Genomic DNA, 57,671 nt, shown 5'->3' with positions numbered 1-57,671 from the left:
GCGGATGGTTCCTCAAAGCCTGCTACAAGTCTTAGTAAAGTCGTTTTACCACAACCTGAAGGTCCCAAGATGCTGAAAAGTTCGCCTCTCTGGACTTGTAGATCTACACCTTGGACAACAGTATTTGTCCCAAACATCTTAAATACTCGCTGTAGCTCTACATCGGGAACTGTACCCGTTGAAGTTGCGAACTGTTTAGCAGTGGTTGATTGTGCCATGTTGTAATGCTCAAACGTCTACTAATCCGTGTCTATTAATCTGAGATCAAAATTTTAGCTGTTTATCGTCATATACCGTCATACAGGATGAAAGCCGAAAATGCAATTAATAAAATGCAATTAAGGTGCGATCAGCAGTATGAATAATTACCACAGCATAATTCAAATCTAGATCTAAAACCTGCGGCGCTCGCTGCGCGAGCGCCGCAGGTTTTAGGGTTTTATATTTAATTAAGCCCACTTACTTAGTCATTAAGTATCTTGCATTCTAGCGCGTTGGAGCTGGTAAATGAGTTGCAATGTTAGGGCGATTATGACGGAAATTTGGGCTGAGAATGCCAAAATGATATCGGAAAATTTGATATTTGATATCACCAGCCAAGGAAATCCAAAAAATAGCCATAGACCAGCATGGCGATCGGGATTAATTGATAGACTCACCATGATTAAGACGGGCAGAAAAACCAATGCCGAAATGGTTCCTGTTACCCATGCCGATGGATTTCGTGTTTTCAGGAATAAAATTAATTGGGCAATTAGAGAGAACACAAGGATCGTGAGGACAAAGGAAGCCAACACAATCAGCGCCTTACCGCGAATTTCTGATGCCGTCCAAGTATTGACCCAAATCAAGATCAATACTTGGGTGAATATCAGATTCAGCGCGATCGCGATCGGGGCAGGGCTCTTGTCCGACCAAATCAAGTCACGGATGATATAGCCCAGTCCCGCTGGCTGTCCTTCGTTAGTCGCTAAGGCTCCAAACCTTACCCAATCGAGTAATGCTTGCCTCTGTGGTGTTAGAGCAGCGATCGCCAATAAAAACAAAAAGCAGTTGGGAATATAAATGAGGAGTAATAAAATTAATTGAAATTCGATCGTGGATGAGTTCGACGATGTTATCCGCATAAAGCTAGATTGCATACAGAACCCCAACATCAAGATCTGGACATAAACCGCTACAACATAGCTCTGTCCCTTACTAATAAGCGTAGATGTAGGATTATGAAAGCGCCGCTGCAAGATCCGCCAAATCGCCAAACTAAAAATTCCCAAGTTAACAATCGTAAAGGCATGGGAAGCCCAAATATTGGATGTAATGGATAAATACCACCATTCCGCATGAATCGGTTCGATCCTGCCACCCACTAGGACTTGGCTAAAGGAACTCCATGTGGTGAAAATATTCCACCACATAAAGGCGGGAGCAAACCAAATGAACGTAATGAACGCAAATACCAATGCTCCTGCTGAGACCTGTCCGCCAAATTTAGCTTGCCATCCACTCAGCAAAGCTAGCAATAGCGATGCGCTGAATAGGAGAAAGGCAGTTCCGATCATCAATATATAAAAACTGCATAAAAAAGCGATCGGTACATTCGCGCCGATCGCCGAGGCAAGATGATAGGGAAGTGATAGTCCGATCCCCAAATAGGTCAGCAATGGTACTCCCATAAGCTTGCCCATCAGTACGTTAATGCTCGATCGCGGACTGATGCGGATAAAGTTCAGCGTGCCTTTATAGTCCTCCAGCGAAAGATCGGCGACAAGGCTATAAACCCCTGTAAAAAACAAAATAAATGGTTCAGTCCATGTAATAAATCGAAACTGCTCCAGCCACCAAACTTGCCAAGATGGGGTACAGCCAAACCCGCGCATCTGGGTATAACATTCCTGTATGGGGATGCGCTGACTATAAAACAAAAGCAGCAGTATCTGAAATAACAAAGACAGCCCGATCGCCACAATGAGATTACGCAATTTAAGCTTGCCCCGAATTTCCCGCAATAGTTGCGGATTCCAGTTGCCGATATGATCGAGCCAAGATATTGCCTGTGGAGAATCCGATGGAGAATTATGCATGAGTTATTCTAGGGGATCGCGAAGATTACGAAGATTACTTATTTAGGCAAGAATTGAGACTGGAATTTAGGCAGGATCGTTAAGGTAATCAAGCATGATTAAATTTTATGATATTTAAATTTTATGATGTTTAAGTAGCTAGGCATGAGTAAACTTAAAACCTAGAAGAGCATACCGCCCGCGTAGTGGGCGGTATGCTCTCTGGTTTTGGTTTTTAATTATGCCGAACTACTTAATATTTTGCACTAGTCTTCATCATCACCATCAAACATCTACCTAATCCCCATGCCCAAAGAGATAGATAAACAAGATAAAACAGATACCAACATAAATAACGTCAATACTAGCGAAACTAATCAAGATCACCTCTCAAATCACCCAGAGAAACAAATCCCCTTAAATAATTCTCCAATAACTCCCACTAGTCAAAAGTTTCGCATGGGCTTACTGATGGTTTTAGTTAGTGGCAGTTTATTGGTTTTTGGGCGATCGGTTATCGATAGCACCATCGGCAAACCCACTCCTTTTACATTTCCCGAACAGATCGCTTTAGAGCCAACTCAAACCCAAACTAAATTAGAAGCCCAAGGAGATATTGTCGATCCCAAAGAGTTTTTTGGACAGCCCAAATATTTATTTGGAAAGAAGTATAAGTATTCTTTAGATGGAATACCCATAGATATTGATTTAAGATATGCAGTGGGTTCGGAAGGGGATCTCTACTACTACATTAAGGGCGTAACTAATATTGAGATTAGTGAAGAAGATTTACGCAAACAATCCATCCGCAAAGATCCGATCGGATTTTATGCAACTTTTACGAAGCAGGATCGGGTCTATCTTACGGCTTGCATTAATCCCCGTGGCATTTCTACGGTTACTAGCGAACAATTTAACGACAATGCTAGCTCTCGCGTCATGGATCGTGATATTTTAATTGGCTGGTTACTCGGACAAAAAGATCTGCGCGATCGCCGTTGTCTCTGGACTTTGATGTCCGCACCAATAACATCAGAAAGCGATCTCCATGCGACAAGTCAAAAATTAGAGAAAGTGTGGATTTCATGGTATGAATGGTGGAAACCGAGGTTTCCTCAACCTTAAATCAATTTCTCATTTCGACTGGCAAATCGTCGGCATTTAAATAGAAAAAGCCGTTATTTACTTCAGTGCTAATCACTGCAAATTTAAACTAAATTTATGGTTTTCACTTTAAAAACATGAGTAATACCAATTCAAATTCTACTGAGGTAATTACTGCAAACTTACTTCGCTTCGCTGGCTATGGACTTTTACTATTAGCATTTTCCAATTTCTTTGATGCAATCATTCCTCCCCAATTTGGCAAAGATGCGCCTTGGGAATTTAGTACGTTAGGTAAGTTAGTTGGCACTTCTCCAGTGCCAATTATTGGTTTAATATTAATTTTCTACGGTGAATCAACGGCGCGATCGCCCTTTGGCAAAAAAATTCTGAAGTTTTTGTCATGGCTATCATTATTGCTCAGTATTATTTATGTTCTGATGCTACTGGTTGGGATTAGTGCAGCTATTCGCATTAACAATGACAATAATAATCAAGCTAGTTTAACGTTATCCCAACAACTCGCTCAGTTTAATACGGCTAAGGAAAATTTAAAAAATACCAACGATGCCAATTTACTGAGGGCGGCGGAATTTATCGAAAAGCGATCGCCTAATATTAAATTGAATAAATCCAATCCAGCCGAACTAAGGAAACAGCTCGAAACAGAGATCGGCAAAAACGAAGAGGCAATCAAGGCTAATATCGATACCAGTAGAGGTAGAGCGTTTCGCCAATTGATTAAACAAGCAATCAAATGGTACTTTGAAGCGATAGTTTCGGCGGTGGTTCTCTTCGGCATTTGGAGTCAGACTAAATGGGCGAGAACATCTAGCCGTCGCAAGAAAAAATCGAAGACTTCCACAAGTCTTGGCGATATTGCAGGCGCACCTACCCTCGATCTCGAATCCCCTAATTCTCAATCCAAGGATTCCCCCTCGACTAGCACTGAAGAACAAAACTAATTTTCCAAAAAATGAGAGGTGGCACAAAGTGCCACCTCTCATTTTTTGGACAGTAAGCCAATGTCAGTTCGAGTTAAGCTGGCAAATTTTAAAATCCCAAAAGTAAAAGCCTTGCTACGCAAGGCTTTTACTTTTGGGATTTGAGAAAGGGTTTGCATAGCAAACCCTTTCTCAAATCCCGTTTCAAATTATCCTGAACTCACGTTAAACCAAGCAGAGGATGTTGGCGCAAAGCGCCAGCATCCTCTGCTTGGGCAATATCAATTAATGGGCAATAGAACTTCAAACTCAGTACCAATAGTTACATCGCCATTGTTATTAAGATAGGGCGATCGCAGAACAATTTTGCCTTGATGCTGCTGGGTAACAATTTGGTGACAAATAGCCAATCCCAATCCTGTTCCCTTTCCTTGTCCCTTGGTGGTAAAGAAATTATCAAAAATGCGGGCTTGAATTTCCTTGGGAATGCCCATGCCATTATCAGCGACTTTGACCGATATCCACTGACGATTATCAATTTCGGCGATCGCTGTGGTCAAAATTAAGACAGGTTGCCAAGTTTCCGCTGTCTCGGTCAAAACATTACTGCGATCGCTAGATAGGCTGTCCTCTTTGAGGAGAGTCTTGGCTCGCTGCTCGATCAGCTCGGGCTTGGATTGTAGCTCCATTAAGGCATCAAGGGAGTTACTGATCAAATTCATAAACACCTGAATTATGCGATCGTTAAACCCATTAATTTCAGGAAGCTCGATGTAATTTTTGACAATCTGAACACTTCTGATCCTGCCGCTAAGAATTGTTAAACTACTTTCTACACATTCAATCAAATCAATGGATGTGGGATCGGATTGATCTTCCATATGCGAAAGACTTTGTAATGTATCAACCAATCGGCGTAAATATCTCGAACCCGACTGAATACTCCGCACTACTTGGGGCAAATCGGAACGAATAAAATCCCAATCAATATCCTCAAGGATATCGCTGATAGTCTTTGCGGATGTTCCGTATTCCTTTTCATAAGCCCTTAGAACCCTCATAACCCCTTCGATGTAGGACAAGAGGCACTCGGTATTCCCATAAATTGCGGATACTGGATTGCGAATATCATGGGATACTTCCGCCACAATTTGCCCCAGACTAGCCATTTTTTCTGTTTGAAACATACTGGTCTGAGTTTGTTCACGCAGTAGTTTTGTAGCTAATTCATGGATATAGGACTGAGACTGCAAGAGATCGTGGATATCTAGTACAGAAAAAATATCTCCATCCAAGTGAACAACTAAAGGCTCATAAATATCGTCGCTGACGCGGGCGAGAGCCATCTGGGATGCCATGACAATCGGCGTACTACCATTCAATTTTAAAATTTCAGATTGAGCTTGCTCGTAGAGAACCTTTAATGGTCTTTTGGTAAATAATTCTAGGGCGTAGGGACGGCTGAGACATTCTAAAAATCTGCGTCGAGATAACATACCGACATAGCTATCCCCATCGTAAATTATCAATGCAGGCAAGCGGGGATCGTCCTTAAATAATTGCTGAGCAAAGGCTCCTGTTTGAGACAGATCGGCTTTAGTATTGTACAAACTTAATTCAGCAATAGTTGAATCTAGAGCTATTTGCTGTTTAGCATTGACTACTTCGATGCTGGATTCAGCTACAGTGGGTTCATTTGCCATGACCATCAAGGGGATCATCGCCATCTTACGCGCTAACTCTTGCGTAGCTGTTTGGCGAATATTTTTCCCTTGAATAGAACCGCGATCGGGTTTATTCTGCTGTAGCTTGAGATTATTGATAACGTTAGTGAGAGCTTCAGGTTTAACGGCGATCGCTAAAGCTTGGGCGGCCGATTCAAAGGCTGGAATTAAATTATCTAGAGATATTTTCGGCAAGAGATCGACGGCTCCGCGACGGGTTGCCCAGCGCTTTTCCACCTCTTTAATTTGACTTTGACGGGGATTGACTAACAGGACATTTACTTGAGGAGCGTGATCTGCACACCATTTACATAGTTCCGTAGCCAGTAAAGATGTTCCCCCACCATACCTGATGCCAATATCAGCAACAATCAAATCGGGTAATGTCTGATTTGAATTAAGCTTTTGACCGAGAATTTTAAGTAGATCTTCAGTTTCAGGTGCTGCCCATACTTCGAGTTGATGTGAAGACAAAGCGTTATGCCACATCAAAGATTGTTCTTCTGATAGCTGAGCCAACAAAACAGATTTGACCACACAGCCCCCAAAAATAAAAGGTAACAATTGTACATTATCGGATGGCAATCTATGGGTGCAAGCAAGAACAGATAACCTACTGTTAACCTAAATTTAATTTATAGATATTGCGTTTCCCAGTCTAGTGAAGTGTGGCGTGATTATCCCGCCTTTGGCGGGATAATACCAATTTCCAAAAGTGTGGCTACACTTTCGGAAATTGAAAACTAAACCCAGTAAGGTTTTTAAAAACACAAAATGGCTACGCCATTTTGTGTTTTGGGATAATCACTCTATGTATAGCTTGGGTTGTGATTAAGCAACCCAGAGTATGATTGGCGGCGCGAAGCGCCGCCAATCATACTCTGGGTTGCCGCTTAATCATTGCGATATAGTGGCGATACAGTGACAATCAGTTGCGAGAAGACAGAATTGGGATTACTAAGGATTGCGATAAACTAGAAAAAACGCTTAGGATTTTTTTCATGACACGGATCTGTATTCTTGGTGGTGGTTTTGGCGGTTTGTATACTGCGCTTAATCTATCTCGCCTGCCTTGGGCAGTCATGCCTGAAATTATCCTTGTGGATAAAAGCGATCGCTTTCTCTTTACGCCATTTCTCTACGAACTGGTAACCAAGGAAATGCAGGAGTGGGAAATCGCCCCCACATTTGCCGAATTGCTTGCCAATACGGGCATTCAATTTGTCCAAGGGCTAGTGACAAATATCGATCTTGAGTCTAGGCAAGTAGAAGTAAATGTCGGGCAGCCTATTGTTTTAGATTACGATCGCCTCTTGCTGGCGATCGGCGGCGAAACACCGATGAACTTAGTGGATGGTGCACAGGAATATGCGATTCCCTTTCGGAACTTGAAGGATTTTTATCGTCTGAATAGCAAATTAGAACTATTAGAAGCATCTAACCGAGAAAAAATTCGCGTCTGTATTGCAGGTGGCGGCAGCAGTGGCGTAGAGCTAGCCTGTAAAATCGCCGATCGCCTCAAGGATCGCGGTCGCGTTCGCCTCGTCGATCGCAATAACCAAATTTTAAGTAACTCGACCCAATCAACCCGTCAAATTGCCGAACTCGCCCTCTCCCAACGAGGAGTATGGACGGATCTAAATACCCGCGTCTCGCAGGTGGGGGAGGAGGAAGTTACCCTCGACTATACCAATGGTAGCGACACCTTGCCCGTTGATATCGTGCTGTGGACGGTTGGTAGCACTTTCTCGAAGATGCTGCGAGATTTACCAGTTGAACATAAGCAGGGAGCGATCGCCACGGAAGCAACCCTACAGGTCAAAGGCTATCCCTCTGTATTTGCGATCGGTGACTTAGCGAGCTGTGTGGACGCACAAGATCACCTCGTCCCTGCTACAGCTCAGGTAGCCTTTCAACAGTCTCAATATTGCGCTTGGAATATCTGGGCAAGCCTTAATCAAAAATCCCTCATTCCTTTTAGCTATATTCCCCTCGGTGAATTCATCAGCTTAGGTATTGATGGCGCAACAGCCTCAATTTTTGGGAAGCTCAGTATTGATGGCTTACCCGCCCAAGCCATGCGCCGCATTGCCTATTTACTGAGAATGCCAACCTTCGAGCATCAATGGAAAATTGGGACGCATTGGCTGACAAAGCCTTTAATCGAACTCTTGAGAAAATCCGCAGCAAGTAGCTAGGCAAAATTCAAGGGTTAATTTTGATCAATTTTAAAATTGAAGTCTTCAGATTATGTAAGGCTTGCGAGTCTTCTGGGGGAAGTTGTGGGCTTTCGTTTTGAGTGGTCGGTTCGGGCGATCGCTCCTCAGACTTTTGATCGAGGCGATCGCATAACTTCTCTAGCTGGGACAGCAGCGTTACAGGCGCATGGGGCGCAACTAGGTCAAGATTGGGATGGCTGGGCAAGTCATCACAGGGACAACAAACAGGTACTCTCGCTCCCATGTCTATGGTGGGCACAAGTAGGCTGCAACGAGCGCAGGCAACTATCTCCCACTGATTGTCGAGTAAGTCATGAATCGTTTGGTTAGTACCGCTCAAATATGCATCTTGAGCTTTAACAGTACTGATCATGTCCCAAAGCTGATTAAATTCGGGCGAATAGTTTTCCCCTTGCAAAATCTTGTAAATACTAATTTCCTTGTTTTGAGATGACAGAATGACAGTTTTGCCCATCTGCATCCACTGAGCAAGATAATTTTTAACTAAGGTTCGTGATGCCATAAGTTTAGAACCTTGGGTGAACAACTAAAAAATTTCATTTGAAAATTCATTGTACGGGTGATTTTTCACCTGTCTTAAAACTAATATAGTGTGAGAGCTTCATTGATCGTCTGCATAAATCTTATAATTTGTAATTTAATTCTGCGCGTAGGTCATTAGTATGCTCGACACCTTTTCTGCTCCTACATCACAATCCTTGTCTACTACAGCCGAGCCATCGGTACAAATCCGCAACCTTAACTTCCATTATGGCGAAGGGGATTTATTTAAACAGGTCTTATTCGATATCAATTTAGAGATCTATCCAGGACAAATTGTGATCCTAACGGGACCATCTGGATCGGGGAAGACCACGCTTTTAACATTGATTGGCGCTTTACGCACCATTCAAGATGGGAGCTTGCAGGTTTTGGGGCAAGAACTTAAAGGATTAGGCCCGAAAAAATTAGTACAGGTTCGCAAAAATATTGGATTTATCTTTCAAGCCCATAATCTTTTTTATTCGTTGACTGCCAGACAAAACGTGATGATGTCTACGGATTTATTTCCCCATGAGGGAGGAGATGCGATCGCCTCCCATAGAGCCGCCGATATTTTGACCCAAGTCGGACTCGGACAGAGAATTGACTATAAACCCCATGCTCTTTCAGGTGGGCAAAAACAACGGGTGGCGATCGCTCGCGCCCTCGTCAATCGTCCAAATTTAATCCTTGCCGACGAACCAACCGCAGCCCTTGATAAAAAATCTGGACGCGATGTGGTGACTTTGATGCAAAAAATGGCAAAGGAGGAAAATATCACTATTTTAATGGTAACCCATGACAATCGGATTCTTGACGTGGCCGATCGCATTATCAACTTGGTTGATGGCAACTTAGAATCAGATAATGTGATCAATAATGATTCTGTGGCTCCTAGCGCCGCAGGCACGGACTCACGCACATTTATGTTGTAATCACAGGCGATCGTTGCGCTATGCTTGACCATCATCTGAATATTAAACTCTTTAGGCGCAAGGCGCTACATTGCAATCAAACATGGTGACTCTATCCCCTACGCCGACTTTCTTGGAAGGATATTGGCAAGACTGCTTTAGCTTAGAAAAGCATTTGCAAGAGTTTTTAAAACTAGATGCAGAGACAATTACCGCAAAACTCCAAAATTGTCGCTATGATTTAGCAAATTTAGGAAATACCGATTTTGATTGGGAAGAAGCAACCGCTTTTTACAAAGACAAAGTTGGGGAAATGTATTTATTTAAATTAGGCACTTGGCACCTTGAAAGCCAAGACTACATTGGTGGAACGCTCAAATTAATTGCTGATCAAGCAAAGGGAAGGGTGCTTGATTTTGGTGGTGGCATTGGTACTCATGCGATCGGCGCAGCCATGTGTTCCCATGTTGATGAAGTCATCTATTGCGACATTAATCCTATTAATCGTGGCTTTGTAGAGCATCGAACCCAACAATTAGGGCTGAGCCACAAAATATCTTTTCGTTCGGAAATCCCATGGGAAAACTCCCTAGAAGGCTATTTCGATACGGTCTTATGTTTTGATGTGTTAGAACATTTACCCGATCCAAGCCATCAATTGATGCAGTTTCACAAGATGCTCTCTCCACAAGGCAAAATTATTGTTAACTGGTATTTCTTTAAGGGTTTTGAAAACGAGCATCCCATTCACCTAGACGATCCAGAAACGGTAGATACTTTTTTCCGCACCTTGCAAACTAACTTTCTGGAGGTGTTTCAACCCCATTTGATTACCGCCAGATGTTACCGCAAGGTTTAATACCAAAACTAAAAATGGCTTAGCCATTTTTAGTTTTGGTATTAAACCCTTACTAGGTTTGGGCATTCTATAGCTGCCGCCCAGTGTAGGACATAATACCAATTCCCAAAATGGCGTTGCCATTTTGGGAATCTCAAAACCTTACTGGGTTTGGGGTTTAATTCACAAAAGTGTTGTCACACTTTCGTGAATTGATATAAGACCCAAGAATTGAATGGCGGCGCAAAGCGCCGCCATTCTCTAATTACAAGGTATCAACCATTCTTTGTAATTTGCGACCAACTTCTTCAACGGTGTAAAAGAAGGTAAAGAATCGCAAAAGCTCATCGGTGGTAGAGGTCATCTCTCTGATTATTTGTAATTGTTGCAAATTATCGGTTGTTTCTGTTAGAACACTTTCCAATGCGATTACCGATACATCGGTTTGATGAATCTTAACTGCCTTGGCGAGGTTATGGAATATAGCTGAACTCTCACACGCTAGTTGCTGCATACTTAGGGTGAGTTCTTGCCAAATGGGATGGGGCTGACGGACTAAGACTATATGCTCCATAGTGAGGACATGTTCCCAAACCCTGCGCAGCAGAAACTCCCATGCAGGATCGATATGTAAAAGCTCGTTTTGATGGGCTTGTTTTACCTCTTTCCACAATTCTCGAATTTTGAGAAGCAAGTCAATTATTTCGATCTTGTATTCGTTAGCAACAGTGCGATCGTAGGTTCCTGTTTGATAGCAATTCATCACTAATTGATAAAATTGCTCAAGCTTGATCAGGGCTTTAGAAAGATAGCGCCTTAGTTCTTGAGCGGCGTGAGAAGGCATTAACCACTGATTGACCAAGAGAGCTATGCCGATCCCTATAAAAGTTTCTAAGAATCGCTCTAATGCGTAAAGCCAAGGAGAGCGATCGTGATTCAACAGTACGATCGCGGAAACATAGGCGGCTAATTTTGCTGCTTCGTTTAGCTTCCAATAGGAGCAGAAAAACATCGCGGTAAAGATGCTTGCTCCTAGCGAGTAGGGATTTGCACCGCAGGAAATTGTAAATAGAATTCCGATAATTACGCCGATAAAAGTTCCGATAATTCTCTGAATGCCTAGTTTTAAGGTGCTGCCAGAGGTAGAACTCATCACAATAACTGCGGCAATCACTGCATAGAAAGGATATTCTAATTGCGACCATTCAGCCAATATAAAAGAGAGTGTTGCCGCCACTGCAATTTTAAAAGATGTCTTTGCAAATAAAGACGTTTCTGAGATTGAATGGGGAAAAATTCGGTGAAGCAATGATAGCATCGGTGTGATTTATAACGGTAGTCGGTTATGTTAGGAAAATCCCAAAACCCATGCTTAGAGTTGTGGTGCTTCGCACCGCAACTCTAAGCATGGGTTTTGCATCTTAATTTGCAATTTTATTGTTTATATTCATGAAGTTGTAGTCCTAAAAAGGAGAGGATTTATACCAATTCTCAAAATGGCGTTGCCATTTTGGGAATCTCAAAACCTTACTGGGTTTGGTGTTTAATCCCCAAAAGTGTTGTCACACTTTCGTGAATTGGTATTATATGGTAAGGATGGGCGGCGCTAAGCGCCGCCCATCCTTACCTATTTAGCACTAGCCATGAAGTTATTATTTGTATGCGGGAAAAATCGATTACGCAGTCCCACTGCCGAAGCAATATTTGCCGATTATGAGGGGCTGGATATAGATTCCGCAGGGGTAGATCGAGAAGCGGACATACCTTTAAGTGGCGAGGCAATTATCTGGGCTGATGTGATTTTTGTCATGGAGAAATCGCATCGCCGTAAGATTTCAAAAAATTTTCAGCGATATCTTATAAATAAACGAGTGGTTTGTTTAGATATTCCCGATCGCTATGAATATATGGAGCCAGCCTTAATTGAGCTACTGAAAAAAAAGGTATTACCATTGATTGGCACTTTCTAATTTGATTGCTACGATTTAATTAATAGTGGTGCGCGGCAAAGCCACGCACCACTATATAACTGGGTAATTGGGTATTATTTTTCAAGGCGAACAACATACCACTGCCATAGCCCGCGATCGCCACAGTCGAGATCGCAAGCTGTTTTAACTAAACGCTGTACCTGCTCGTCAATATTGCGAAGATTTTTTAAATCGTAAGGTAGATCATCTTGAATATCGGCAAGGAGATCGTGTAAAAGTTGTTCTAATTCTGGTTGAGTGACAAACTTTTCTTGCATATCAGGAGGCAGTACTACATATGTGTCTTCGTAGTACATCATGCTGCTGGGCATAGGGTTTCTCAATTAGTGAATTTTTTGTTTAAAAGCGTAAAAGTGGCACAACGTAACGCCTTCACTCGGTTAAAATCTTAGCATGACGAATGTATTACCTTTTGAACAACCTATAGATCCTGATCCTGCGGATTCAATAGCTCCTTTAGATGCAATCGCTCCTCTCGCATCACTGGAGGCTCAACCTTCTTTAGTAATTGAAAATATATCCGAGGAAAATATATCTCAGGAAAATGCATCCGAGGAAGATATATCTGAGGAAAATATATCTGAAGGAAATATTGCCGAGCTATCCCCGTTAATCCCATTGTCCATGTCAATGGATGGATTCGAGCAGCCAGAATTACCGATCGCTAATTCTCTCAAGCAAAAGGTAGAGGCTGTCTTGTACTTGAAGGGACAACCGATGAATTTAGCAGCGATCGCTGAAGCCTTGGGATGCGAGATTGAGGATGCGGAAATTGGACTCATCGATTTAATTACGGAATATGCCCATCGCGACAGCGCTCTCGAAATTGTAGAAACCGATGTGGGGTTTTCGTTACGGCTACGCTCAGAGTTTGAGGATTTAGTCCATAAGCTCATTCCTGTAGATTTGGGGCGTGGCGCTTTACGAACTTTAGCCGCGATCGCCTTGAAAAAAAATATTGTGCAGTCAGAATTGATCGAGCTACGGGGTGCTGGGGCTTATCAACATGTGCAGGAATTAATCGAGCAAGGATTTGTCAAAAAGAAACGTCAAGCTGAGGGGCGATCGTCAATATTGTACGTAACTACAAAATTTCATCAATATTTTGAAATCGATGATTTGACTAAATTGATTTAGGCTCGTTAAATATTCATGTCAGACCCTATATTTAATATGTATGAGCAGATAATGATTACTCTGCATTATAAAAAACACTAAAAATCATTAAAATTTACTATGTCAAAAGCATCTCAGGACTTAGAGAAAGCGATCGCAAATGCAGCAAAAGTTGGTAGTTGCTTACCTCAAGACATACCTGAATGGATGCAAAAAATGGGGATATTAGCAGAAGATGAAATTACTGAATCGACAAAAGTTGGGAATAACAGTCCAAATAATAAAACAGATGTTCTGATAAAGTTCAATAAATCCCAGCCACTCAAAATTTCTGCAAAACTTAGTAATGCAGGTTATTTTGGTAACTGGTACGGACATGAAAGATTTATAAGTGAATTTGGGCGTAAAGTATTCGATAAGTTGACCGCAAAAACATCTCTATGGGCTAACGAATGGGCTAATAAAACTAATAGCCTGTTTGTTGGTGTAAGTGTTAGCTTTGGAGAACGAACTGGCGACACATTTATTCCATTTTTAGATATTTTTGACGATCTCGAATATCTAAAAAAGATCGTTTGTGGAGTTGGCGATGATGATAATGCTGCAAATTGTCTATATGTTTCTGACGATCATCCCAAGTCAATTGAGGATCTTTTAGAAAGGCTTTCTCCAATTAACCTTGAGAAAATACAAGAGCTTGGCGAAGATATCAGGGTGATTTTTCGACCGATCAATCCGTTTACAGAAGCCAGCAACCGAGGGAAAAATGTCTACACCAAATTTCAACCAGATCAACCACTGAGTCAAATTACAGATATAACAACAATTAAAGATTTAATAAAACTAGGTAAATTTACTGAAGTTTTTCCTAACGGACTTAATCACAACCATATCCTCGACACCTTACAAGCTGATTATAAAATTCGCATACCGTTAAGACCCAATCCAACAAGAAAATGGCAATTCTACTCAGAGAGTGAGACTTAGTTGCTTGGAATTTTCAGCTTTTGGAATACTCTCTGATTCAGAAAGTTGTAATTTGATTGCTTTAGCTAAAGCGTAGCCAAGATTTACAGGAACAGCATTACCAATCATCTTGTATCCTTGAGCCAAATTTTTATAATAAAAATTAAAATTATCGGGGAAAGTCTGAACTCTAGCGCATTCCCTAACTGACAATCTTCTATAAGGATTCGGCGAATTAGGATCAAACATCCATTCATCTTTGCCCACCCAAATCATTTTATTAGCTTGAGGATGAATCGGTGCGTGACGACCTCCTGCTTGAATTGTGAATGATGGCTCATCCCAATTATGTACTCGATTGCGAGACATAAATATACTTGAAAAGCCACCTGTCATATATTCATGGTTACTAACTAAGCAATTTTCACCATTTGTCTTGCAAGTTGGTAAAGCAGGAAGTGCTGATTCTCGTAAATCCCAAATCGCATCTTTTAAAGTGGAAATATGCAGTGACTTCTGGACTAAATTAAAATCAAAACGTTTATTTAGATCAACATGGTAGCCAATAAAAATCACACGTTTTCTTTCTTGAGGAACATTGTAATTTTTAGCATTTAGTAAAGAAAAAGAAACTACATATCCAGCCTCTTCAAGAGATGCAATGATATTGCCAAAAGCTTGCTGATGTTTTTTATGCATCATCCCTGATACATTTTCAGCTAAAAAGAATCGAGGCTGTTTATCTCTGAGAATCCGAATATAGTCTAGAAACAACTGACCACGAGCATCATCAATTCCTCTTTGTGAGCCTCCTTCACTCCAACTTTGGCAAGGTGGGCCACCAATAATTCCTAAACAATCGGGAATTTCTTCTGAAGCAATTTTGCGAATATCTCGCCGATCCAGCACAGTATCTACATGATTTCTTTCGTAAGTTTCCCAAATATCTTTGTCATACTCATTAGCCCATGTGACATTAAAGCCTGCTCGGCGAAAACCTAAATCCAGACCTCCACAACCTGAGAATAGAGCTATAACTGATTTGCTCATTGAATTTCAGATGCCTTTACGAGAGATTGTTACTCTTAAAAGTTTATCACACAATTAAAGCAGCTAATTAGCCAATTGTCAAATTATATACCTAGCTATGGTAGGATGAATATAATTAATTTATTACAAAATTAAAAAATTAAAAATGGCGCAAACACAGAGAAAGCCTGTATATGTTTTACCTGAGCATCACGATATTTTAAGGCGTATTGCCTATGAGCAGCGTTGCAATCTATCTGACGTATTAGATGCTGTGCTCGAAAATGCTGACTGGGAAGTAATTGAAGGTAAAGCTAAAAACAAGCCATTGCAAAGAGCTAATGAAAGAAGCAGTTCCTATGTTGTCATCAAATGATAAATCATGAAAAGACTAGAAGTTGAAACGCGAACAATTTTGCTAGCTTTGACGGGATCTAGACTATATAGGGTTCACAATGAGGATAGCGACTATGACTACAAGGGAATCTGTATCCCCACATTGCCGTATTTTATCGGCACGCAGAACTTTGAGCAATTAGATAGTTTTTCTGAACCAAATTGTTTGTATTCAGCTTTGACCGATACCGATAGCAATATCTACAACATCAAAAAGTTTTGTCATTTGGCAACCCTCAACAATCCCAATATTCTGGAACTATTGTGGATAGACAGAAGTGACTATCTAGTTCTAACCAGTTTCGGCGAATCTTTAATTGAAATCCGTGATGCTTTTTTAAGTCAAAAAGTTTTCTATAGCTATTCTGGCTACGCTCACGCACAAATTAAAAAGGTGCAGACGCATCGAAAATGGCTATTGAGGTACAAGGAAGACCCAGATTTTTTCTCTTTGCCACCAAACCCCAAAGACTACGGGTTAGAGGAAAATCCATTACGAAAAGAACAGTTAAATGCGTTTCTCGAATTTCTTTATATCTTAATTAAGGATGCCAGCCAACATAGCGAAGTGGCTACGGAATTATTAACTCATGTTGATTACAAAGGTTTGCTAAAGCAATATCCATTGGCAGGAGAACTGCTACCCGCAGTGCAATACTATACGAGGTCAACTAATGAATTTATTACCTTACTCCACAATACTCAGACCTATCGACAAGCACTGCAAGAATATGAAGCTTTTCAGTCATGGCGCAAAAATCGCAATTCAAAACGGGCAGAGATCGAGGAGAAGGTGGGATATGACAGCAAGCATTCTGGGCATTGCTATCGCTTACTCAAATCTGGAATTGAGATTTTGAATGGGAATGGTGTGATTCCTAACCGAGAAATAACAGGCGATGCGCAATTCATTCGCCAAATCCGCAATGGTGAAATCCCCTATGACACGCTCATGGCGGAGGTCGCTAAGTTGGAGATGGAGTTAGAATCAGCCATGAAAAATACAAAACTTCCTAAATATCCTGACCAAAAGCTGATAGAAGAAAAGCAGATTGAGATTATCAAGGAGTATCTTAACTTTTAGTTCCAGTTTCACCTGCAAATTCGGCTATAAATTCGGCTGTAAATTTGCCTATTCACCTGCCAAAAAACTTTATAAAGGAATTCTATTTTGAGCATATTAATTCGACAAAGCACAATTATTTTGCCCGATCGCCAAACATTAATCGGTGATGTTTATCTTCAGCATGGCAAAATTGCGGCGATCGCTCCACAACTCGATCCCGCAACGCTAATTACAGAACTGGGCACTGAACTGGGTACTGAACTGGGCACTGAACTGGGCAATGATGAGCAACCTCTGGAGATAATTGAGGCAAGTGGTTTAACCCTCATGGCGGGAGTCATCGATCCTCAAGTCCATTTTCGCGAACCTGGATTAGAGCATAAGGAGGATTTACAAACGGCGAGTCATGCCTGTGCGAAGGGTGGTGTGACTAGCTTTTTAGAAATGCCGAATACTCGTCCACTCACGATTACCCAAGCTGCCCTCGATGACAAGCTCCGTAGAGCGGCTAGTAAATGTGTGGTTAATTACGGCTTTTTTATCGGTGCAACGGGGGAAGTTTTACCCGATTTACTTAGCGCCAATCCTACCTGTGGCATCAAGATATTTATGGGCTCGATGCATGGGGCTTTGTTGGTCGATCAAGAGGAAATATTGGATCGGATTTTTTCGCAGGGCGATCGCCTTATTGCCGTTCATGCCGAAGATCAAGCGCGGATTGCGCAAAGACGCATCGAATTTGCCGATAGTAAAGATCCTGCGAAACATTCCCTCATTCAGGACAATCAAGCAGCCCTGAATGCGACCCAACTTGCCGTCAAGCTAGCCAACAAATATCAACGCCGCCTACATATTCTGCATATGTCCACAGGGGAAGAGGCGGAATTTTTGCGGGCAAACAAGCCTGAATGGGTGACAGCCGAGGTCACTCCCCAGCATTTGTTGATGAACATTGGCGCTTACGAGAAGATTGGCTCCCTCGCTCAAATGAATCCCCCTTTGCGATCGCCACAGGATCAAGAAATATTGTGGCAAGCTCTTCTAGATGGTGTAATTGACTTTATTGCCACTGATCATGCCCCTCACACCTTAGCTGAGAAGGGATTTGCCGCCAGTCAAGCCCCCGCTCTCCCCTCCACAGAAAAATCCTCAGCCGATACAATACTCCTCGAACCAGCGAACGTACCATCGGGAATGCCTGGGGTAGAAACTTCGCTTGCCCTAATGTTGACTGAAGCCATGAAAGGACGTTGTACGGTTCATCAAGTGAGCGAATGGATGAGCAGAAATGTTGCGAAATCTTACAAAATCGCCAATAAAGGAGAAATTCGTCTCGGTTGGGATGCAGACTTAGTACTAGTCGATCTCAAGCATTACAAACCAGTTCGTAATGAGAATTTATTGACAAAATGTGGTTGGAGTTCCTTTGAAGGCTGGGAACTTACAGGCTGGGCCGTAACAACGATTGTCGGCGGTCAAGTCGTGTTTGCTAATGGCAAAGTCAATCCTGATGTACGCGGTCATGCATTGAAGTTTGGTTAAATTAGAGCCACAATGGATAATTGAAGGCAAAAGCTCTGTAAAATCAAGATTTTTCAAAGCTTTTGCCTAATCTCGGTTGGATTAAAGCGGAACATCACGAAAAACTATGTATTGTCATCAAAGGCTATCGATTTTACTGATATCAGCGATCGCTGCGAGCTTGTTTAGCGCTTGTAGCAAACCAAATACTGACAATAATTTTTCCATGCCCGCGAATGATTCGACAAAAGTTTCTCCTACCGCTACGCCCACCACTGCTTCTCCAGCCGCCACAGCTACGGTTGCGCCTAAACCAACCGCCTCCCCAATTAATCTGCCCGAACTAGAAATCAAAGAGCTAGAACCTTATAAACACCGTTCGGGCATCCTCGCGATGGATGTGCCAAAGGGGTGGAAATTGATCGATAAGAGTCAAGCTGGCGAATTATTGCTAACTTGGAGTGAGATAGCAGGACGCGCCACCATTTCTATCAATATCTTTGTCCCCCCCAGCGAGATCCCTGAAAATCGGCTCAATGATGTTTTTACGTTAATACTCAAGGGCATGTATGGAAATCTAAACGATTTTGAGATGAAATCCCCCGTAGTAGAGTCAACGGGCAATATTGTGATTGAGTGGACATCCACGGTAACAATAGGCAACAAAAAAGTGAAGTTTCTCGCCAGTAGTAGTTTGCAACGCCGCAATAATAAGTTGGTCATCTTCACGTTTGGCGCGATCGAACCCAAGTTTTCCGAGTTAAAGGACTACTTTGTGAAAATAGCAAATAATCAGGTTATCAATGCCAGTCTATCTATTCCTTAGTTACTTAACGTATGCAGATCGACATCGCCATTATTGATGCATTCACCAATCAGACATTTCAGGGCAATCCTGCGGCAACGATATTCGTGGATCGCTTCCCAGAAGACGCGCAAATGCAGCAAATTGCCGCTGAGATGAATCTCTCGGAAACAGCCTTTGTCAAACCTTTAGAAAAAAGTCCCTTGCCCAACTGCTTCCAGTTGCGATGGTTTACACCGAGGCAAGAAGTACCTCTCTGTGGTCATGCTACCCTCGCGATCGCCCATTATTTGCGCGAACTAGCAGTAATTGATCCCCAATCACCCCTCATTTTCTCCACGCTGAGTGGTGATTTAACAATTAGCTTTGAGGATCATCTGATCGTGATGGATTTTCCTGCTACTGTTTATCAAACTTGCTCGGAGCGATCGCAGCAAATATTAGCGGAGATATGTGGGGATCGCGCCTATCAATGTCTCGGACAAGCCGAAGATTATATAGCTGTAGTTTTAGATTCGGAATCTGCTGTCCAAAATTTTCAACCGAAGTACGATCTCATCACTCAGTTAGATGGCTTTGGCTTTATCGTTACGGCGATCGCCGATCCCGACAGCCCCTATGACTTTGTATCGCGTTTTTTTGCGCCGAAAGCAGGAATTCCTGAAGATCCCGTCACGGGCTCAGCCCATTGCAGTCTCACGCCCTATTGGGCAAATCGGCTAGGGAAGAGCAATCTCAAAGCCAGACAATTATCTGCACGTACGGGCGATCTTCAAGTTAGCGATCGCGGAAATCGAGTTTTATTAAAAGGTGAGGCTATTACTTTTTTGCGCGGTCAAATTAACATTAATCAACTTTAATTGAATGATTTAATTGAATAATTTAATCAAACGATTCGCTGAAATACCAACAAAGCGTAATGCGATCGCCATCATCTAGAATTATCGAAAGCATTCCCAAATCCAGATCGCGGCGACAGGCGGCGATCGCTTCCTGATGGTTGACATGGACATTAATTGGTAGGAAGGTTTTGCCTAAATAACAAATTCCTTTTTCGACCCCCCAAGGAGTTGAAAAATTAGTTATTTGCACCTCGGATAAAGAGAGAATAATCATAACCTATTGCCTAGAGACGAGATCTTCTTCATATCTCTTATGTTCGGTCAAGTTCCTTGCGTAGGTTGTGATGCTTAAATAGTCTGATTTGTGACAGCTATGAGGATTTATAGGTGATAGAAATCACTAAATTTTAAGTTATAAAGTCCTAAAACCTGTGGCGCACGCGCAGCGTGCGCCACAGGTTTTAGGACTTTAGCTATAGTCTAAAGCCCAAGAATTGATTGGCGGCGCGAAGCGCCGCCAATCAATTCTTGGGCTTTATGTCTTATACCAATTCCCGAAAGTGTGGCAACACTTTTGGGAATTAAACACCAAACCCAGTAAGGTTTTGCGATTCCCAAAATGGCGTTGCCATTTTGGGAATTAGTATAAAACCCCAAAGGGAGATGCGCCGCATCTCCCTTTGGGGTAATGGCGCACGCTGTGCGTGCGCTAAAGGCTGTTCGTAGAAGCGTAACAATTCGGGGACTTTTGCAAAAGATTTAGGACTGCGATAAATTGGCTATGAATTGGCTATGAATTGGCAAGAGGCAAAAACACTCTGACAACAGTTTGCTCATAAGGCACGCTCTCAATCTCTAACCTACCACCATGAAGATCGATCAAACGTTTTGCGATCGCCAACCCTAAACCAGTTCCTTGTTGAATATAGAGTTTTTTCTCGAACTTAATATATGCGCCCAAATTAGCAAGTTGCTCAGCTTCAATTCCCTGTCCGCGATCGGTAATAGTCAAGCAATACTCTTGGCGATCGCTATTTCCTAAAACATCAATGGCAGTACCTTCAGCTGAGAATTTGAAAGCATTATCAATGAGCTCTGTAATAATTATATTTAAGTAAGAATCGGATATTTGGACAACCGCATCGTTAACGTCAAGACATAGATCGGAAATACGATTGTAATTGTTAGCGATTTTTTTTGCTGAACTTGGTATCTCAAGATCGATAAAAGTTGATTTACTATTCCGAATTTGGGAGATCCACTCGGTATTGTTATCAGTAGATTCTAGCTCCGCATATAACAGGAATTTTTTGACCATTTCATGCATATCTTTTCCTGCTTTACGAATCCGTTTGCCAATATCGGGAACTTCGTGAGCTTGCATTGCATGGTAATTTTTGATCAAAATATCCGATAGCCCCATAACCTCGATCGCGGGGAATAGCAACTGATGCGGTAGGGATTTAGAAATATTACTGCGTAAGTTAGATAGTTCCTGTTTGTAATAACTATTAATTACTTCTTGTTTCTTAAACTGAGCATTAATAGCTCCAAGTAATTCATCCCTAGTAAATGGCTTAGTTAAATAATCATCCGAGCCTAATTCCATGCCATGCCGAAAGTCAGTTTTATCAGATTTCGCACTGAGAAATATAAAAGGAATAGTTGTTGTCGCAGAATTATTCCTTAGAGCGGCAATAACACCATAACCATCGATTTCAGGCATCATGATATCGCAGACGATCAGACTGGGAATATGCTGCTGTGCTTTATCAATTCCAGTACGCCCATTATTGGCACTGATGACGATATATCCCTCAGCTTGTAACATTCTCGTTGTGTTAAGTAAGACATTGGGATTATCTTCAATGAGGAGGATTTTTTTCACACTACCTTTCCATTAACTTTCACCAATACTATCGCGATCATAACGATATTGAGCATTAATTGATCTAATATCTGGGCATCATCAATCCTGATGCGACCCAGCCATGAAACACATATTTTCCTCATTATTCAATATATAAATTACAGCGCTTTGCGCTCAAACCCAAACCGAGATAATTTTTGAAAGCGTTGCAAGGCAACGCTTTCAAAAATTATCTCGGTTTATTTGATCGATAATTGCTGTAATTACTCATCACGAACAAGCTGATCGCCATAAATAGGCAAAATGACTGTAAATTCTGTGCCACTATGTAACTGGCTTTTTACTGATATTGAACCATGATGAATATTGGTGCAATTTTTGACTATTGATAAACCCAAACCAGTTCCTGGAAGCGTGCCTACATTTTTGCCACGATAAAATGGATTGAATAGATTTTCTAGATCTTCCTCAGGGATACCAATACCGCGATCGCGCACGACAAAGGTGGCTCGTTCTCGTTCAATCGTTAAGTCCAGCTCAATCGTTTTATCTTGCAAAGAATATTTAATGGCATTAGTGATCAAATTAGTCAGAATTTGCCGTAGTAATTTCTCATCCATTCTGACCATCAATGGTGGCAAATCACTACAAAGATGATAATTCTCAATCGATATAACCTCTGATGAATCCGATGCGATCGTCAAGGAGGATTGGAGGGTATAGCTTTGCCCAAAACTTCTCAGCATTTGTCGCAGCAGTTGACTACAAAACATCAACAGATCGAAGTTAGTAAAATTAATCTTGGATTTATTAGAGTTAGTTCTACTTAAAAAAAGTACATCTTCCATTAAAGCCGTCATATGTTTAACTTCCGCTTGGATTTGATGTAATTGATCGATTTTCTCTTCCTTTGTCCATTCGTAATGTTCTAATAGTTCTGACGCAGTTTGAATGGTCGTCAAAGGTGTACGGAATTCATGGGATACAACCGAGATAAAGTCTGTTTTCATCTGGCTAAGTTCGCGTTCTTGATTGAGCGATCGCGATAGCACCTCAGACGATAATTGCAATTGTTCGTTTTGTTCTTGGAGTTTTTTTTGTAGCGAACATAGTCGCAGATGCGTCTCAATTCTGGCTAATACTTCAATTAATTGAAATGGCTTACTAATATAATCGACCCCACCAACCGAAAATGCTTCTACCTTTTCCGATGGTTCTTCTACAGAACTAATAAAAATTATGGGAATATCTTTAGTCTTCGGATTAGCCTTTAATCGCGTACATACTTCATAGCCATTGATATCAGGCATCCGAATATCTAGTAGGATGATATCGGGCAAATGCTCGTTTACTTTATCTAAAGCTTCTAAACCATTCGTAGCTTGTTTCACTTGATAGCCCTGTTTGATCAGCATCAGTGATAAAAGTTGAACATTATAAATAGTGTCATCAACGATCAGGACAGAAGCATTATTCGATTGCTCTCTTTTTTTCGTTTGTTCGATTAGCTTGATTTGGTCTGAGTCCTGATCTGAGTTTTGGCTAGTCATAGTAAGTAAATCTTTGATAAGAGCTAGCATAATATATGCCATCATCTAAAAAAATCTTGGAAATAAGAATTAATAGTCTATCTATAGTCTATCTAACACCAATTCACTGAAGTAAGCTAACACTTTAATGATTTAAAAAGCAAACCCCGTAAGGTTTTGAGATTCCCAAAATGGCATTGCTATTTTAAGAATTGGTATAACATCCTAGCGCCGATCTGCTAGAGCTTCTAGCTTCTGATAAATAGCTGGGCAGAATTAAACCCCAGAATCAAAACCCAGAATCAAAACCCATAGCGCACGCTGTGCGTGCGCTATGGGTTTTTGGATTTTATATTTAATTGCACCTAGACACTTAACTACTTTGCTATAAGTAGTTAAGTATAATTAAAAACCAAAACCAGAGAGAATACCACCCGCCTAGCGGGCGGTATTCTCTTCTAGGCTTTGAGTTTCCTTATGCCTAGCTACCTAATACCTCAACAAATTAACCTATGCGATTATCGATCGTTCTTCCATGTCTCAATGAAATTCGACATGGCTATCTAGATCGAATTCTTAATAACTTAATCTCGCAATTAGTTACCGAAAACAACGACCAAGAGATTGACAAAGAGATTATTACCGTAGTTAGTCCGAGTGATGATGGTACTGACTCATTTTTGACAGAATATGCTGATCGTTCGTCTGAAATCAAGGTCGTGAGATCACTAGCTACAAATCGCGCCCAAAGACTCAATGATGGTATTGCTGTCAGTACGGGAGAAGTAATTTTGTTGCATCATCCTGCTACTCTTTTGCCAGAAAGAATAGCGTTACAACTCGTTGTAGACTGTTGGGGGGCGGGAAATCTTTGGGGAGCATTTCGGCATGGGTTTGATTACTCCCATTGGCTGCTAAATTTTACATCTTGGTATTCTGACAATGTGCGCGTCCAGCAAAAAGGGATTGTCTATCTCGATCACTGTCCATTTATAGATCGCCAAATTCTCACAGCGATTGGGAATGTGCCCGATCGCGATATTTTTGAAGATACGGTTTTAAGCGATCGCCTATGCCAATTTTCTAAGCCAGCGCTCGTACAAGGGAAGGTGATTACTTCGGCAAGGCGATTTCATCAACGGGGAATTTATCGTCACGCGATGCTCAATCAATGGTTGAAAATCTGCTATCACCTCAATATCAATCCGCAATTTCTCAATCGTTTGTACGAACAAAAAACTAGCATTAACGTCAAGTATGCCAAGGATTTAGAGGAAAAGGTTTAGAGGGTAAGCATGAAAAGTCAAGCGAGTAAATTTAACGGGTTTAACTCAAGACTAATAATGTTCTTTAAAATTTCATTATTGAGCTATTTCCTATCTCTATCGCTCTTTCCGCCATTGGCAAAGGCTCAAAATCGCGATCAAGAAATTAATCCAAGGAATAATGCGGAGTTAACGCCCCAACAAATCGCCACCCTAAAATCTCTGAGGATCGGCATTGCCGTACCTAGCTATATACCTGAGGGCTTTTTTGTGTCAGATGTACAGATTACCCCCTGTCCTGCCCAAGCTCCGATCAATGCGAAGGGAGTATGTAGATTTGGTCCCAGCTACTCGATTATCTATCGCAATCCCCAAAATAATTGCTTTGAAGTAAATGCGATCGGTGGTGGGATTGGCGGTCCCGATGGTAAATATTCTCGCAAAGTCACCAGCAAAATTTTAGGTGAAGTGAATTTAAATATAGATATTACTCGCGGAGAAATCAGTCAACCCATTTCCGAGGCTATGGGAAAATCACCTCAAGCTGATATGTGGACTTTTCCTGCGGGTGATTCTCCTTTTTACCAAGTTGCGACCATTGAAGGTAAAAGGTTGCAAAATGACAAATATACCCTTTGTAGCTATAAAGCCCATCTAACTCCCAATGAGTTGACGAAAATTGTCCAATCTCTGGATTGGCTGCCATAATAATGCAACCGAGGTTTTTCAAACCTCTAATTCCTGTAGTGCTAAATAGGTAAGGATAGGCGGCGCTTCGCGCCGCCCATCCTTACCACCTAAATTCTTGCGATAACTGGTATTGCCTAGAATAAGGCTGTAAATTAAATTTTTTAACGAGGAGTTCTATAAGGGTGACTGGCTCTAAAAACAATCGCATTCATGCCCATAGTCGATTACACCGATCGCCACAATATCAAAAATCGGGGAGACCACAAGCCTTTGCATGGCAATCGGCTCTAAATCGAGGCGGGGATATTTTATTTGCAACTTGTGTGGGATTAATTTGTGCAGTGCCACCCTGCTACATGCAGACAGATTTTCAATCCCCTCTCGAAGCTGCCGAACTCAAACTAGCACAGGCGGTTGTGCCAATATCACCTCGCGCAGTTAATCCCCTTACTGTCGATCTGACTGACGATCTGTTGGAAAGCGATCGCCCTAATCTCCTCCAAGCGATCGACTATAGCATCCAATATATCCGCACCCCATCGGCAGCTAACCGCTACCCTGTGGCGGGAATTAGTCAAGATCTGATGGAGCGGAGCTTAGTCAGGTTTCGTCGCCTCGTACAGGTATCGCGTACTGCTAAGGATCTGCAACAGGCTGTAAGTCGCGAATTTGATCTCTATCAGTCGGTCGGGCGCGATGGAAGTGGTAGCGTTCAGTTCACGGGCTATTATGAAGCCGTATACAAGGCTAGCCGTACGCGCAATGCTGAGTATCAATATCCTCTTTATCGCTTACCCCCCGACTTTGACCAATGGCAGTCGCCCCATCCCACCCGTGCGATGCTCGAAGGTAGCCAGCAGTTAGCGGGGTTAGAAATTGCATGGTTAAGCGATCGCTTTCAGGCTTTTTTGGTTCATGTTCAAGGTTCTGCAAGATTTGAATTACCCGATGGAAATTTATTAACCGTTGGCTATGCTGGCAAAACCGATCAGCCCTATCGTTCCGTTGGGGCAGAGCTAGTCAGAGATGGGAAAATGCGCCTTGAGGATGTGACTCTGCAAACCCTGATCGCATATTTTCAAAAAAATCCGCAAGACTTGGTCATGTATCTCAATCGCAATCCCAGCTTTGTCTTCTTTCGGGAAACGAATGGAAGACCAGCGACGGGTAGTCTCGGTGTGCCTGTAAGTGCCGAGCGATCGATCGCTACGGACAAAAAGATCTTCCCAGCGGGAGGACTTGCCCTGATCCGTACCACAATTCCCTTGGAAAATCCCACTACTGGCAAACTGGAATTGCGCCAAACTCAACGCTTCGTCCTCGATCAAGATACTGGTGGTGCAATTCGTGGGGCGGGGCGAGTCGATATATTTATGGGCACAGGCGATCGCGCCAAGCAAAGAGCAGGGCTGATCAAAGACGATGGAGAATTATATTATCTCGTGCTAAAGCAATAGCCTCCCGCAACTAATTTAGAATTGCTATATCGCAACTTATAGACAGAAATAGACAGAAAAAAGTTATGCCTCAAGTCAATCCTTTTACGATCAGAATGCAAATTACGCGAATGTTCGAGCAGGGTCAATCGCTATTTGCGGACTTAAAAGTCCAAGACTGGCTCAAAGAACGCAATCATAATCCCAAGGACTATATGATTCGCTTCCATCGCAAAATGGCGGCTGTTGGCTCGACTTCTTCTGTAATAGTAGAGATAGAACTCACTCGCAAGGATGGACAACCCGTTGATGAATGGTTATTACAAGAGGTCAATCGTCAAAGCTAATAGAGCAAGAAATTTTTTGAAAGTGCTGCAAAGCAGCACTTTCAAAAAATTTCTTGCTCTATTTTTGAGTGCTTATCGGAAAACTGGGTTTAAGACCCCGTGCTTCTAGCACGACTTGGGGTGAAATTGTTAGGCAACTTGAGTATAAGTGCAATTGGTATGGTCGCACTTTTGTCAAAATTGATCGTTGGTTTCCTAGCTCTAAACGCTGTGGAGATTGCGGTTACATTGTTGATAAGTTGCCTTTAGATATCAGAGAGTGGGATTGCCCTAAGTGCAGTACACATCAGGATAGAGATGTGAATGCTGCTAAAAATATTCTTGCCGCAGGGCTTGCGGTGAATGTCTGTGGAGCGACTGTAAGACCAGAAGAGAGTAAATCTCGGAAGGCTGGTGCTATGAAGCAGAAACCTAAGTCGTGAGTCTTAGGAATCCCCGTCACTTCAGTGCAGGGTAGATGTCAAGAGCTAGAGAGCGGCAAAATTAGACGGCTGAGGATGCGATTATCCTCTAACTGATAGAGGGATAGCTCTCCACCTGCCTCCAACATGAGACTCTGACAAATGGCAAGATGCAATCCAGGGGGCTGATCGAGTAAGGAAGGGGAGAGGGGATCGATCGCTCTACCTTGGTGCAACTCTTGCAATAGGGAAGCATCGACGACCCCATAATCGGTAATTGAGAGTTCGAGGAGCTTTTCGTCAATCTGGCGACACCAGAGATCGATGCGACCGCCAACATCCGATCGCCCACAGGCAAATAGCAGCAACTCATTTAAGATCATTTCCATTTTGGCAATATCACCACCGACGACGACATTAGCCTGATTATGTACCTGCGACCAGATTTGCCGTTGTTTTACTAGCGAGTCAACCCTCTCTAATGCCCGTTTGAGCATACCTGCTAAGGGAGCAGTCTCATAGTTAGGACGCAAACGCCACTGCTCTTTGCGGATAATCTGAGGTAATGGCAATAGGGATCCCTGCAAATGTTTGAGAGAGCTTTGGAGGGTAATGTTATTAATGCCTCCAGTGCCATTTGCCCTAGCATCGCTATCTAAAAGTCGCTGTACGCCAGAACTAACCGTACGATAAATATCTTCAAGACGACGGTGCTTATACCAATTGAGACGCTCTAGTTCTTGACGATTGTGCTTGAGATGATCGACTAGCAAGAGATGGCGGCGCGACCAAGACAGTTGATTTGCCAACATATTAAAAGCTTGCAGTTGGCGATCGACCCAACGCCGACCAACGCGATCGGCGACCAAAATCATACCTGTGGGCTGATGTTCGGGCGTGGTGCGTAAAGCCGTTACCATCAAATGACCGAGAGCAGGGGGATTGAGCCAAGCCCTGGTCTGTTCAGGTAAATCATGGATGCTGAGCGGCAGAATCCCCTCACTCTGAATTGCCCATTGCGCGAGGGGATCCTCTTCGATCGCAATGATCGTTTCGCTAATAGTGAGTTGATATTCATCGCGACTGGCAAATACAGAAGCAATCTGTCCGCCTTGGCGACCAGGCAGCCATACCACCAATACCGCTAGGGGCGATTGGGTCACTTGAGCCATTAATTGAGTCGCCGTATGGTGCAGCTTATCAAGCGCTCCTGACTGCTGAAGCGCAACTAAGCCAAACTGGACGGCTTGATGCGACTTGAGTCTTTCATCGGATAGACGTTGCAACTCATTTTGGTGAACGATTAAGCCAATTTGTTGCGCAACCGCCTGTACCATCTCCCGCTCTGGACGCGACCAAGTGCGGGGTGCTTCGTGAGCTACCGCCAGAATTCCTTCCAAGGACTTCCCCATAGATGTACTGCTGACAATCATCGATCGCACATCAAGATCGAGTAGAGCCGTGCGCCATGACAGAAATTTAAAATCGCTATCAAGGTTTTCGACCGTTGCCGCATCGCTAGATTGCTCCAGCATCTGTACGTCAACGGGAGCCAATCCTGGAAAAAGTGTCGGGAGCGGGCGGCGATTTTTGGGATGGTATTGGAAATCAATCCGATAGGTATCGTTATCTTTATCGTAGGTTGCAACCCAAAATCGCTCTAAACTCAAGCGTTGACATAACTGATCCGCAGCTTGATCGAGAGCGCTCTGCCAATCATTGTCTGAATATATAGCTCTAGCGATCCCTGCGGTCAAAATTTGATCGGAAGCAATCCGTTCGAGCGTGACTTCCATTTCTTCTAAGGGAGCGGTAATCGCCGCCAATTGAGCGGCTCCCCGCACAAAATTTTTCTCATCTTCCGACCAAAGACGAGATTCATCACCTTCGACGGACAAAAATCCTAATAGTTCGGATTGAAAAAATATCGGTGCAATAATGATCGAGGTCGCCCCAAATTGCTCCATGACGCGATTGCTGATTTCACCTCTGGTCATAGTTTTGGCATCAACTACCACCACGATCTGATCCTTCGATAAGGTCTGGTATAAGCCAGGGGCATTCTGTACGGTTACGCCTGCCGTATTATCAACGGCTTGCTTGCTTTTAGGTCCTGCTTGGCGATTGGCAATCCGCCGCCAAAAATATTGATGCTCGCGTTCAAACCAATAAATATTGGTGTGATCGGGCATAACATAGCTATGGGTAGCTTGCACAATCTCCTCTAGTCGTTCGGTAAGGGCGGGCACATTCCGAATTTTAGACAGAATTTGTAATAACGGCTCATCAGGACGCTTAACATTGTGATGATGCCACTCATAATCAAGGCGACTGAGGGTCGAACCAAGGGAACCCAACACGACTGAAAGCCTAGCCCTCTCCTCATTGCGCGGCGTAACATTCCATAGATTAGATCCCAGAATCACCACGCCAAAGCTGCGATCGCGATGGTAGATTGGCCAAATCAATGTCCCTTGAATGTCGAACTTTTGCGCTAATTTCTGCCATTCACCGCTGCGTTTTTCCTGTCGTAGGTCGGCTATGGGTAGGGGCTTGCGCTGTAAAATCACCTGATCGAGCAGATCGCCTGCGTTCAGCGCAAACCGCTCCTTTAAAAATTTAATTTCACCCGCAGGAGTAATCCCACCTTTACCAGTCAATCGATGGTTTTCTGCATCGTATAGACCGATCCACAGCAGTTTATACTCGAAATTATCGCGCAGATAATCGAGGGTGGCACTTAGTAGATTGTCAATACTGTCTTCATCACGCAAGAACTGCATGATTCGCCCGAGATTAACAAATTGGCGATCCCATGGGTTAGCTCCTGCTTGACTCATATTTTTGCCCTGACGTTTTTTGACTTAGGTATGATTAGCGGCGTACCGTCGGAAAATTTTTCATCGATAATTTCAACCAATACTTTAAATACTTTAAAGATATTTTCTCAAGCTATTTTGTGAAATATATATTGCTAAAGATATTTTAAAGAATATTCGTTGTAAATCCTACTGAAAATACTACTGAAAATACTATTTCATCATAAGCGTACAATCTTTGGTAGGGAAAGTCAGCAATACATCATACTTTTATACCATTCTTATCCGATTGCAAAATAAGTATCGTATTAGATAAATTGCTTATCTTTCTATTAACCACTCGATCGATCGCTCTCCTATTTGGAGCGGAATACTTACAGCTTTACCGAGACGGGGACGCTCTTTGGTGGTAGCGATAAATTTTTGTACCTGCTCAACGACATCCCAATCACTTAAATAGGAGGCGATCGCGTCGAGATGTTGCATAAATTCGGCTTCATCCATAGAAAATGACTGTTGTTCTTGATAGCGCCACATTACTTGCAAAAAGATTTTGCCTTGAGTTTTGCGTAATTGTACGTCATAGGAAAAGCCCCATTTATTGGCGATCGCCTGACGAAGTTCTGCGCCTGTCATAGTCTCTACTTTTTTTGCTGAATACATCTTACTCCTTTCCCTGCCCAAGAATCGGCGATATCAAGTGAATCATACCAAGCTCAAAATGGCATAGCCATCTTGAGCTTGGAAAACCCTGACTGGGTTTATGTTATTTATGAATTATTTGTAGAAAAAAGATTAACGGCTTTGCCTAAATGACCTTGGGAGTCTTGGAGCAACTGTTCGGCGGTGGCAACATCGAGGTTTTGCCAATGCATGATTAGAGCCAATTTAACCCGTTTACCCGACTGCTCTAATAGTATTGCCGCCTCCTCGCGACTAAGACTGGTGAGATCGCGGATGATCCTAATAGCTCGATCTTCTAGTTTGCTATTGGTAACGGCAACATCGATCATGCGATTGCCATAAACCTTACCAAGCAAGACCATTACGCCTGTGGAAATGGTATTTAATACCAACTTCGTTGCCGTCCCTGCCTTGAGTCGAGTCGAACCTGCCAAGATTTCTGCACCGACTAGGGGACGGATCTCAATATCGTATTGCCTCGGAAATTGTTCGGGCGGTACGCAACAAAAAAAGATCGTTTTTGCCCCTCTTTTGGCGGCTTCCTTCAGCGCTCCATGGACATAGGGCGTAGTCCCACCTGCGGTAATCCCCATGACCACATCGCGATCGCAAATTTGCCTCTGGGCGATCGCCTCAGCCCCATCACCTTCGCGATCTTCAAGAGCCTCCGAGCTCCGTACCATCGCATTCATGCCACCCGCCAAGATCCCTTGAATCAGTTCGGGATCGCTACAAAAAGTGGGCGGACATTCAGCCGCATCCAGAACGCCGAGCCTGCCGCTCGTTCCAGCACCAACATAAAACAACCTGCCACCATTGGCGATCGCGGCCGCGATCGCTTCCATTGCTTGGGCGATCGCTTCTTTTTCCTGTCCAACAGCCGCAACTGCCTTAGCATCTTCTTGGTTAAACAGTTCGACAATTTCAATTGCCGTAAGCCGATCCAAATTTTGACTATGGGGATTAGCTTGCTCTGTTAATAAATAACCGCGATCGCCGAGATAGTTATTTGGATCGTTCTTTGGATCGTTATTTGAATCGTTATTTAGGGTGTTTTTGGCGCTACTCACTGACCGAACTCAACTCTTGCTTTTTCGACAATTTCTGCGGTAATCGTATCACTACCCGATGCTTGGGCGAGTTGTTCGATCCGCTGGCGAGCCTGAGAGCGCACAAAGTAGGGAATATTTTTATACTTGACTTTTGCTTCGACAGTCCAAGTTAACCCTTCGTCATAATCAGAATTTGGCATGGTTTTCGTCTGCTTAGTTATTGGTTAATACCAAATCACAAAATGGCGTAGCCATTTTGTGATTTTAAAACCCTCACTGGGTTTGGTTTTCAATTGCCAAAAGTGTAGCCACACTTTTGGCAATTGGTATAAGTAGTTCGGCATAATTAAAAATCAAAACCAGAGAGCATACCGCCCGCTGCGCGGGCGGTATGCTCTTCTAGGTTTTAAGTTTACTTAGCTACTTATTATTTAGATTAGTTAGCGATCGCTAGTATGCCATCACCTCTCTCATCAGCAAAATTTGCTTTGCGTAGGTTTACAATTCTTAGATTTACAATTCTCTAATTGACTCGCGATTACTTGGGCTAGATTTTCAGAACCACCCTTTGCACCAACTCTTTCTAACCCATTGCGTTGGCAACGCTCTAAATATTCGCGATCGCCAATGGTGCGTTTCACGCATTGGGCGGCTTCGTGCAAAATTTTTGGGGTAGCTGCTTCCTTGCCAATGGTTTGTACTGACAAGCCCAATAAACGTTCCTGAGCCTCCGCAAATCGATAGGAAAATTGAGGACCCTTACCTATAATCTGGACAACAGGTTTACCCAACCCGACCGCTTGCTCGACAGCAGTTCCTGCCATGCCGATCGCCAGATCGCATTGCTGCAAAATATCGGCAAAAGCATCGCTAAAACAAACAACGACGGTATCTAGATCGGGCTGATACAGTTTGCCATCGCTATATTGCCAACCCACTAAAGACGCAATTTCAGGTAGTTGCGGCATGAGACTAGGGACAAGAGCCGCCCGAAACTGGACAGGATTAGGGGCAAATTCTCGGACAATCGCCTCGCACAATCGCAATTGTAATGCCAGATTCTCCGCTGCCTCAGGCAAGCGACTGCCCGCCAACAAAGCGATCGTCGGCGCGGCAATTAAATGTAAATCTTTGCCCGTAGGTTCTAACACATCCATAATCGGATAGCCCACAAAACAAGTATTTGGATAACCCCTTTGTCGGATCAGTTCCGCGCTATAGGCATCGCGAGTCAAGATTTGTCGGCATCGCGGCGATCGCATGATCAGAGCTTGTAGCAAATTAGGAATATAGCGATTCTCGTAAAAACCCGATGATGAGACTAAAAATATGGCATAGGGTAAACCTGTCAAATAGGCAAAAATAGCAGGAAGCACATCACCAGTAGCAAAAACAAAATCGCAAGTTTGACCACATGCACGCGCCGCCTTAATTTGCTGCCAAGTGAGCCCGATCAATCCCGATTGAAAGTCCTCGATTTGCTTTTGCCAACTCATATAGGCAAATCCACCCGATGGTAAAGCCTTGGTTGGGGTGGCGATCGCTACCCCCGCACGACGATAAGCATTTCCCTCTCCCACCAGTGGCAAAGCGATCGTCTCTAGATGGGAATATTTACTTCGCAAAGCCTTCAAGACTTCACAAGCATTCAGATCTTCGCCATGACCATTACTAATAAATAAAACTCTTTTTGGAACTCTTTCTTGCGGTGATTGGGGCATATCGTAAAATATATTCGTAAAATATATTAAGGCTATTAAGGCAATCAGATCTTACTCAAAAGTTAGAGGTATGGCGATGATGCAAACACTTGTTGACTGCGATCGCATGAGCTTTGCAGAATTTATCGAGTGGTATCCAGAAAATGGTAAACGCTATGAGCTATACAGAGGGGTTGTTAGAGAGATGATGCCCATCGGTGATCATGAATTAACCACTAGTTTTTTAGCTGAAGAGCTAACGTTAGAGATTCGTAGTGGACATTCTAACTATCTTGTTAGCAGAATGTGTCTACTAAAACCAGAGATGACAGATACAGGGTTTATAGCTGATGTGGTGGTACTAGATCGACGGGAATTGGTAAATGAACCTCTATGGCAAAAGGCTTCAGTAATTCAAAATGGTAAAACTGTACCTTTGGTCATTGAGGTTGTCAGTACGAACTGGAGCGATGATTATGCAATCAAATTAGCAGCATATGAAACAATGGGAATTGCGGAATATTGGATTGTTGACTATCGGGCTTTGGGTGCAGTTCGGTATATTGGCAAGCCCAAACAGCCAACAGTGACAGTTTGCAAATTAATTGAAGGGGAGTATCAGTTATCTTTGTTCACCGCTGGAAAGCGGATTGAATCAGATGTTTTTCCTGAATTAAATTTGATGACTGATGCAATTTTTCAAATAGCTTAAAACCCAAAAAAGAAAGGCGGCGCGATGCGCCGCCTTTCTTTTTTTGGGTTTTAATTCACGAAAGTGCAACAGCTCTTTTGTGAATTAAAACCCAAACCCAGTAAGGGTTTAAAAAACCAAAAATGGCTACGTCATTTTTGGTTTTACTTGGAGAGATATAAATCGTACAATTCTGCGGTTTTTTCGAGCATGATTTCGTTAGAAAATAGTTGGCGATAACGCTCATAACCTTTTTTGGCAAAGCGATCACGGAGGTGGCGATCGCTAATTAATTCCCTTAACTTTGCGGCTAATTGCTCAGGATCGCGAGGATTGACAATAAACCCAGTTTCGCGATCGCTGACCTGCTCGGCGATACCGCCCACACAAGTACCCACCACTGGTTTACCCTGAGACATTGCTTCCGCACAGGCAAGACTGCAAGCTTCTTGAAGAGAAGGTAATACGAAAATATCGAATAATTGCATCAGATTGGGTAAATCGTTGAGATACCCTGTAAAAATGACGCGATCGCCAATTCCTAGATCCTGAGCTTCTTGTTTTAAAGAGGCCTCCAAATCACCATTACCAGCAATTACTAAACGCAAATCTTGATTCCTGTCTTGCGCTCCCTGTTCAAGGGAAGATTGGCTGGAATTGAGGATTGCAAAGGCTTGGATTAAGTAAGTTAACCCTTTTGCCTCATCCAGCCGAGCCGCAGTACCGAGAATGATTTGATGGGAGGGATCGAGATGAAATTTTTGACAGAGTTCCAAGGATTTATCAATATCGAGAATGGGTTCTTTAACGCCGTTATAAATTAAATGGAGTTTATTTTTATCTAGTCCTAATTCGAGGAGAAGGTTATACTCCGCTTCGCAAACGCTAATCACGCGATCGGCACACCAGTTACTAAACCAGCATGATGTCTGATAGCTAAATTTCGTTCCGCTCCCGTGGTAACCATGTACCGTAAAGACGATCGGAATTTTAGGGACGATCCAGCGCACAGCTAACATCAGTTCATGGGCTCCATGAATATGGATTAAATCGATCGCTTGTTCTTTTTGAATTTCTTTAATTCCAGAAATCAATTCAGGTAAGCCCTTAAAAAAATTAATCTCCCATTTTGTATATTCTCGCTGCAAAATTGGCAATGCTCTAAATTGAGGTGCGCCTTTCCCGTCGGGGGCTAGTAGCGATATTTTGTAGCGATCGCGCAATCCTTCAATCAGGCTAAGGGCTTGTTTTTCAGTGCCTCCTTGGTTTAGGTAAGGCAAAATAAATAGAATATGTTTTTGCATTATTAAAATTATAGTGACGTTCGCGATAATTAGTTCGAGATTGGGGCTTACATCTATCAACTGAAACTTTAATTGCTTGCCTTATACCAATTCACAAAAGTGTTGTCATACTTTCGTGAATTAAACACCAAACCCCGTAAGGTTTTGAGATTCCCAAAATGGCAATGCCATTTTGGGAATTGGTATTAATTCAGGCTTAGAGGCATTTCGAGGGCATGGGCAAGCAGAAACTCCCGATCGCTTAATACTTCTCTAGTTTCGCCGTTATAAACGATTTTGCCTTCACTCAATACGATGGTGCGATCGCAAAGATCTAATACCAAATCCAGATCGTGGGTGGCGATTAATTGCGTTTCAGGCAAGGTTTGCAAGAGTTGAATTAACTGGCGGCGCGATCGCGGATCGAGTTGAGCCGATGGCTCGTCAAACACTAAAACTTGGGGTTGCATTGCCAAAACTCCAGCGATCGCCACCCGTTTTTTTTCTCCCCCTGAAAGGTTTTGCGATGACCGCTCTCGATATTTAGCAAGATCTAGCCCCACCGCAACTAAAGCTTCGGCAACTCTAATTTCTAGATCTTTTCCCCGCAAGCCCTGATTCATCGGGCCAAAGGCGACATCTTCCCATACCGTTGGCATAAATAGCTGATCATCAGGATTTTGGAAGACGACACCCACAAAGTTCCGAATTGCCACTAAGTTACAAGGTAGGACAGGCATTTCTCCGATCACAATTTCTCCTTGCTGCGGCATCAGAATGCCATTGAGATGCAACAGTAATGTCGATTTGCCCGAACCATTTGCTCCCACGATCGCGACTTTTTCCGTTGCTTTAATTTGGAGATCGATCCCTTGCAAAGCCTGAATTCCATCAGGATAGACATAACTGAGGTTTTCAATGGAAATAGGATTGTGATGCATTATGAATCAATTATGTTTACAATTATTTTTAATTGTAAGTAAGTGGGCTTAATTAAATATAAAACCCTAAAACCTGTGGTGCACGCACAGCGTGCGCCACAGCTTTTAGCTCTGGATTTTAATTATGCTGAGGTAAGTGCTTGTGCAAAATAAATTACCAAACCCCGTAAAGTTGCGCCCCTACGGGGCGCAACTTTACGGGGTTTGGTTTGTAATTAATTATGCCCAGCTACTTACTTACCTAGTTACTTACTTGCCCCAATAGGATGATCAACCCCATACAGCCCAAAGCCCAACGATCGCGCCAGCCCCCATTGGTTGAAGCGATGAGTACGGGTATCCCTTGGTAGCCTCTTGCCAACATTGCTTGATAGATGCGATCGCCGCGATCGTAGGTACGCACAAATAATACTCCGAGCATATTACCTAATACCTGACGCTGCCAAGGGCGATCAAGACGATGGCGATGGTAAAGATTGCGGGTTGAGAAATTGCGGGCTGTGGCAGCGCGACGCATTGCTTTAAACTCATTACTCAAAACGCTGATATAGCGATACATTGAAGCGAGGATGCTGACTAAAAGCGGCGGCATTTTGAGGGTTACTAAAGCTTGTAGCAACGAAGGAATAGAAATGCTGAGGGTGAGAATATTCAAGAGAAGCAACGATAAAAATGCTTTGATACTTACGCTTCCTAATATCACCAAACCCTTTGTTGTAATCTGCAACCATCCCCATTGCCAAAGAATTTCTCCCCCACTACGAAATAGAGTGCCCAATAGGATCGCACTAATAAATACCGACTCGATCGCCATGCGTTTGACGAGTATTCCTAAATTAACTTTACTCCAATAGAGAATCGGTAAAATCGCAATTCCATAGATCGCCCAAGTCCACCATCGACCGATCGGCGTGAGTGCGATCGCAAAGACTAAGAGAAATATACAAAGCAAGCGCGTATGCACAGCCAGACTATTCCATATATTTAAGCGATCGCCAGATGATTGTGATGGGCGATCGCTTACTTCGATGAGCGGGATATGTAACAGCATAGTTTAGGCATTTATAGATAGGGCTATGGCAATGAAAGCTTTGCTTAGAAATAAAACTCAAAAGATGAGTGGCGGCGCGAAGTGCCGCCACTCATCTTTTGAGTTTTAGATTTATTCCTTTTATTCCTTAGGAGCGGAGTTTCGCACCGTTAGCTTACCGATGCCCCAAGCAAGACCAAATACTACTAACGTGCCCGTGACACCTGCTAGAGCGGTGGATACTTTTTCGTTCGTAATAGCTTTAAAGGAATATTCTGAAAAGATTTGGGAAAATGGAAGTTGCTTAGCTGGTGGTTCGGCAGCGGCTTTTTCTTCAAATTTTAAATCCTTGGAAACACGATCTAGTCCATCGGGATCTTTATTAGCAAAAGGAGATAGAAATGCGGCAATACTTAAAGCTAAGGCTAATCCTGCAAATACAACAATACGATTTTTATTCATTTTCTTTACTTGGCTTGAGCTTCGGACTTCTATAATCAATCATCAATTTTACTGACGGCAGTATTTGGAGAGTCGTAGATTAAATCAGGACGAGTACGCCAGAGAAAACTGGTTATCGCTAGAGTAATAAATGCTTCCCCAATACCAATCATGAAATGCCACGATAGCATCGCTGATAACCCTAAAGCTAAGGGAATGGTATCTGATAAAGCCAACTCCACCGCACAAACTGTCGCCGCTACCACAACACTAGTCCATGCAGCGATCGCTGTGCCAAAACTCATGCCCAGCCAAGTATTTTGACCAACTAAAGTCCGAACCGCCCGATAAAGGTAATAACCAGCAAAAGTTCCAATTAAGCCCATGTTTGTGATGTTTGCGCCTAATGCGGTCAACCCACCATCCTGAAACATAACGGATTGCACGATAAAAACGACCGACATCACCAGCGAACCCGCCCAAGGACCTAATAAAATCCCTGCCAGAGTGCCCCCCAGCAGATGCCCAGAAGTTCCACCCACAATCGGAAAATTAACCATTTGCGTAGCAAAAATAAAAGCAGCACAAACTCCCATTAATGGAACTGTCCGTTCTTTGTATTCCGATTGCACTCGATTGAGCGAGAGCGCCATTAAGGCGATCGCGATCGCTCCTGTGGCTAAGCTGACAGGGAAACTAAGGTAGCCATCGGGAATATGCATAGCTAAATGTATTGGAAATGCAAACATCTTCACCTCAAAAGTTTCTTGAAAATTATATTAATTGTAAATTTAGGATTTCGCATCAAAGAAAACAAAGAAGTTATCAGTGCAAGACTTGCGATCAATTGCGATCGATATTTCATTTCAGAATTAGGTAGGCAAGCATAGCAAAGTAATACCAATTCACGAAAGTGTTGTCACACTTTCGTGAATTAAACACCAAACCCAGTAAGGTTTTGAGATTCCCAAAATGGCGTTGCCATTTTGGGAATTAATATTCAGTTATGCCAAAATATTTATTTTGATAATGATTATCGTTATTAATGTATAATCCAAATAATGCAACACGATCAAAATCTTGATAGCAAGGGCAAAGCAAAAGCGAAAAGATGATTGGTAGTGCAAAGCGCTACCAATCATCTTTTCGCTTTTATGTCCTAAGCAAAACTTTTGCTAGTAGTATGAGCCAATTCAAACTTTTTAATAATCTTTTTAATAATGAAGAAAGAGAAGGTTTCTTTTTCCCATTATGGACTTGGATGTTGTTAGCTTCCTTAGGGCTTCACCTTGCTCTCCTATTGTTACCCAACATGCTCAAGCAAAAAACTGATGAAACCAATGTGGTAGATCGGTCAGAATTACAGAAAATTAGAGTTATAGAATTACCATCTACGCCAGTTAATTCTCTTAAACCCTCTCCTTATATTAAGTCGCCATCTCTCCCAATAATTGACAAAACTTCAGCCTCAAATCCACAACCAGTTTCCCAGAATTATTTAAATAGTTCTAGAAACAACTTCTTAAATGCTTCTTTGCCTAAACAAGAATTACCGCGAGAGCAGCCCATATCCAAAGCTATCACAAAGGAACATCTAGTAACACAGGCAGAACATCAAAGTTCAGAAACCAAAACATCCTCTCCAGATGTATTTAAAGATCCGTTTGTCGATTTTCCCCAATATTCCAATGCGGGAACTGGCTCCTTCGGTTTACTCCAAGGACAGGAGGATTTAGCAAGTCAGCAAACAAGCGATCGCCAAGATGTTGTAGCTTTGTATTTTGAAAAAGAATTACCCGCTAGAAACTATGAAATAAAAACTTTATCTAGCGATTCAACTCGCAAAGTTTATCAAATATTTAAAGGTGGACTGAGCAAGTTTCTCAACTTAATAGTTCGTGAGGGAAAGGGAACAGCGATCGTCCTTGCTAGTCAACCACTGGATCTGGAGAATTTGCAAGCCTTGGTTGTAGCTAGTCAAGCCGAAACGGATTTTGATATTGTCCTCAAACATTTAAGTGACTTAGGTGCGCAAAGAATAGCAATTCCTGAATTTTATTTTGCTCAACCAGAAAAGTTTTATGCTAAATCCGTAAAAGATCCTAATAGCTATGACATTGACAACCCTCAATTTGGTTTTGATGGTAACTTCGTTGTCATTTTAGACAAAAATCCCGAACAATTATTTAGTAATTTCTTTGCACCTCAACTTCAAAATCATAAATTTGACATCTCTCAAATGTCTGATTATGGTGGTGGCTTAATTTACAAAGTGAAGCAAGGTTCTTTTGTGAGATATCTTAATCTATTGCCAACCCAAAGTGGTGTGGGGACAGTCGTTGTGATCTGGAAGAGTTTACCAAAATATAGCAAATAAAAACCCTAAAGATTAGTGGCGGCGCTTTGCGCCGCCACTAATCTTTTAGATTCTGAGTTGCTATAGCAAGTACCGCTGCTTATTACTTTGTAAGTAGTTCAGCATAAGTAAACTTAAAACTTAGAAGAGCGTACCGCCCGCTACGCGGGCGGTACGCTCTCTAGTTTTGTTTTTTAATTATGCTGAACTACTTAAATGGTGTAAATTTGCCGCCCAAGCCTTCCACAATAGTTTTCGTATTTGCCATGAAGAACTTTTGATAGGTGTCACCATCAGATCCTATTTCGCCTAACCCATCAGCATATAACGGATGTTCCGCTACTTTGACATTAGCCTCTCTTGCTACGGCGTTAATCAATTTAGGATTGATCGTCAGCTCGGCAAAAATAATTGGAACACCTTCTTTTTTGATGGAACTAACCAGATCCGATACGCGCTTTGGCGTTGCTTGTTCCTCGGTGCTGACTCCCTGTAATGCACCTGATACGGGAATACCATAGGCTTTAGAATAGTAGCCAAAAGCATCGTGGGTGGTTACCAATTTGCGCTGGTTAGGGGGAATGGTCGCAACTTGGGCTTTGATCCAACTATCAAGACGGAGAAGTTCATCACTCAGTTTCTTAGTATTAGCTTTGTATAGCGGCTCTTGACTTGGCTGGATCTGATTAAGACTCGCGCCTACAATCTCCACAATTCTCGATCCATTGCGAGCTGAATGGAACACATGGGGATCGTTGACGGTCTTTCCATCATCTTCAAATTGTTGTGGTATCGGCACTGCCAGCTCGTTTACCGCAATTTTAGTGAAGTTATTATTCGTGGCATTAATCATTTTAATGATGTCAGGCTCAAAGTCATAACCAGCATAGAGAACCAAATTGGCGCGGGCGATCGCTTGGCGATCGGCAGGTTTAGGTTTGTATGCATGGGGATCGGAGCCAGCATCAATGAGGCAAGTCAAATCAACCGTATCTTGAGCAATTTGCTTGGTGACATCACAAAGCACACTTGTCGTAGCCACAACCTTAGGCTTGCTAGCCTGCGCCATAACGGCACTCTGACCCAAACAAAAATAGCTAGCAGAGGCGGCGACAGCCGAGAAAAAAATACTTTTCCAAGGTTGAGGTTTTGCGAAAAAGTTCGTTGACATAGTTTCTAAGAAGGGTATGCTTATAAGAACGATAATCATTATCATTCAGCATGTAAATGCTAACCATAAACCCTTCATAAGTCAACTCAAAAAATAATCCCTAAAAAATCATGCAAACTCCTCAAATCGATATTCCCAAACGGGGAATGCCTGTGACCATTGTCACGGGGTTCTTAGGGAGTGGGAAAACGACCCTCCTCAATCAAATCCTCAAGAATCGTCAAGATTTAAAAGTCGCGGTTTTGGTGAATGAATTTGGAGACATTAATATTGATGGTCAGTTACTTGTCAATATTGAAGATGGCATGGTGGAGCTAAGCAATGGCTGTATCTGCTGCACGATTAATGACGGCTTGCTTGATGCTGTGTATAACATTTTGGAACGGGAAGATCGGATTGATTATATGGTGATTGAAACGACGGGAGTTGCCGATCCTCTGCCGATCGCTTTGACTTTTTTGGGCACAGAACTAAAGCATCTCACACGCCTCGATTCCATCCTTACCGTAATTGATACGGAGACATTCACTGCTGAGCATTTTGGTAGTGAAGCTGCACGGAGTCAAGTGCAGTACGGCGATATTATATTGCTCAACAAAACAGATTTAGTGCCAGAGGTGCAGGTCGATCTGTTGGAGGCGTATCTTCGCCAGACCAAGCCCAAAGCGAGGATACTGCGATCGCAACATGGTGAAATTCCATTGCCTTTGATTTTAGATGTGGAACTAATAAGTACTGACGCTTATCAGCAAGAAGAGCATGAACATCACGAACATCATCACCACGAACATCACCATTCTGACCATTTAGCCAATGATGGATTTATCTCAGTCTCTTTTCAAAGCGATCGCCGATTTGATTTGGATAAGTTCACCTATTTCCTCGATAAAGTAATGCCCGTTGATGTATTCAGGGCTAAAGGTATTCTCAGTTTTGCCACAGAAGCTTGCCATTTTATCTTTCAGTTAAGTGGCAAGCGCTACGAGTTAAATTATGACCATCGTCGGGAAACTGCTACCAATCAATTAGTTTTCATTGGCAGAAATCTTGATGCCCAAATGCTTCAACAGCAATTGCAGGAATGTTTGATAAGTAGCTAGGCGCAATTACAGCGCTTCGCGCTCAAACCCAAACCAAGGAAATTTTTGAAAGCGTTGCTTCGCAACGCTTTCAAAAATTTCCTTGTGGTTCGTTTGATCGATAATTGCTGTAAATATCAAACCCCAAGACCTGTAGCGCACGCTGCGCGTGCGCTACAGGTCTTGGGGTCTTATACCAAGTTAAGCAATGGCTACGCCATTGCTTAACTTGGTTCCCCAAATATAAGTAGCGGTGCGAAGCACCGCCACTTATATTTGGGCTTTGCTTGGTGTTAGCGCATTGATTCGCGATGGACTTTGACTAATTGAATTTCATCTTCTTCGGCAAGATATTTATTCATCATATAGACCACATACTCAGGCTTGAGATTGCTATCGGGTTTGCAACTACCCATGAAATGAATTTTTGGGAATTCAGGATCGGGATTGAGAACATTAATTGCAAAAATGCGATCGCGTAATTCCAACATCTGATTGCGTCCCGATTTCGACACCTTGGGCATTTGAATGGAAGTAGCCGCAAGCACGCAGTAGCTTGCACCTTCGAGCAAATCCATAATATCAGCAGCATTACGTTCCTTCGGCGTAATAAATGTACAGGTGAGCGTATATTCAGCCACTTCCAACATCGCATCTAGGGAAGGAGAATGGACAGGCACTTCTTCGATCGCATAGATCGGTAAATCACTGTCAAGCTCAGCCTTAAAGCGCTCTTGAAACTCTTCAAGGGGAATAGTTGCGGTCAGTTCAAAATCGACAAACTCAGCGCTGCTGGTTTGCCCAAGGGGGAGAGCCTTAGCGATCGAGATACGCGGTAATGGGTTAAAGCCTTCAGTATGGGCAATGGGTAAAGCTGCACGCCTTGCCGCACGCTGGAAAAAGCGATGTAAGTCTAAATGGGAAATCAAACTCATATCGCCCAATTTGCCAAATTTAAGGCGAATACGCTGTACCCTCGGCGGCACTTTCGGCTTCTCTAGGGAAATTGGCGGCACTTCTGGTGGCGGAATTACCTCATTATGCCCAAATTCAGGACCACAAACACCACATTCGGAACAACCTCCAAAGGAACAATCGGGAATTACTTGAGCGGCGATCGCTCTTTCCCAATCCTCGATCAGCCATTGCTTATCAATCCCCGTATCAACATGATCCCAAGGTAAAGGATCGGACATCTTGAGGGATGGCGCATCCCATACCAGATCAGCTTCCGCGATCGCCTGTGTCCATGCACCAAAGGCTTTTTCGGTATTCTCAAACCATGAGTCCATACCTGCACCTAGTTGCCATGCGCGATGTAGCACCTTACCCAAACGGCGATCGCCCCGTCCGACAAAGTCTTCCATGGCACTAATACGCACTTCGGTATAGTTGACCTTCACTCCACTCAAGCGGCGGAACTCTTTACGAAGTAGCTGTTGCTTCCGTACAAATTCGCCACTAGAAACGGTATGCCATTGGAAAGGCGTATGGGGCTTGGGTGTGAAGTTAGAAATGGTCAAGTTAAACGAGATTTTCTTTCTTCCCTTTTGTGAACATTCCTGTTGTAGCCATTCCACCGTGTTAACGATGCCAACCACATCTTCATCGGTTTCCGTCGGCAAGCCAATCATGAAATAGAGTTTGACCTTATCCCAACCTTCGACGTAGGCAGTTTTAATACCCTGTAGTAACTCTTCATCGGTCAAGCCCTTATTAATTACATCCCGCAAACGCTGCGTCCCTGCCTCTGGCGCAAAGGTTAAACCTTGCTGGCGACCATCACCACTGCGGAGCATATGGGCAATATTCTCATCAAAGCGATCGACTCTTTGGCTGGGAAGGGAAAGGGTGACATGCTCATCTTTGAAGCGATTCTTGATCTGTACGCCTACGGATGGTAGGGCGAGATAATCGGAACAAGAGAGAGAAAGTAAGGAAAATTCGTTATATCCAGTTTCGCGAATCGCTCTCTCAATGGTATCTACAATCTTTTCAGGATCGACATCACGGGCGGGACGGGTGAGCATCCCTGGTTGGCAGAATCGACATCCGCGAGTACATCCCCGTCGAATTTCGATCACGAGGCGATCATGAACCGTTTCAATTAAGGGAACTAAGCCAATACTATGTTCGGGTCTCGGGGTGGCGACGCGACGGAGAGCGCGGGGAGAAACATCGTGGCGATTGGGTTTAATTGCCCCTGTTCTCTCATCCATGTCATAGAATTCTGGAACGTAAACGCCATCAACTTCATTGGCAAGATCGAGCAGGATTTCGCGACGGGTTTTGCCTGCTAGTTTGGCTGACTTAATCACTTCGCCAATTTCAGGTAGCAACTCTTCGCCATCACCAAGGGCAAAGAAATCAAAGAAGTCGGCATAGGGTTCGGGATTGGATGTGGCGGTCTGTCCTCCTGCAAAAATTAATGGACATTCCTCAATACTTAACTCACTCCGCTCTCGCCATGTCATCGGAATGCTCGCGAGGTCAAACATTTCCAGAACATTGGTTGCGCCCAGCTCATAGCTAAGGCTAAAGCCTAAAATGTCAAATTCCCGTAGCGATCGCTTGGACTCAACGGCAAACAAATCTGTGTTAGTTGCGCGGAGTTTTGCCGAGAGGTCTGGCGCGGGAAGATAGGCGCGATCGCATAGCTGCCCTTCTTGAGAATTAATAATGCTGTAGAGAATGATATGCCCCAAGTTTGACGCACCCACCTCATAGATTTCGGGATAGGTCAGCGACCAACGCACGATCGCATTGTCCCAAGGTTTATGCACTGCGCCAAACTCGTTGCCTAAATAACGAGCAGGTTTAAGAATTTCGGAGGTAAGTAACTGTTCTACGGGTACGGGCATAGAATTTTTCACGATTTGAGCTAGCCCTATTTTACATTTAGCGCGATCTCGATATTACGAGAAAACGCCCAAAATGTATCCTTGCTATTTCGATCTCTAGATTTGTATCATAAGCAAGCTTTTTCTAAAACCTGACATCTTCGTAAAGATCGACAAATTTCCCTTCAAAATTGATGCTCGACAATTGGAATTTATCTTGCTCACTTGAGTATGACTTTAATACCCAAAGTCCTTCTTGATTGCGGCAGAAGCATTCAAGACGTTGACGTTTGGCGTTGACTAGAACGTATTCTTCTAGAGTTTCTATTTGTTGATAATCAGCAAATTTATCACCACGGTCAAATGCTTCTGTGGACTTTGATAGAACTTCGATAATTAGTTTAGGATATCTCTTTTGATTTTGTGATTGGGTATCTCTAGGATCGCAAGTCACCATCACATCTGGATAATAAAATCGATTTAATGAATCGATTCTTGCTTTCATATCTGACATATAGACTCGACAACTAGAGCCACGTAAATGGTTGCGGATTAAAAAAGCCATGTTTAAGGCGATCGTAACGTGAGGATCGTTTGCACCAGCCATTGCATAAATATATCCATCAATATATTCATGTTTAATTTCGCTCTTCTCCTCCATTTCGAGATATTCGTCTGGAGTTATGTAATCAAATTTTGGATTTGCGATCATAATTAGTAACTATTTTAAGGATATGGACATGGCTTCATAACTATATGAGCTAAACCTATTTTACATTTTGCTTCAAGGGATTTATCACCGATCTATCTTGCTCTTAGTAACCGCATATTCGTATATTTCCATAGGATTCAGCGATCTCTTAGAATTGCCAGTACGCACATATAGATCTAACGAATCTTCAGTTTTTCCATCTTTATTTTTCTTTTTTAGTTTTAGAAAGGCTGGCTGAATAGCTTTGCGAACGTAAACAGCACAAATATATTGCCCATTAATATTCTCAAAACGGATTTTTAGATTCAGTAAAAACTTTTTTCCGATGCTGTTCTCGATTTGTTGGAATAGGTGGCGCTCAAATGAATCTAGAGAACCATTTTTTAACGTACTGATATCTTTTTCTAAGCCGAAAATATTGCCATTATCCTCAACCCCAATCAATACCGTCCCGCCATCTGTATTTAAGAATGAGGCGATCGCTTTAAGTACCTCTTGTTGTAATTCCTTGTTCTCACGATTATTTCTGACATCCCACTGAAAAGAACTTTTAAATTCGACATTATCGCTTTCGATTCGTTTAATCAATTCAGGAATGGGAATTAGATCGCCAATTTGCTTAATTGTAGTGGTAAATCGCCTGAGTTCCCGTTCTTCTAGTTTTGTGAATAATTCTGTTGCGGTATCAGCAGAGTCGATGACAACTTGATTGGCGATCGCAATGTATTGTCCCCAATATTTGGCTTCGAGATCTTGCTGATTTTCTTCAAACCATTGTTGATTTGGGAGATTGCCCCAGCGATTGAGATAGGCGATCGCCTCTTGAATTGAATCATTGAGGGTGTCAAATGCGTTACCTGTAGGTGGATTCTTGGATATGTAGTCCCAAGCTTTTGATTTCCAAGCGCGATGGCAGTCTTCTAAGGATTCGTTAGCGGTGAAAATAATCACAACCGATGATAAATTGTGCTGCTGAACCCAATCAAGAATCGTAAAACCCGCATTGACTTCATCGTACATTCGCATATCTGAAATTATGACATCAAAGGGAGATGCTAATTTTTCTAATGCTTCTGATGTGGTGGTGGCAGTAACGATTTCCTGATAGCCAAAGTCTTCGCGTAGCCATGTCAGTAATTCATTCAAGTTATCGGCGCGGTCTTCGATGACTAAGAGGTGGACGTTTTGGGTCTGCATGGGTGAGTTTTTAATTTCTACAATGTCTTACTGCAAAGCGTTTGATGATAAATAAGGCAAATATATCTGAAATCTTACCCCTTTTCCTGCTTCGCCAACTTCCCGAATTTGTCCACCCATTTTTTTGATGGTTTTACGGGCAATGAATAGTCCCAGTCCGCTACCTTTATCTTCGGGGGATGTGGTTTTTAGTGGTTGAAAGATCCATTCTTTTTTATCGTTGGGTATGCCTTGACCGTTATCTGTAAATTCTATATATAAAAATTTGCGATCGCCAGGGATGGTCGGACTGCTGATGTCTGATGGATTGATCAAATCGCTAGAATACATACGAATCGATAAATTTGAGTTGCCATAATTATGTTTGAGTGAATTTTCTACTAGTTCATTGAGAATACTTTTAATTTTTTCCTCGTCACCATTAAATTCTGAGTCGGGATTACGAATGTCAAGGCGAATACGCACACCGTCAATGCGCGGTTGACTTGTCCAGTTTTCTGGCTCCCATTTTTCAAATAATCGATGCACTAAAAAGCGATTTCTGCGAATGGTTTTACCTTCATTAATAGATTTGAGATCGTTGATGGCTTTTTGGGTAATCTTTAGCTGTAAAAGTAATTTTTCAAACTGTTGGTATTGCGAATCTTCAGTTGTAAGTTTACGCATGGCGCGACGAGTTTTGGACTCAATTACGGCGAGTTGATTGTTTACTTCGTCAGAGATGTCATGAGCAGTTTTAGAAACAATTTCTATTAGCTGTTTGTAGTTACTATGTGAAATCCCTGCGATCGCGGCTTTTTCATTGGCTCTCTGACTGGCGATGCCCTGTTGTAATTTTTCAAAGTCATTGACAATTTCTTTAACGAGAGGGTGTTCTCCTTCCATTCTCCTGAGCAATCGATAGGAAATCGATCTCAGCACTGCTATTTCGTTACCAATCTTGTGATACATGGCACGATAGAGCATTTCAATATCATCAATTTGTTCTTCATCAGCTCCAAATAATTCGTAGGAAGTTTCTTCGTCAGCGTTAAGGGCGATCGCTTTCATGGCTTCAGCATAGAGAGGTGAGTCTTCTTGAATTTGACGTAACAAATTAATTGCTTCTTGACTATTTGGATTGGTTGCTAAAAGGCTACGGGCAGCATAAAGAATTGTTTTATCTTGTTCGTCTGAGTTGGCGATCGCTTCTTCAAAAAATTGTTTGCCTAAATCAATTTGACCTAATCGATAATACAATCGCCCAAGATTTAATCGAATAATATTAGCGTGATAGGTCTTTTGTGTAGCTAAACCAATACCTAAGAGTTGAGACAGTGCGCTTTCATAATCACCTTCTCTTTCGAGATATTGTGCATACTTCAATCGAAAATAAGGTTTATGAGGATTGATTTTAGCTAGAATTGACCACTTTTCATATTGAATTAATAAGCTTGAATAATCATTGATTATTCGAGAATCTGTATTGTTAATACTCAATGCAATTTCAAAAAAATGAAACGCTTTATCTACATCCCCGTAATCAGTTAGAGATTTTGCGTAGGATCTCAAAATATGAATATCACAAGGATTTTCTTGAATAGCTTTTTCAAAAACTGCGAAAGCTTCCGTAAACCTTTCTAGCTTTATAAGAGTATTGGCATAATTGGTTAGAGTAATAATATTATATGGTTCTAACTGAATATTTATTTCTAGTATATGTAGTGACTTTTCATATTCGCCAACTTTAAACAAAGCATTTGCATAGCAAGTCAACGTCCGAACGTCTCTATCGTCTAACTCCAAAGAGAAAGAAAATAATTCTAGTGCTTTGGCATAACTTCCTTGTTTTACTAAAGCATTGGCATATTGATTAAGAATAGAAATATTGTATTTATCAATTTCTAAATAGCGATCAAAGATATCATATGCTTTTTTATAGTCTTCACATTGAAGTAGTACACTAGCATATCTATAAAGAATATATGTATTTTTATCCTCTAAATTTAGTAGATATTCAAAAAGAAAAATAGTAGATTCAAAGTTGTTGTTTTTAATCAAGTAATTAATATAATCAATAAGAGATTGAATTATATTGGTTTTATTTTTGTTTGAAATCTTTTCAAACAAAATTATTGCTTCATTGCATTTGTTTTTTTCTAGAAATAAATCTGCAAATTTATAGATATTTTTATTAGTTACGCTAACTATCCCCAAAAGATTCTCTACAATATCCAGTGCTTTTTTCTCGCAATTACATACTAGTAAAGTGTTTATATATTCATTGGTTATGGCAATATTATTGAAATCTAATCTATAAATTTTTTCAAATAATTCTAATGCTCTTTCTCTTTTGTTATCATTAGCTAAAGAATTAGCATATACAGTTAAAATATCAATGTTGTTAGGTTCAATTTCTAACCAAATTTCATATATTTCAAAAAACTTATTTCTATCTGGTTTTTTAGCTTGAAGTACATAATCTAAGTAATTAATCAATATAGTTGAGTTGGTTGGATTTTCATTAATCCAAAAATTCAAAAATATTTTCGCTAAGTTTTTATATATATTTCTAAGTCTTATTTCTTTTATAAAAGACGACAAAAAACTCATTTTCATTGAGCCATATCCACTTTTTAAAGAATTAGAAAATAATTCATGAGAGAAACAACATGAAAAAACATTAGTAATTTCATCTTTGTTCTCATTCAAAAATAAAGCTTCTATATAATCTGTTAAAAGTTTAGTGTATTTGCTTCTTAAAGTTGTTTTTTTAGGTTGTTCAAATTGTTGATCTGCAAGAAGTAATAAAGATGACGAAAATACACTATATGCTTTCTCCTTACAACCTTGTATTGCCAGAGAATTAGCATAAATATTGCGTATCAGCCAATTTTTATTGTCTTTGGATAAGATAATTTCGCATAAGCTACAAGTTAAATCATACTTTTTTGCTTTGTAAGCTATTTCTGCATAATTTACCAATACTAAAATATTTTTTGGATCAGTTTTTAGTATATCTACAAATAAGGTTAAAGCAGAATCTACTTCGTTTAAATCTAATAAAAAATTTGCATACTTTACTAGTATATCTATAGTGTTTGGATATTTAATCAAGAAATCCTGAAATATCTTTTTCGCTTCTTGATAGTAATTGTTTCTAATTAAAAATGTTGTGTATCGATTAACGATGTAAACACTCTGAGTGTCTATATTTAATGACTGTTCAAATAAATAAATTGCCTCTTCCAATTTCCCAGCATTAGCGAACTCCCAAGCTTGCTTACTGAGTCCCATTGCTTTCTCTACTTCACTAGAATTAACTACTTCACTAGAAGCATCTATCTTATTTACACCTTGCGAAGTAGAATCACTCATATCAAAACCCTGCTTATCCTTAACTCATATTTTAAAGCGATGTCATCTATACCATGAACTAAACACGCAATATATCATTCAAATCTAGTTTAGCCTTTCTGTCTGATTATTTACTGAATATAGAGATCGCTAATCTATTATTCATCATCAATACCAAGCGATCGCAACTTTGCTAATAACAGATCCACCTGTTTCTGTACAGCATCAGCCCGATACCTCTCGATATCAGCTTTTTCTTCACCAGTGAGATAGCGATCGCATCTTTCATCAAACCAACTTAAAACTTCGCGTCTAAAGCGATCGCTTGGCAATACAGCACGACCAATCCCTAAGCCGATTTCTGGCATCCATAGAGGTTCACCAATCTGTAAGCTGTAGGAACCAAAATCCGAATGCGTAGTACCCACTACGCAGGCACTACGCATTTCTAGGTTTTAAGTTTATTTTTTGAGGTTGATTAATATAAAATGTATGGAGCATACTGCGGTTTATAAATAAGCGATCGCTATGTCTGCACAGTACCAGATCCACAAAGATACGATTGACCAAGTAAGTCAAAGGGCAGACATTGTAGATATCGTGTCTGAGCGTGTCGTGCTACGCAAAAGTGGGGCAAATTTTCGGGGAGCCTGTCCTTTTCACAACGGTACAAACGCCAGCGCCTTAACCGTTAACCCATCGCGGCAGATGTACCATTGTTTTAACTGTGGGGCAGGCGGTGGGGCAGTCAAGTTTTTGATGGAGATCGATAAGCGATCGTTCTCTGACGTAGTTTTAGATTTAGCCAAACGCTACAACGTTCCCATTCAAACTGTCGAGCCCGAAAAAGCTCAAGAAATTCAGCGTCAAATCTCCCATCGCGATCGCCTATACGAAGTAATGGCGTTGACGACGAGTTTTTATCAACACGCACTTCATGCCCATCAAGGACGAGCCGCCTTAGCCTATCTCACCGAAAAGCGGCAAATGAGCCAAGATACCATCCAGAAATTTCAACTAGGTTATGCGCCTGCGGGTTGGGAAACCCTGATGGGATATCTGGTACAGCAAAAGCAGATTCCCATGAAGCTTGTGGAAGAAGCAGGTTTAATCGTTCCGCGTAAAACGGGAAATGGATTTTACGATCGCTTTCGCGATCGCTTGATGATTCCCATTCACGATACTCGCGGTCGGGTCATTGCCTTTGGTGGACGCTCTCTCGGTGATGAGGAACCCAAGTATTTAAATTCTCCTGAAACAGAACTCTTTAGCAAGGGTACTGTTTTATTTGCGATGGATAAGGCAAGAGATGAGATTGCCAAATCCGATCGCGCAATTGTCGTCGAGGGATATTTTGACGCGATCGCTTTGCATCAAGCGGGAATCGGACAAGCGATCGCCACGATGGGTGTGGCTCTCAATGCCGACCAGATGAAGCAATTGCTGCGCTATACCGAATCCAAAAATGTAATTTTAAATTTCGATGCCGATAAAGCAGGAATTACGGCCGCAGAAAAGGCGATCGCGGGATTTAAAGAACTAGTTTTTAATGGAACTGTGCAATTACGAGTTCTGACGATGCCCGATGGCAAAGATGCCGATGAATATCTGAAACAACATAGCGCTGGAGCCTATCAAGGCTTACTCGAAAATGCGCCGCTATTTCTCGATTGGCAAATCGACCAAATTCTATCAGGACAGGATCTCAATCAAGCCGATCGCTTCCAAAAGAGTAGTCAAGCGATCGCGCAATTATTAAACAATCTGCCCGTCGATTCCTTCTTCCGTACCCATTACATTCATACTTCCGCCCAAAAATTATCTCAAGGAAATTCTTACCTAGCATTGCGTCTAGAGCAAGATCTGCGCCGCCAATTACGCAATACGAGATGGAATAGCAATAAACCCGCTCCATCACTCTCCCCTACAACCAATGCATTACATTCTGCGGAAGCCCAACTTTTGCAAATCTATCTGCATTTTCCTCAACATCGCGCCTACCTATACCAAGAGATTGCCGAAGAAGAGAATATTGAATTTACCCAATCGAATCATCGCTATCTTTGGCAAACAATTCTCAATCTTCTCCAAGCCAATAAAACTTCCCTTGCAACGGAGGAACCCTATCCCGATCATCTAGTCCAGCAATTACAGATTCTCTGTGCGGAACAAGAAGAAGTCGCCCAGCAATTGCAGCATCTGCTTTGGCTCGATGAAAATTCCCGCGTTGCCCTACTCCGCCCTCAGATTGTCGTGAGAACAGCGATCGCGAAGATTCAATACATCATGTGTGAGAAACATGAAAAGGACTGGCTGAGTAAATATCAAAGTACGGATGTGATTGCCAATCCCGATTTTGGCTATGAATGTCAAGCGAAAATTAAAGAAGCCAAACAACGCAAAGCGGAAATTAGCAAACTGATCGGAGTTAATTATCTCGATTTATCTGGTGGTGGTAGCAGTACTAGTGATAAGAACGTTATTGAATTTTAAATTAAATTTTAAATTCAATTATTTTTTAGCGGTAGCCAGTTATGTTAGGACAAACTCAAAACCCAAAATAGAGTTGCGGCGCGTTGCGCCGCAACTCTATTTTGGGTTTTAGGTCTTAACTACAATCGACACCAAGTTCGCGTAACTTTGCTGCTAGTATTTCCGATCTTTGCCGTTCTTGTTCGGCTTGTTCGGCGCTCCATAGTAACAACTTGCCAGAGCGATCATACCAACGCAACCAATTCATCGATTGCCCTAATCGCGTTCCCAACCAAATGCCGAGAAATAAATCTAGTTCTGGAATCCATACCTGTCCTTGACTATTCGGTTCTTGCAGCACATACCGACCATTCTGTAAGCACCGTACCTCTATACTCGGCACGGAAGGATCGTAGATAACATAAGTCGGGACTTGCAAAATTCTTTCGTAAAAATAAAGCTTGCCATAGGGAGGAGTTGCCCTAATCGAAAGTTCGCCACCCTCTGTCTCTGATAGAAATTCCATTGCGATCGCCACAGGTTCGCCTTCTAGATTTGGGGTATAACTGCGCCGCGCAAACTCTTCGCTAATGGGATTAACTCTAGGCACATAAAACCAATCAGGAGCTTTGACGATAGTTCGCGAATTTATGGAGGCAACTAAACCAAAGTTAGAACCAATAAGCATTTCTGGTTGGATTAGTCCTGCGGCTCCTAAGGCATCGGTGAGCGCAGCAGCTAAAATCGGTTGTTGAATATTTTCCACGGGATCGTCGGGTAATACAAAATCAGCGGGTAAAGCTTCCCAAGTAATGTTTGGCTCGATTTTAATGGGTGAGACTTGGAGAACCATAAAATTGACCTCAACCGCAAAAGTTTTAGTAATTTGCTTATTAGTAATTTGCTTATTAAGTAGTTCGGCATAATTAAAAACCAAAACCAGCGAGCATACCGCCCGCTATGCGGGCGGTATACTCTTCTAGGTTTTAAGTAAACTTAAAACCTAGCTACTTAGTAATTTGCTTAGTATAGCGTTTCCTTCTTTGTGTAAAGATGCCCCGTATGGAGTTCGGGACTATTGATAAATCTTAAGTAACCAACCGATCGCACCGCCAGCGAGTACTAACCAGACCGAATTTAATTTCGGAAATTTGAGCAGCATGGCAAGACTGGCGATCGCAATAATAATTGTCCAGATATCGGTAAGAGTTCCGCGTCCTAATTCCCATGCTACGGCTGCCATCAAGCCAATGGAAGCAGCATTCACTCCATCTAAGAAACCCGCAGTCCAAGGTGATTTGCGTAATTTTGAGACAAAGGGATTTATTAATGGAACTAACATAAATGCGGGTAAGAAAATACCAATTGTCGCCGCGATCGCTCCCAAATTTCCTGCGATGAGATAACCAATAAAGGTTGCCGTCGTTAAAATTGGTCCAGGCGTAAACTGCCCGATCGCTACAGCATCCAATAACTGCTGTGAAGTTAGCCAATGCAGACGATCGACAAATTCTTGTTGCACAAAAGCCAATAGGACATACCCACCACCATAGAGGAAGGAACCAATTTTAAGAAAGCTCCAAAATACAGCTAGCCAAGTTTTCGGGTGACTTTCGGTAGCGATCGCGCCCAAGGTAAATGTTCCCCAAGACAAGGGAGAAATCGTAAAGGACAAAAATCGAGATTTTTTGAGAGAATCGAGATTAGCGACTAAGGCGACAATCAGCCCAGCACTTAGCATGAGAATGATTTCGTTAATAGAAAGTAAATATAAGACCAACACCAAAATGCCCGCGCTCCAAGTTGCAGCACTTTTTAGTCCCGATCGCCCCAGTTTGGTCAAAGCTTGAAGGACGATCGCAATAATTACGGGTTTGATCCCGTAAAGTAGCCCACCAGCCGTAGGAATTGATTGGTATTGCCCATAGGCGATCGCCAATCCCCATGTCATCAGCATTGCAGGCAAAATAAAACAACTTCCCGCGACAAGCATCCCTCTCCATCCAGCGCGCTCCAAACCCACATGAATTACTAACTCGGTGGAATTCGGGCCTGGAATTAAATTGCTAATACTCAGCAAATCTAATAACTTCTCCCGACTGAGCCATTGGCGACGCTGTACCACCTCCAATTCAATCTGGGCAATGTGAGCGGCAGGTCCGCCAAAGGCAGTTACCCCTAATTTGCTAAAAACTAGGGCTATTTCACCTAAGGAAGTTTTTTTAGGTAACAGGGGATCCTGATCGTCTGGTAAATTTTCTGCCTCTAGATCTGTTTTTGTATACTCAGGCATATTTTTTTAAAATTATGTGCGACATACTCATTACCTGTAAGCATTATTTAGAGTTTTTAAACCGCTAAAAACTTGTGAACTAGTTAATCCTGATGAGCATACACAAAGCTTTATACTTTTTGTAGGTATCACAGAATACTAAATAGTTTTTGCCAAATGTTATCGATATGGTAGATTCGCTCAAATCAAAGTCAATACAGCAGTTACAGACCTCAGTAGATTCTGAACTAGGATTATGTCCATCGGAGCCGATGTTTTACTACTTTGCTTACGGTTCCTGTATGTGTCCTGTAGATTTGAAGCGATCGCTTGGTGAAGCAGCCCATCATTATGTCGTCGGGGTGGCGCGTTTAAGTGGTTATAGACTCGGTTTTTATTACCGATCGCCCCATCGCGATTGCGGTTGCTTGGATATTGTGAAGGATCCGAATTCCTATGTAGAAGGGGTTTTATATTGCTTGCCGATGCGCTTGAGCGATCGCTTAGATATCCGTGAGGATGTATCGCGAGGGGGCTATCAGCACGAACTGATCACGGTTACGGTTGATAAAAAGGTCTATACAAATGTGCGGACTTACAGCGTTGTCAATAAGCTATCTCGCGAACTCGCGCCCAATGAGTGGTACTCCAATGTAGTGCTGCGCGGTGCTTCTACCTGTGGCTTGACCGAAAAATACTTCTGGCAACTCTTCTATCACATTTACCGCTTGCAATCCTATCACCAGCGTCAATATAGCTAAACAAAGCCTAGAGGGGCGTAAAGAACGCGTTGCGTTCTTTACGCTCTTTATTTTTTTACCTTTGGGTATTGAGAAAGGATTTGCTACGCAAACCCTTTCTCAATACCCATTTCTCAATTTATTTTTATGTTAGCCTCAGAATTAATTGCGAATAAACCTTGGAGGAGAAGCTGATGACACAGGCTTACTTAGAGCCACAGGATATCGACGAAACAGCGATCGCTAAGAGCCATCTTGATTCACTTAGCAATCTCTATGAATGTGACTTTAATCTATGGGTTGAGGCAACAGTACAGCTATTGCGTGAGGGGCGATTAACAGAACTAGATGTAGTGAATTTACTCGAAGAAGTAGAATCGATGGGAAATAGTGATAAACATGCTTTAAGTAGTGATTTAGTCGTAGTTTTACTACATTTACTTAAATGGCAATATCAACCACACAAACGCACAAGAAGTTGGGAAAAAAGTATCGCCGAGCATCGTCGTCGCATAGATGAATGCTTTGAGGCGAGTCCTAGTTTGAAAAGATATTATTTGCAAATATTTGATAAGTGCTATCGAAATGCAAGGAAACAAGCCAAAATTGAAACAAAATTACCTTTAGACCATTTCCCTGAGATTTGCCCTTTTACTTCTGAGCAAGTGCTTGATGAAGATTTTTTGCCTGAATAGGTGATGGGAGTGATATAGCTATAGTCAGTAATGTTAGGACAAACATCAAACCCAATAGAGAGTTGCGGTGCTTCGCACCGCAACTCTCTATTGGGTTTGATGTCCTGACTTAAGTGAATATAGCTATAATTAAGGCTCTATGTTTCGGTTAGGTCAATTTAAGCCCTATGGTTTTCACAAGGGGGAGATACAGTCAGGTTTGCCAAATACTGAGAATGGCTGCTGCAATTTTTTTGACGGGTTCGATGAGGCCAGATGCTTTGCTAATTACACCTGTGAAGGCATCAAGTAAAATTGGAAGCATTCCCTTTTTTTGTGATGGCTCTTTGGCTGACATTTCGCCAATTTGATTGAGATATTCGAGAGCTTTTTGCTTGTCGGGTTCGCCGAGTTCTGAGGAATTTTCGACGGCTTTTTGAGAGTGTAGAGTATTTTGTGTAAAGTCTGGGATATATACAGAGAGACAATCTAGACACACAACTACTAACACCAAAACAGATGAATATACGCAAAGAACTGCTCGATGAATTGTTGCAAGAATGTA

52 protein-coding genes and 1 pseudogene (1 of these 53 running past the window's edge) are annotated in these 57,671 nt (G+C 42.2%); 24 read left to right on the top strand and 29 right to left on the bottom strand.

The genetic code is table 11. The annotated features are described in order from the left end of the window. Together PseudUWO310_RS09380 and PseudUWO310_RS09375 are read right to left on the bottom strand one after the other, a co-directional pair. A protein-coding gene (locus PseudUWO310_RS09380) for an ABC transporter ATP-binding protein (RefSeq protein WP_142600401.1) crosses the window boundary here: on the bottom strand, positions 1 to 218 show its 5' portion. It extends 949 nt beyond the left edge of the window; only the first 218 of its 1,167 coding nucleotides appear in the window; the start codon lies at positions 216 to 218; its stop codon lies beyond the left edge, outside the window. Positions 219 to 470: 252 nt separating this feature from the next. Then, a complete protein-coding gene (locus PseudUWO310_RS09375; RefSeq protein WP_142600400.1) occupies positions 471 to 2,081 on the bottom strand; it encodes a hypothetical protein in 1,611 nt (536 codons plus the stop codon). Positions 2,082 to 2,366: 285 nt separating this feature from the next. Between PseudUWO310_RS09375 and PseudUWO310_RS09370 the strand changes: the two genes are divergently transcribed. Next, a complete protein-coding gene (locus PseudUWO310_RS09370; protein ID WP_142600399.1) occupies positions 2,367 to 3,185 on the top strand; it encodes a cyanoexosortase A system-associated protein in 819 nt (272 codons plus the stop codon). A gap of 116 nt (positions 3,186 to 3,301) precedes the next feature. After that, positions 3,302 to 4,129: an HpsJ family protein gene (locus tag PseudUWO310_RS09365; protein WP_142600398.1), complete on the top strand. Its 828-nt coding sequence runs from the start codon at positions 3,302 to 3,304 to the stop codon at positions 4,127 to 4,129. Between the two features lie 260 nt (positions 4,130 to 4,389). On the opposite strand, the gene PseudUWO310_RS09360 is transcribed toward PseudUWO310_RS09365, so the two are convergent. Beyond that, positions 4,390 to 6,369, bottom strand: a complete 1,980-nt coding sequence (locus tag PseudUWO310_RS09360; RefSeq protein WP_142600397.1) for a sensor histidine kinase — start codon at positions 6,367 to 6,369, stop codon at positions 4,390 to 4,392. Positions 6,370 to 6,833: 464 nt separating this feature from the next. Between PseudUWO310_RS09360 and PseudUWO310_RS09355 the strand changes: the two genes are divergently transcribed. Continuing rightward, a complete protein-coding gene (locus tag PseudUWO310_RS09355; RefSeq protein WP_142600396.1) occupies positions 6,834 to 8,030 on the top strand; it encodes an NAD(P)/FAD-dependent oxidoreductase in 1,197 nt (398 codons plus the stop codon). 7 nt (positions 8,031 to 8,037) lie between these two features. Here the strand turns inward: PseudUWO310_RS09355 and PseudUWO310_RS09350 are convergent, their stop codons facing one another. Beyond that, complete coding sequence (locus PseudUWO310_RS09350) at positions 8,038 to 8,574, bottom strand: hypothetical protein (RefSeq protein ID WP_142600395.1); 537 nt, start codon at positions 8,572 to 8,574, stop codon at positions 8,038 to 8,040. Positions 8,575 to 8,734: 160 nt separating this feature from the next. Here PseudUWO310_RS09350 and PseudUWO310_RS09345 point away from each other — a divergent pair, with 160 nt between their 5' ends. Continuing rightward, the gene (locus PseudUWO310_RS09345) at positions 8,735 to 9,529 is read left to right on the top strand and encodes a DevA family ABC transporter ATP-binding protein (RefSeq protein ID WP_142600394.1); all 795 of its coding nucleotides are present in this window, start codon (positions 8,735 to 8,737) and stop codon (positions 9,527 to 9,529) included. A gap of 82 nt (positions 9,530 to 9,611) precedes the next feature. Then, positions 9,612 to 10,367, top strand: a complete 756-nt coding sequence (locus PseudUWO310_RS09340; RefSeq protein WP_142600393.1) for a class I SAM-dependent methyltransferase — start codon at positions 9,612 to 9,614, stop codon at positions 10,365 to 10,367. A gap of 244 nt (positions 10,368 to 10,611) precedes the next feature. Here the strand turns inward: PseudUWO310_RS09340 and PseudUWO310_RS09335 are convergent, their stop codons facing one another. Continuing rightward, entirely contained in the window at positions 10,612 to 11,664 is a 1,053-nt protein-coding gene (locus PseudUWO310_RS09335; protein ID WP_142600392.1) for an FUSC family protein, read from the bottom strand. A 325-nt stretch (positions 11,665 to 11,989) separates the two neighbouring features. Here PseudUWO310_RS09335 and PseudUWO310_RS09330 point away from each other — a divergent pair, with 325 nt between their 5' ends. Beyond that, positions 11,990 to 12,316: a low molecular weight protein tyrosine phosphatase family protein gene (locus PseudUWO310_RS09330; protein WP_142600391.1), complete on the top strand. Its 327-nt coding sequence runs from the start codon at positions 11,990 to 11,992 to the stop codon at positions 12,314 to 12,316. 74 nt (positions 12,317 to 12,390) lie between these two features. Here the strand turns inward: PseudUWO310_RS09330 and PseudUWO310_RS09325 are convergent, their stop codons facing one another. Continuing rightward, a complete protein-coding gene (locus PseudUWO310_RS09325) occupies positions 12,391 to 12,648 on the bottom strand; it encodes a chlororespiratory reduction protein 7 (RefSeq protein WP_190315964.1) in 258 nt (85 codons plus the stop codon). Between the two features lie 82 nt (positions 12,649 to 12,730). Between PseudUWO310_RS09325 and scpB the strand changes: the two genes are divergently transcribed. Both scpB and PseudUWO310_RS09315 read left to right on the top strand, forming a co-directional pair. Continuing rightward, positions 12,731 to 13,474: an SMC-Scp complex subunit ScpB gene (gene scpB / locus PseudUWO310_RS09320; RefSeq protein WP_223805594.1), complete on the top strand. Its 744-nt coding sequence runs from the start codon at positions 12,731 to 12,733 to the stop codon at positions 13,472 to 13,474. A 99-nt stretch (positions 13,475 to 13,573) separates the two neighbouring features. Then, complete coding sequence (locus PseudUWO310_RS09315) at positions 13,574 to 14,440, top strand: hypothetical protein (RefSeq protein ID WP_142600390.1); 867 nt, start codon at positions 13,574 to 13,576, stop codon at positions 14,438 to 14,440. Here PseudUWO310_RS09315 and PseudUWO310_RS09310 read toward each other — a convergent pair. Further along, a complete protein-coding gene (locus PseudUWO310_RS09310) occupies positions 14,423 to 15,469 on the bottom strand; it encodes a DNA cytosine methyltransferase (RefSeq protein ID WP_142600389.1) in 1,047 nt (348 codons plus the stop codon). The two genes, PseudUWO310_RS09315 and PseudUWO310_RS09310, sit on opposite strands and share 18 nt — an antisense overlap. Before the next feature lie 145 nt (positions 15,470 to 15,614). On the opposite strand from PseudUWO310_RS09310, the gene PseudUWO310_RS09305 reads away from it, so the two are divergent. The 5 genes from PseudUWO310_RS09305 (at position 15,615) to PseudUWO310_RS09285 (ending at position 20,096) form a co-directional block, all read left to right on the top strand. Further along, positions 15,615 to 15,824 (top strand): hypothetical protein, encoded by a 210-nt coding sequence (locus PseudUWO310_RS09305; RefSeq protein ID WP_009626780.1) that lies wholly within the window; start codon positions 15,615 to 15,617, stop codon positions 15,822 to 15,824. Between the two features lie 6 nt (positions 15,825 to 15,830). Continuing rightward, on the top strand, positions 15,831 to 16,928 hold the full coding sequence (locus PseudUWO310_RS09300) for a DNA polymerase beta superfamily protein (RefSeq protein WP_142600388.1): 1,098 nt from the start codon (positions 15,831 to 15,833) through the stop codon (positions 16,926 to 16,928). Between the two features lie 87 nt (positions 16,929 to 17,015). Further along, a complete protein-coding gene (locus PseudUWO310_RS09295) occupies positions 17,016 to 18,452 on the top strand; it encodes a dihydroorotase (protein WP_142600387.1) in 1,437 nt (478 codons plus the stop codon). A gap of 106 nt (positions 18,453 to 18,558) precedes the next feature. Further along, on the top strand, positions 18,559 to 19,257 hold the full coding sequence (locus PseudUWO310_RS09290) for a hypothetical protein (RefSeq protein ID WP_142600386.1): 699 nt from the start codon (positions 18,559 to 18,561) through the stop codon (positions 19,255 to 19,257). A gap of 11 nt (positions 19,258 to 19,268) precedes the next feature. Continuing rightward, positions 19,269 to 20,096 carry a PhzF family phenazine biosynthesis protein gene (locus PseudUWO310_RS09285; RefSeq protein ID WP_142600385.1) on the top strand — a complete coding sequence of 276 codons (828 nt, stop codon included), beginning with the start codon at positions 19,269 to 19,271 and terminating at the stop codon, positions 20,094 to 20,096. 22 nt (positions 20,097 to 20,118) lie between these two features. Here the strand turns inward: PseudUWO310_RS09285 and PseudUWO310_RS09280 are convergent, their stop codons facing one another. The 3 genes from PseudUWO310_RS09280 to PseudUWO310_RS09270 all read right to left on the bottom strand — a co-directional run bounded on the left by PseudUWO310_RS09280 (position 20,119) and on the right by PseudUWO310_RS09270 (position 23,498). After that, positions 20,119 to 20,352 carry a hypothetical protein gene (locus tag PseudUWO310_RS09280; protein ID WP_142600384.1) on the bottom strand — a complete coding sequence of 78 codons (234 nt, stop codon included), beginning with the start codon at positions 20,350 to 20,352 and terminating at the stop codon, positions 20,119 to 20,121. 516 nt (positions 20,353 to 20,868) lie between these two features. Continuing rightward, entirely contained in the window at positions 20,869 to 21,966 is a 1,098-nt protein-coding gene (locus PseudUWO310_RS09275) for a response regulator (RefSeq protein WP_142600383.1), read from the bottom strand. 245 nt (positions 21,967 to 22,211) lie between these two features. Further along, positions 22,212 to 23,498, bottom strand: a complete 1,287-nt coding sequence (locus PseudUWO310_RS09270) for a hybrid sensor histidine kinase/response regulator (RefSeq protein WP_190315963.1) — start codon at positions 23,496 to 23,498, stop codon at positions 22,212 to 22,214. Between the two features lie 491 nt (positions 23,499 to 23,989). Between PseudUWO310_RS09270 and PseudUWO310_RS09265 the strand changes: the two genes are divergently transcribed. The 5 genes and pseudogenes from PseudUWO310_RS09265 to PseudUWO310_RS09245 all read left to right on the top strand — a co-directional run. Beyond that, positions 23,990 to 24,763 carry a glycosyltransferase gene (locus PseudUWO310_RS09265; protein ID WP_142600381.1) on the top strand — a complete coding sequence of 258 codons (774 nt, stop codon included), beginning with the start codon at positions 23,990 to 23,992 and terminating at the stop codon, positions 24,761 to 24,763. A gap of 57 nt (positions 24,764 to 24,820) precedes the next feature. Beyond that, positions 24,821 to 25,450 (top strand): hypothetical protein, encoded by a 630-nt coding sequence (locus tag PseudUWO310_RS09260; RefSeq protein ID WP_142600380.1) that lies wholly within the window; start codon positions 24,821 to 24,823, stop codon positions 25,448 to 25,450. A 164-nt stretch (positions 25,451 to 25,614) separates the two neighbouring features. Next, a complete protein-coding gene (locus PseudUWO310_RS09255; protein WP_142600379.1) occupies positions 25,615 to 26,889 on the top strand; it encodes a murein transglycosylase A in 1,275 nt (424 codons plus the stop codon). A gap of 65 nt (positions 26,890 to 26,954) precedes the next feature. Next, positions 26,955 to 27,215: a hypothetical protein gene (locus tag PseudUWO310_RS09250; RefSeq protein WP_142600378.1), complete on the top strand. Its 261-nt coding sequence runs from the start codon at positions 26,955 to 26,957 to the stop codon at positions 27,213 to 27,215. Between the two features lie 104 nt (positions 27,216 to 27,319). Further along, a pseudogene (locus PseudUWO310_RS09245) lies at positions 27,320 to 27,637 on the top strand (RNA-guided endonuclease InsQ/TnpB family protein); the annotation flags it as partial. 38 nt (positions 27,638 to 27,675) lie between these two features. Here the strand turns inward: PseudUWO310_RS09245 and PseudUWO310_RS09240 are convergent. The 5 genes from PseudUWO310_RS09240 to PseudUWO310_RS09220 form a co-directional block, all read right to left on the bottom strand. Next, the gene (locus PseudUWO310_RS09240; protein ID WP_009626768.1) at positions 27,676 to 30,456 is read right to left on the bottom strand and encodes a GAF domain-containing protein; all 2,781 of its coding nucleotides are present in this window, start codon (positions 30,454 to 30,456) and stop codon (positions 27,676 to 27,678) included. Between the two features lie 300 nt (positions 30,457 to 30,756). After that, entirely contained in the window at positions 30,757 to 31,071 is a 315-nt protein-coding gene (locus PseudUWO310_RS09235) for a DUF3067 family protein (protein WP_040687868.1), read from the bottom strand. Between the two features lie 134 nt (positions 31,072 to 31,205). Beyond that, on the bottom strand, positions 31,206 to 32,189 hold the full coding sequence (murQ, locus tag PseudUWO310_RS09230) for an N-acetylmuramic acid 6-phosphate etherase (protein ID WP_142600377.1): 984 nt from the start codon (positions 32,187 to 32,189) through the stop codon (positions 31,206 to 31,208). Beyond that, the gene (locus PseudUWO310_RS09225) at positions 32,186 to 32,371 is read right to left on the bottom strand and encodes a PCP reductase family protein (protein WP_055075405.1); all 186 of its coding nucleotides are present in this window, start codon (positions 32,369 to 32,371) and stop codon (positions 32,186 to 32,188) included. The genes murQ and PseudUWO310_RS09225 overlap by 4 nt, the downstream gene beginning before the upstream one ends. A gap of 273 nt (positions 32,372 to 32,644) precedes the next feature. After that, positions 32,645 to 33,892: a lipid-A-disaccharide synthase-related protein gene (locus PseudUWO310_RS09220; protein WP_142600376.1), complete on the bottom strand. Its 1,248-nt coding sequence runs from the start codon at positions 33,890 to 33,892 to the stop codon at positions 32,645 to 32,647. A 76-nt stretch (positions 33,893 to 33,968) separates the two neighbouring features. Between PseudUWO310_RS09220 and PseudUWO310_RS09215 the strand changes: the two genes are divergently transcribed. Next, the gene (locus PseudUWO310_RS09215; protein WP_142600375.1) at positions 33,969 to 34,583 is read left to right on the top strand and encodes a Uma2 family endonuclease; all 615 of its coding nucleotides are present in this window, start codon (positions 33,969 to 33,971) and stop codon (positions 34,581 to 34,583) included. A gap of 143 nt (positions 34,584 to 34,726) precedes the next feature. On the opposite strand, the gene PseudUWO310_RS09210 is transcribed toward PseudUWO310_RS09215, so the two are convergent. From PseudUWO310_RS09210 to PseudUWO310_RS09190, 5 genes are all read right to left on the bottom strand, one after another. After that, positions 34,727 to 35,866: a glycosyltransferase family 4 protein gene (locus PseudUWO310_RS09210; RefSeq protein ID WP_142600374.1), complete on the bottom strand. Its 1,140-nt coding sequence runs from the start codon at positions 35,864 to 35,866 to the stop codon at positions 34,727 to 34,729. Positions 35,867 to 36,051: 185 nt separating this feature from the next. Continuing rightward, the gene (locus PseudUWO310_RS09205) at positions 36,052 to 36,786 is read right to left on the bottom strand and encodes an energy-coupling factor ABC transporter ATP-binding protein (protein WP_142600373.1); all 735 of its coding nucleotides are present in this window, start codon (positions 36,784 to 36,786) and stop codon (positions 36,052 to 36,054) included. A gap of 241 nt (positions 36,787 to 37,027) precedes the next feature. Continuing rightward, complete coding sequence (gene cbiQ / locus PseudUWO310_RS09200; protein ID WP_142600372.1) at positions 37,028 to 37,837, bottom strand: cobalt ECF transporter T component CbiQ; 810 nt, start codon at positions 37,835 to 37,837, stop codon at positions 37,028 to 37,030. A gap of 120 nt (positions 37,838 to 37,957) precedes the next feature. Then, entirely contained in the window at positions 37,958 to 38,278 is a 321-nt protein-coding gene (locus PseudUWO310_RS09195) for a PDGLE domain-containing protein (protein WP_142600371.1), read from the bottom strand. A gap of 35 nt (positions 38,279 to 38,313) precedes the next feature. Continuing rightward, positions 38,314 to 39,006, bottom strand: a complete 693-nt coding sequence (locus PseudUWO310_RS09190; RefSeq protein WP_142600370.1) for an energy-coupling factor ABC transporter permease — start codon at positions 39,004 to 39,006, stop codon at positions 38,314 to 38,316. A 434-nt stretch (positions 39,007 to 39,440) separates the two neighbouring features. Here PseudUWO310_RS09190 and PseudUWO310_RS09185 point away from each other — a divergent pair, with 434 nt between their 5' ends. Further along, positions 39,441 to 40,634 carry a hypothetical protein gene (locus PseudUWO310_RS09185; RefSeq protein WP_142600369.1) on the top strand — a complete coding sequence of 398 codons (1,194 nt, stop codon included), beginning with the start codon at positions 39,441 to 39,443 and terminating at the stop codon, positions 40,632 to 40,634. A 187-nt stretch (positions 40,635 to 40,821) separates the two neighbouring features. Here PseudUWO310_RS09185 and PseudUWO310_RS09180 read toward each other — a convergent pair whose 3' ends face one another. Beyond that, positions 40,822 to 41,784 carry a metal ABC transporter solute-binding protein, Zn/Mn family gene (locus tag PseudUWO310_RS09180; RefSeq protein ID WP_142600368.1) on the bottom strand — a complete coding sequence of 321 codons (963 nt, stop codon included), beginning with the start codon at positions 41,782 to 41,784 and terminating at the stop codon, positions 40,822 to 40,824. 110 nt (positions 41,785 to 41,894) lie between these two features. Here PseudUWO310_RS09180 and PseudUWO310_RS09175 point away from each other — a divergent pair, with 110 nt between their 5' ends. Then, positions 41,895 to 42,884: a CobW family GTP-binding protein gene (locus PseudUWO310_RS09175; protein ID WP_142600367.1), complete on the top strand. Its 990-nt coding sequence runs from the start codon at positions 41,895 to 41,897 to the stop codon at positions 42,882 to 42,884. A 272-nt stretch (positions 42,885 to 43,156) separates the two neighbouring features. Here PseudUWO310_RS09175 and PseudUWO310_RS09170 read toward each other — a convergent pair whose 3' ends face one another. From PseudUWO310_RS09170 to PseudUWO310_RS09150, 5 genes are all read right to left on the bottom strand, one after another. Further along, entirely contained in the window at positions 43,157 to 45,724 is a 2,568-nt protein-coding gene (locus PseudUWO310_RS09170) for a TIGR03960 family B12-binding radical SAM protein (protein ID WP_142600421.1), read from the bottom strand. A gap of 124 nt (positions 45,725 to 45,848) precedes the next feature. Beyond that, a complete protein-coding gene (locus PseudUWO310_RS09165; RefSeq protein WP_142600366.1) occupies positions 45,849 to 46,415 on the bottom strand; it encodes a Uma2 family endonuclease in 567 nt (188 codons plus the stop codon). A gap of 84 nt (positions 46,416 to 46,499) precedes the next feature. Beyond that, positions 46,500 to 47,612: an RNA-binding domain-containing protein gene (locus PseudUWO310_RS09160; protein WP_142600365.1), complete on the bottom strand. Its 1,113-nt coding sequence runs from the start codon at positions 47,610 to 47,612 to the stop codon at positions 46,500 to 46,502. Between the two features lie 27 nt (positions 47,613 to 47,639). Further along, on the bottom strand, positions 47,640 to 50,969 hold the full coding sequence (locus PseudUWO310_RS09155) for a CDC27 family protein (RefSeq protein ID WP_142600364.1): 3,330 nt from the start codon (positions 50,967 to 50,969) through the stop codon (positions 47,640 to 47,642). 137 nt (positions 50,970 to 51,106) lie between these two features. Beyond that, positions 51,107 to 51,394, bottom strand: a complete 288-nt coding sequence (locus tag PseudUWO310_RS09150) for a hypothetical protein (protein ID WP_190315962.1) — start codon at positions 51,392 to 51,394, stop codon at positions 51,107 to 51,109. 82 nt (positions 51,395 to 51,476) lie between these two features. On the opposite strand from PseudUWO310_RS09150, the gene dnaG reads away from it, so the two are divergent. After that, complete coding sequence (gene dnaG / locus PseudUWO310_RS09145) at positions 51,477 to 53,441, top strand: DNA primase (protein WP_142600363.1); 1,965 nt, start codon at positions 51,477 to 51,479, stop codon at positions 53,439 to 53,441. Positions 53,442 to 53,556: 115 nt separating this feature from the next. Here dnaG and PseudUWO310_RS09140 read toward each other — a convergent pair whose 3' ends face one another. Then, a complete protein-coding gene (locus PseudUWO310_RS09140) occupies positions 53,557 to 54,273 on the bottom strand; it encodes a Uma2 family endonuclease (RefSeq protein WP_142600362.1) in 717 nt (238 codons plus the stop codon). Positions 54,274 to 54,495: 222 nt separating this feature from the next. Next, a complete protein-coding gene (locus PseudUWO310_RS09135) occupies positions 54,496 to 55,713 on the bottom strand; it encodes a chromate transporter (RefSeq protein ID WP_142600361.1) in 1,218 nt (405 codons plus the stop codon). Between the two features lie 167 nt (positions 55,714 to 55,880). On the opposite strand from PseudUWO310_RS09135, the gene PseudUWO310_RS09130 reads away from it, so the two are divergent. Beyond that, positions 55,881 to 56,453 (top strand): gamma-glutamylcyclotransferase, encoded by a 573-nt coding sequence (locus PseudUWO310_RS09130; RefSeq protein WP_142600360.1) that lies wholly within the window; start codon positions 55,881 to 55,883, stop codon positions 56,451 to 56,453. Positions 56,454 to 56,626: 173 nt separating this feature from the next. Then, entirely contained in the window at positions 56,627 to 57,127 is a 501-nt protein-coding gene (locus PseudUWO310_RS09125; protein ID WP_142600359.1) for a DUF29 domain-containing protein, read from the top strand. A gap of 193 nt (positions 57,128 to 57,320) precedes the next feature. Here the strand turns inward: PseudUWO310_RS09125 and PseudUWO310_RS22830 are convergent. Next, the coding region (locus PseudUWO310_RS22830) for a hypothetical protein (RefSeq protein ID WP_223805593.1) at positions 57,321 to 57,671 on the bottom strand (351 nt) is incomplete at its 5' end.

This window comes from Pseudanabaena sp. UWO310, assembly GCF_006861605.1.
Classification (GTDB): domain Bacteria; phylum Cyanobacteriota; class Cyanobacteriia; order Pseudanabaenales; family Pseudanabaenaceae; genus Pseudanabaena.
This window is presented reverse-complemented; position numbering and strand designations above follow the sequence as displayed.

Coding starts and splice junctions, on each gene's coding strand:
- scpB (WP_223805594.1), top strand. CDS start 12,731: ATGACGAATGTATTACCTTTTGAACAACCTATAGATCCTGATCCTGCG.
- PseudUWO310_RS09215 (WP_142600375.1), top strand. CDS start 33,969: ATGATGCAAACACTTGTTGACTGCGATCGCATGAGCTTTGCAGAATTT.
- PseudUWO310_RS09265 (WP_142600381.1), top strand. CDS start 23,990: ATGCGATTATCGATCGTTCTTCCATGTCTCAATGAAATTCGACATGGC.
- PseudUWO310_RS09210 (WP_142600374.1), bottom strand. CDS start 35,866: ATGCAAAAACATATTCTATTTATTTTGCCTTACCTAAACCAAGGAGGC.
- PseudUWO310_RS09315 (WP_142600390.1), top strand. CDS start 13,574: ATGTCAAAAGCATCTCAGGACTTAGAGAAAGCGATCGCAAATGCAGCA.
- PseudUWO310_RS09365 (WP_142600398.1), top strand. CDS start 3,302: ATGAGTAATACCAATTCAAATTCTACTGAGGTAATTACTGCAAACTTA.
- PseudUWO310_RS09370 (WP_142600399.1), top strand. CDS start 2,367: ATGCCCAAAGAGATAGATAAACAAGATAAAACAGATACCAACATAAAT.
- PseudUWO310_RS09280 (WP_142600384.1), bottom strand. CDS start 20,352: ATGATTATTCTCTCTTTATCCGAGGTGCAAATAACTAATTTTTCAACT.
- PseudUWO310_RS09150 (WP_190315962.1), bottom strand. CDS start 51,394: ATGCGTAGTGCCTGCGTAGTGGGTACTACGCATTCGGATTTTGGTTCC.
- PseudUWO310_RS09160 (WP_142600365.1), bottom strand. CDS start 47,612: ATGCAGACCCAAAACGTCCACCTCTTAGTCATCGAAGACCGCGCCGAT.
- PseudUWO310_RS09170 (WP_142600421.1), bottom strand. CDS start 45,724: ATGCCCGTACCCGTAGAACAGTTACTTACCTCCGAAATTCTTAAACCT.
- PseudUWO310_RS09345 (WP_142600394.1), top strand. CDS start 8,735: ATGCTCGACACCTTTTCTGCTCCTACATCACAATCCTTGTCTACTACA.
- PseudUWO310_RS09190 (WP_142600370.1), bottom strand. CDS start 39,006: ATGTTTGCATTTCCAATACATTTAGCTATGCATATTCCCGATGGCTAC.
- PseudUWO310_RS09175 (WP_142600367.1), top strand. CDS start 41,895: ATGCAAACTCCTCAAATCGATATTCCCAAACGGGGAATGCCTGTGACC.
- PseudUWO310_RS09225 (WP_055075405.1), bottom strand. CDS start 32,371: ATGCCAAATTCTGATTATGACGAAGGGTTAACTTGGACTGTCGAAGCA.
- dnaG (WP_142600363.1), top strand. CDS start 51,477: ATGTCTGCACAGTACCAGATCCACAAAGATACGATTGACCAAGTAAGT.
- PseudUWO310_RS09180 (WP_142600368.1), bottom strand. CDS start 41,784: ATGTCAACGAACTTTTTCGCAAAACCTCAACCTTGGAAAAGTATTTTT.
- PseudUWO310_RS09240 (WP_009626768.1), bottom strand. CDS start 30,456: ATGAGTCAAGCAGGAGCTAACCCATGGGATCGCCAATTTGTTAATCTC.
- PseudUWO310_RS09355 (WP_142600396.1), top strand. CDS start 6,834: ATGACACGGATCTGTATTCTTGGTGGTGGTTTTGGCGGTTTGTATACT.
- PseudUWO310_RS09155 (WP_142600364.1), bottom strand. CDS start 50,969: ATGAGTGATTCTACTTCGCAAGGTGTAAATAAGATAGATGCTTCTAGT.
- PseudUWO310_RS09185 (WP_142600369.1), top strand. CDS start 39,441: ATGAGCCAATTCAAACTTTTTAATAATCTTTTTAATAATGAAGAAAGA.
- cbiQ (WP_142600372.1), bottom strand. CDS start 37,837: ATGCTGTTACATATCCCGCTCATCGAAGTAAGCGATCGCCCATCACAA.
- PseudUWO310_RS09260 (WP_142600380.1), top strand. CDS start 24,821: ATGTTCTTTAAAATTTCATTATTGAGCTATTTCCTATCTCTATCGCTC.
- PseudUWO310_RS09310 (WP_142600389.1), bottom strand. CDS start 15,469: ATGAGCAAATCAGTTATAGCTCTATTCTCAGGTTGTGGAGGTCTGGAT.
- PseudUWO310_RS09300 (WP_142600388.1), top strand. CDS start 15,831: ATGAAAAGACTAGAAGTTGAAACGCGAACAATTTTGCTAGCTTTGACG.
- PseudUWO310_RS09290 (WP_142600386.1), top strand. CDS start 18,559: ATGTATTGTCATCAAAGGCTATCGATTTTACTGATATCAGCGATCGCT.
- PseudUWO310_RS09140 (WP_142600362.1), bottom strand. CDS start 54,273: ATGGTTCTCCAAGTCTCACCCATTAAAATCGAGCCAAACATTACTTGG.
- PseudUWO310_RS09270 (WP_190315963.1), bottom strand. CDS start 23,498: ATGACTAGCCAAAACTCAGATCAGGACTCAGACCAAATCAAGCTAATC.
- PseudUWO310_RS09205 (WP_142600373.1), bottom strand. CDS start 36,786: ATGCATCACAATCCTATTTCCATTGAAAACCTCAGTTATGTCTATCCT.
- PseudUWO310_RS09305 (WP_009626780.1), top strand. CDS start 15,615: ATGGCGCAAACACAGAGAAAGCCTGTATATGTTTTACCTGAGCATCAC.
- PseudUWO310_RS09350 (WP_142600395.1), bottom strand. CDS start 8,574: ATGGCATCACGAACCTTAGTTAAAAATTATCTTGCTCAGTGGATGCAG.
- PseudUWO310_RS09195 (WP_142600371.1), bottom strand. CDS start 38,278: ATGAATAAAAATCGTATTGTTGTATTTGCAGGATTAGCCTTAGCTTTA.
- PseudUWO310_RS09130 (WP_142600360.1), top strand. CDS start 55,881: ATGGTAGATTCGCTCAAATCAAAGTCAATACAGCAGTTACAGACCTCA.
- PseudUWO310_RS09285 (WP_142600385.1), top strand. CDS start 19,269: ATGCAGATCGACATCGCCATTATTGATGCATTCACCAATCAGACATTT.
- PseudUWO310_RS09135 (WP_142600361.1), bottom strand. CDS start 55,713: ATGCCTGAGTATACAAAAACAGATCTAGAGGCAGAAAATTTACCAGAC.
- PseudUWO310_RS09335 (WP_142600392.1), bottom strand. CDS start 11,664: ATGCTATCATTGCTTCACCGAATTTTTCCCCATTCAATCTCAGAAACG.
- PseudUWO310_RS09340 (WP_142600393.1), top strand. CDS start 9,612: ATGGTGACTCTATCCCCTACGCCGACTTTCTTGGAAGGATATTGGCAA.
- PseudUWO310_RS09250 (WP_142600378.1), top strand. CDS start 26,955: ATGCCTCAAGTCAATCCTTTTACGATCAGAATGCAAATTACGCGAATG.
- PseudUWO310_RS09330 (WP_142600391.1), top strand. CDS start 11,990: ATGAAGTTATTATTTGTATGCGGGAAAAATCGATTACGCAGTCCCACT.
- PseudUWO310_RS09125 (WP_142600359.1), top strand. CDS start 56,627: ATGACACAGGCTTACTTAGAGCCACAGGATATCGACGAAACAGCGATC.
- PseudUWO310_RS09165 (WP_142600366.1), bottom strand. CDS start 46,415: ATGATCGCAAATCCAAAATTTGATTACATAACTCCAGACGAATATCTC.
- PseudUWO310_RS09325 (WP_190315964.1), bottom strand. CDS start 12,648: ATGCCCAGCAGCATGATGTACTACGAAGACACATATGTAGTACTGCCT.
- PseudUWO310_RS09375 (WP_142600400.1), bottom strand. CDS start 2,081: ATGCATAATTCTCCATCGGATTCTCCACAGGCAATATCTTGGCTCGAT.
- PseudUWO310_RS09235 (WP_040687868.1), bottom strand. CDS start 31,071: ATGACAGGCGCAGAACTTCGTCAGGCGATCGCCAATAAATGGGGCTTT.
- PseudUWO310_RS09220 (WP_142600376.1), bottom strand. CDS start 33,892: ATGCCCCAATCACCGCAAGAAAGAGTTCCAAAAAGAGTTTTATTTATT.